The sequence below is a fragment of the Marinobacter sp. genome, assembly GCF_048269445.1.
Lineage (GTDB): Bacteria > Pseudomonadota > Gammaproteobacteria > Pseudomonadales > Oleiphilaceae > Marinobacter.
Genome location: NZ_JBLXIQ010000011.1, coordinates 1 through 48,639, shown reverse-complemented (window position 1 = coordinate 48,639; position 48,639 = coordinate 1). Strand labels below are relative to the sequence as shown.

General features: G+C 57.8%; 47 protein-coding genes and 1 tRNA gene. 20 read left to right on the top strand and 28 right to left on the bottom strand.

Annotation, left to right across the window (positions count from 1 at the left end):
* The 5 genes from ACN0XM_RS18755 to ACN0XM_RS18735 all read left to right on the top strand — a co-directional run.
* On the top strand, positions 1 to 1,502 hold a 1,502-nt coding region (locus ACN0XM_RS18755; RefSeq protein WP_417568459.1), incomplete at its 5' end, for a hypothetical protein.
* A 2-nt stretch (positions 1,503 to 1,504) separates the two neighbouring features.
* The gene (locus ACN0XM_RS18750; RefSeq protein WP_417568458.1) at positions 1,505 to 1,768 is read left to right on the top strand and encodes a DUF2523 family protein; all 264 of its coding nucleotides are present in this window, start codon (positions 1,505 to 1,507) and stop codon (positions 1,766 to 1,768) included.
* 18 nt (positions 1,769 to 1,786) lie between these two features.
* Entirely contained in the window at positions 1,787 to 2,950 is a 1,164-nt protein-coding gene (locus ACN0XM_RS18745; protein WP_417568457.1) for a zonular occludens toxin domain-containing protein, read from the top strand.
* A 117-nt stretch (positions 2,951 to 3,067) separates the two neighbouring features.
* Complete coding sequence (locus ACN0XM_RS18740) at positions 3,068 to 4,333, top strand: hypothetical protein (protein ID WP_417568456.1); 1,266 nt, start codon at positions 3,068 to 3,070, stop codon at positions 4,331 to 4,333.
* Entirely contained in the window at positions 4,330 to 5,298 is a 969-nt protein-coding gene (locus ACN0XM_RS18735; protein ID WP_417568455.1) for a tyrosine-type recombinase/integrase, read from the top strand. Before ACN0XM_RS18740 ends, ACN0XM_RS18735 begins: the two co-directional genes overlap by 4 nt.
* A gap of 3 nt (positions 5,299 to 5,301) precedes the next feature.
* Here ACN0XM_RS18735 and ACN0XM_RS18730 read toward each other — a convergent pair whose 3' ends face one another.
* The 5 genes from ACN0XM_RS18730 to rpsU form a co-directional block, all read right to left on the bottom strand.
* Positions 5,302 to 5,646 (bottom strand): hypothetical protein, encoded by a 345-nt coding sequence (locus tag ACN0XM_RS18730; protein WP_417568454.1) that lies wholly within the window; start codon positions 5,644 to 5,646, stop codon positions 5,302 to 5,304.
* A gap of 144 nt (positions 5,647 to 5,790) precedes the next feature.
* Positions 5,791 to 5,867: transfer RNA gene (locus tag ACN0XM_RS18725), tRNA-Ile, on the bottom strand.
* A 96-nt stretch (positions 5,868 to 5,963) separates the two neighbouring features.
* Positions 5,964 to 7,811 carry an RNA polymerase sigma factor RpoD gene (rpoD, locus tag ACN0XM_RS18720; protein ID WP_417568453.1) on the bottom strand — a complete coding sequence of 616 codons (1,848 nt, stop codon included), beginning with the start codon at positions 7,809 to 7,811 and terminating at the stop codon, positions 5,964 to 5,966.
* Between the two features lie 134 nt (positions 7,812 to 7,945).
* Positions 7,946 to 9,676, bottom strand: a complete 1,731-nt coding sequence (dnaG, locus tag ACN0XM_RS18715) for a DNA primase (protein WP_417568452.1) — start codon at positions 9,674 to 9,676, stop codon at positions 7,946 to 7,948.
* Positions 9,677 to 9,825: 149 nt separating this feature from the next.
* Positions 9,826 to 10,041 carry a 30S ribosomal protein S21 gene (gene rpsU / locus ACN0XM_RS18710; RefSeq protein ID WP_007153483.1) on the bottom strand — a complete coding sequence of 72 codons (216 nt, stop codon included), beginning with the start codon at positions 10,039 to 10,041 and terminating at the stop codon, positions 9,826 to 9,828.
* 252 nt (positions 10,042 to 10,293) lie between these two features.
* Here rpsU and tsaD point away from each other — a divergent pair, with 252 nt between their 5' ends.
* Positions 10,294 to 11,349 carry a tRNA (adenosine(37)-N6)-threonylcarbamoyltransferase complex transferase subunit TsaD gene (gene tsaD / locus ACN0XM_RS18705; protein ID WP_417568451.1) on the top strand — a complete coding sequence of 352 codons (1,056 nt, stop codon included), beginning with the start codon at positions 10,294 to 10,296 and terminating at the stop codon, positions 11,347 to 11,349.
* A 15-nt stretch (positions 11,350 to 11,364) separates the two neighbouring features.
* Here the strand turns inward: tsaD and plsY are convergent, their stop codons facing one another.
* Positions 11,365 to 11,955, bottom strand: coding sequence for a glycerol-3-phosphate 1-O-acyltransferase PlsY (gene plsY / locus ACN0XM_RS18700; RefSeq protein WP_417568450.1), 591 nt, complete (start codon positions 11,953 to 11,955; stop codon positions 11,365 to 11,367).
* 155 nt (positions 11,956 to 12,110) lie between these two features.
* On the opposite strand from plsY, the gene ACN0XM_RS18695 reads away from it, so the two are divergent.
* Both ACN0XM_RS18695 and folK (ACN0XM_RS18690) read left to right on the top strand, forming a co-directional pair.
* A complete protein-coding gene (locus tag ACN0XM_RS18695; protein WP_417568449.1) occupies positions 12,111 to 12,467 on the top strand; it encodes a dihydroneopterin aldolase in 357 nt (118 codons plus the stop codon).
* On the top strand, positions 12,467 to 12,994 hold the full coding sequence (folK, locus tag ACN0XM_RS18690; protein WP_417568448.1) for a 2-amino-4-hydroxy-6-hydroxymethyldihydropteridine diphosphokinase: 528 nt from the start codon (positions 12,467 to 12,469) through the stop codon (positions 12,992 to 12,994). Before ACN0XM_RS18695 ends, folK (ACN0XM_RS18690) begins: the two co-directional genes overlap by 1 nt.
* On the opposite strand, the gene pgi is transcribed toward folK (ACN0XM_RS18690), so the two are convergent.
* From pgi to dksA, 10 genes are all read right to left on the bottom strand, one after another.
* Complete coding sequence (pgi, locus tag ACN0XM_RS18685; RefSeq protein ID WP_417568447.1) at positions 12,974 to 14,638, bottom strand: glucose-6-phosphate isomerase; 1,665 nt, start codon at positions 14,636 to 14,638, stop codon at positions 12,974 to 12,976. The genes folK (ACN0XM_RS18690) and pgi overlap by 21 nt on opposite strands.
* Positions 14,639 to 14,660: 22 nt before the next feature.
* Complete coding sequence (gene panC, locus ACN0XM_RS18680) at positions 14,661 to 15,509, bottom strand: pantoate--beta-alanine ligase (protein WP_417568446.1); 849 nt, start codon at positions 15,507 to 15,509, stop codon at positions 14,661 to 14,663.
* Positions 15,506 to 16,300, bottom strand: a complete 795-nt coding sequence (gene panB, locus ACN0XM_RS18675; protein WP_417568445.1) for a 3-methyl-2-oxobutanoate hydroxymethyltransferase — start codon at positions 16,298 to 16,300, stop codon at positions 15,506 to 15,508. Before panB ends, panC begins: the two co-directional genes overlap by 4 nt.
* A 60-nt stretch (positions 16,301 to 16,360) precedes the next feature.
* A complete protein-coding gene (folK, locus tag ACN0XM_RS18670) occupies positions 16,361 to 16,858 on the bottom strand; it encodes a 2-amino-4-hydroxy-6-hydroxymethyldihydropteridine diphosphokinase (RefSeq protein ID WP_417568444.1) in 498 nt (165 codons plus the stop codon).
* The gene (gene pcnB / locus ACN0XM_RS18665) at positions 16,855 to 18,222 is read right to left on the bottom strand and encodes a polynucleotide adenylyltransferase PcnB (protein ID WP_417568443.1); all 1,368 of its coding nucleotides are present in this window, start codon (positions 18,220 to 18,222) and stop codon (positions 16,855 to 16,857) included. The genes folK (ACN0XM_RS18670) and pcnB overlap by 4 nt, the downstream gene beginning before the upstream one ends.
* A 671-nt stretch (positions 18,223 to 18,893) precedes the next feature.
* The gene (locus tag ACN0XM_RS18660) at positions 18,894 to 20,297 is read right to left on the bottom strand and encodes a sigma-54-dependent transcriptional regulator (protein ID WP_417568442.1); all 1,404 of its coding nucleotides are present in this window, start codon (positions 20,295 to 20,297) and stop codon (positions 18,894 to 18,896) included.
* A 7-nt stretch (positions 20,298 to 20,304) separates the two neighbouring features.
* Entirely contained in the window at positions 20,305 to 23,268 is a 2,964-nt protein-coding gene (locus tag ACN0XM_RS18655; RefSeq protein ID WP_417568441.1) for an ATP-binding protein, read from the bottom strand.
* On the bottom strand, positions 23,258 to 23,434 hold the full coding sequence (locus tag ACN0XM_RS18650) for a hypothetical protein (RefSeq protein WP_027830838.1): 177 nt from the start codon (positions 23,432 to 23,434) through the stop codon (positions 23,258 to 23,260). The genes ACN0XM_RS18655 and ACN0XM_RS18650 overlap by 11 nt, the downstream gene beginning before the upstream one ends.
* A 50-nt stretch (positions 23,435 to 23,484) precedes the next feature.
* The gene (gluQRS, locus tag ACN0XM_RS18645) at positions 23,485 to 24,357 is read right to left on the bottom strand and encodes a tRNA glutamyl-Q(34) synthetase GluQRS (protein WP_417568440.1); all 873 of its coding nucleotides are present in this window, start codon (positions 24,355 to 24,357) and stop codon (positions 23,485 to 23,487) included.
* Between the two features lie 62 nt (positions 24,358 to 24,419).
* Complete coding sequence (gene dksA / locus ACN0XM_RS18640; protein ID WP_417568439.1) at positions 24,420 to 24,860, bottom strand: RNA polymerase-binding protein DksA; 441 nt, start codon at positions 24,858 to 24,860, stop codon at positions 24,420 to 24,422.
* 179 nt (positions 24,861 to 25,039) lie between these two features.
* Here dksA and sfsA point away from each other — a divergent pair, with 179 nt between their 5' ends.
* Entirely contained in the window at positions 25,040 to 25,771 is a 732-nt protein-coding gene (sfsA, locus tag ACN0XM_RS18635) for a DNA/RNA nuclease SfsA (protein ID WP_417568438.1), read from the top strand.
* Here sfsA and ACN0XM_RS18630 read toward each other — a convergent pair.
* From ACN0XM_RS18630 to ACN0XM_RS18620, 3 genes are read right to left on the bottom strand one after another with little or no spacing between them, the layout of a single operon-like run.
* Entirely contained in the window at positions 25,755 to 26,126 is a 372-nt protein-coding gene (locus ACN0XM_RS18630) for a Rieske (2Fe-2S) protein (protein ID WP_417568437.1), read from the bottom strand. The genes sfsA and ACN0XM_RS18630 overlap by 17 nt on opposite strands.
* Positions 26,123 to 26,491, bottom strand: coding sequence for a pentapeptide repeat-containing protein (locus ACN0XM_RS18625; protein WP_417568436.1), 369 nt, complete (start codon positions 26,489 to 26,491; stop codon positions 26,123 to 26,125). The genes ACN0XM_RS18630 and ACN0XM_RS18625 overlap by 4 nt, the downstream gene beginning before the upstream one ends.
* Before the next feature lie 36 nt (positions 26,492 to 26,527).
* Positions 26,528 to 28,117, bottom strand: coding sequence for an AAA family ATPase (locus ACN0XM_RS18620; RefSeq protein WP_417568435.1), 1,590 nt, complete (start codon positions 28,115 to 28,117; stop codon positions 26,528 to 26,530).
* 121 nt (positions 28,118 to 28,238) lie between these two features.
* Here ACN0XM_RS18620 and mrcB point away from each other — a divergent pair, with 121 nt between their 5' ends.
* The gene (mrcB, locus tag ACN0XM_RS18615; protein ID WP_417568434.1) at positions 28,239 to 30,569 is read left to right on the top strand and encodes a penicillin-binding protein 1B; all 2,331 of its coding nucleotides are present in this window, start codon (positions 28,239 to 28,241) and stop codon (positions 30,567 to 30,569) included.
* A complete protein-coding gene (locus ACN0XM_RS18610) occupies positions 30,566 to 31,141 on the top strand; it encodes a tetratricopeptide repeat protein (RefSeq protein WP_417568433.1) in 576 nt (191 codons plus the stop codon). The genes mrcB and ACN0XM_RS18610 overlap by 4 nt, the downstream gene beginning before the upstream one ends.
* Before the next feature lie 48 nt (positions 31,142 to 31,189).
* Here the strand turns inward: ACN0XM_RS18610 and ACN0XM_RS18605 are convergent, their stop codons facing one another.
* A complete protein-coding gene (locus ACN0XM_RS18605; protein ID WP_417568432.1) occupies positions 31,190 to 32,122 on the bottom strand; it encodes a DUF4382 domain-containing protein in 933 nt (310 codons plus the stop codon).
* A gap of 224 nt (positions 32,123 to 32,346) precedes the next feature.
* Between ACN0XM_RS18605 and ACN0XM_RS18600 the strand changes: the two genes are divergently transcribed.
* Genes ACN0XM_RS18600 through ACN0XM_RS18585 form a run of 4 tightly spaced genes read left to right on the top strand, consistent with a single transcriptional unit; the run spans position 32,347 to position 35,384 of the window.
* Complete coding sequence (locus ACN0XM_RS18600; RefSeq protein ID WP_417568431.1) at positions 32,347 to 32,934, top strand: RNA polymerase sigma factor; 588 nt, start codon at positions 32,347 to 32,349, stop codon at positions 32,932 to 32,934.
* Between the two features lie 4 nt (positions 32,935 to 32,938).
* Positions 32,939 to 33,637 carry an anti-sigma factor family protein gene (locus ACN0XM_RS18595; RefSeq protein ID WP_417568430.1) on the top strand — a complete coding sequence of 233 codons (699 nt, stop codon included), beginning with the start codon at positions 32,939 to 32,941 and terminating at the stop codon, positions 33,635 to 33,637.
* Entirely contained in the window at positions 33,634 to 34,008 is a 375-nt protein-coding gene (locus ACN0XM_RS18590; RefSeq protein WP_417568429.1) for a hypothetical protein, read from the top strand. The genes ACN0XM_RS18595 and ACN0XM_RS18590 overlap by 4 nt, the downstream gene beginning before the upstream one ends.
* A gap of 59 nt (positions 34,009 to 34,067) precedes the next feature.
* Positions 34,068 to 35,384, top strand: a complete 1,317-nt coding sequence (locus ACN0XM_RS18585; protein ID WP_417568464.1) for a tetratricopeptide repeat protein — start codon at positions 34,068 to 34,070, stop codon at positions 35,382 to 35,384.
* Positions 35,385 to 35,417: 33 nt separating this feature from the next.
* On the opposite strand, the gene ACN0XM_RS18580 is transcribed toward ACN0XM_RS18585, so the two are convergent.
* The 6 genes from ACN0XM_RS18580 to ACN0XM_RS18555 all read right to left on the bottom strand — a co-directional run bounded on the left by ACN0XM_RS18580 (position 35,418) and on the right by ACN0XM_RS18555 (position 41,633).
* Entirely contained in the window at positions 35,418 to 36,335 is a 918-nt protein-coding gene (locus tag ACN0XM_RS18580; protein ID WP_417568428.1) for a lipase family alpha/beta hydrolase, read from the bottom strand.
* Positions 36,336 to 36,679: 344 nt separating this feature from the next.
* Complete coding sequence (hemL, locus tag ACN0XM_RS18575; RefSeq protein ID WP_417568427.1) at positions 36,680 to 37,960, bottom strand: glutamate-1-semialdehyde 2,1-aminomutase; 1,281 nt, start codon at positions 37,958 to 37,960, stop codon at positions 36,680 to 36,682.
* A 15-nt stretch (positions 37,961 to 37,975) separates the two neighbouring features.
* Complete coding sequence (thiE, locus tag ACN0XM_RS18570; RefSeq protein WP_417568463.1) at positions 37,976 to 38,635, bottom strand: thiamine phosphate synthase; 660 nt, start codon at positions 38,633 to 38,635, stop codon at positions 37,976 to 37,978.
* A complete protein-coding gene (gene thiD / locus ACN0XM_RS18565; RefSeq protein ID WP_417568462.1) occupies positions 38,632 to 39,390 on the bottom strand; it encodes a bifunctional hydroxymethylpyrimidine kinase/phosphomethylpyrimidine kinase in 759 nt (252 codons plus the stop codon). The genes thiE and thiD overlap by 4 nt, the downstream gene beginning before the upstream one ends.
* 41 nt (positions 39,391 to 39,431) lie before the next feature.
* On the bottom strand, positions 39,432 to 39,854 hold the full coding sequence (hemJ, locus tag ACN0XM_RS18560) for a protoporphyrinogen oxidase HemJ (RefSeq protein WP_417568426.1): 423 nt from the start codon (positions 39,852 to 39,854) through the stop codon (positions 39,432 to 39,434).
* 3 nt (positions 39,855 to 39,857) lie between these two features.
* Positions 39,858 to 41,633 (bottom strand): chloride channel protein, encoded by a 1,776-nt coding sequence (locus ACN0XM_RS18555; RefSeq protein WP_417568425.1) that lies wholly within the window; start codon positions 41,631 to 41,633, stop codon positions 39,858 to 39,860.
* A gap of 152 nt (positions 41,634 to 41,785) precedes the next feature.
* Between ACN0XM_RS18555 and argC the strand changes: the two genes are divergently transcribed.
* The 4 genes from argC to erpA all read left to right on the top strand — a co-directional run bounded on the left by argC (position 41,786) and on the right by erpA (position 44,490).
* On the top strand, positions 41,786 to 42,823 hold the full coding sequence (gene argC / locus ACN0XM_RS18550; RefSeq protein ID WP_417568461.1) for an N-acetyl-gamma-glutamyl-phosphate reductase: 1,038 nt from the start codon (positions 41,786 to 41,788) through the stop codon (positions 42,821 to 42,823).
* Between the two features lie 16 nt (positions 42,824 to 42,839).
* Entirely contained in the window at positions 42,840 to 43,580 is a 741-nt protein-coding gene (locus ACN0XM_RS18545; protein WP_417568424.1) for a DUF6776 family protein, read from the top strand.
* 1 nt (position 43,581) lies between these two features.
* Complete coding sequence (locus ACN0XM_RS18540; RefSeq protein ID WP_417568423.1) at positions 43,582 to 44,073, top strand: bactofilin family protein; 492 nt, start codon at positions 43,582 to 43,584, stop codon at positions 44,071 to 44,073.
* Between the two features lie 84 nt (positions 44,074 to 44,157).
* Positions 44,158 to 44,490 (top strand): iron-sulfur cluster insertion protein ErpA, encoded by a 333-nt coding sequence (gene erpA, locus ACN0XM_RS18535; protein WP_417568460.1) that lies wholly within the window; start codon positions 44,158 to 44,160, stop codon positions 44,488 to 44,490.
* Positions 44,491 to 44,503: 13 nt separating this feature from the next.
* Here the strand turns inward: erpA and ACN0XM_RS18530 are convergent, their stop codons facing one another.
* Positions 44,504 to 45,601: an anhydro-N-acetylmuramic acid kinase gene (locus tag ACN0XM_RS18530; protein WP_417568422.1), complete on the bottom strand. Its 1,098-nt coding sequence runs from the start codon at positions 45,599 to 45,601 to the stop codon at positions 44,504 to 44,506.
* 4 nt (positions 45,602 to 45,605) lie between these two features.
* Positions 45,606 to 47,018 (bottom strand): peptidoglycan DD-metalloendopeptidase family protein, encoded by a 1,413-nt coding sequence (locus ACN0XM_RS18525; RefSeq protein WP_417568421.1) that lies wholly within the window; start codon positions 47,016 to 47,018, stop codon positions 45,606 to 45,608.
* A 304-nt stretch (positions 47,019 to 47,322) separates the two neighbouring features.
* Here ACN0XM_RS18525 and tyrS point away from each other — a divergent pair, with 304 nt between their 5' ends.
* On the top strand, positions 47,323 to 48,525 hold the full coding sequence (gene tyrS, locus ACN0XM_RS18520) for a tyrosine--tRNA ligase (RefSeq protein WP_417568420.1): 1,203 nt from the start codon (positions 47,323 to 47,325) through the stop codon (positions 48,523 to 48,525).
* Positions 48,526 to 48,639: the final 114 nt, after the last annotated feature.

The following is a 48,639-nucleotide window of genomic DNA, read 5'->3' as shown; positions in this document are numbered from 1 at the left end:
GATTGGACATTCTTCATGATGGGGGTGGCACTGTGCGTGTATCTCTTCAAAGATGTCTGATCCTGTGGCTCTGCCTGTTTGTGTCCGGGCCTCTTCTGGCGGCGAAATCCACCATAGCCTCCCGTGTCTACTATGATCAGGGCACCTCCCCGGTAGCGTGTAATAGCGCGACGAAGTCTGAGGCGAGGGCGGTTGTTGAAGGTTTCATGGCGGCGGATCCCTTGTGTAATCAGGAGGGCTATTACTGCTGGATAGAAGATGCCCCCAATGAGGGCTGGTCGGCCTCGGACGGATGTTCCATACAAGCCGGGTATGTCACTGCTTTTAGAGATACCGGCTCTTGCCCCGCCTACATGCACGAGAAAAACCACATCACCGGTGAACAGCCCGTTGGCGACTGCGGTTGCGAGCAAGGCTGGACCGATGCCGGCCAAGACGCCCAGCCCCGTTGTCAACTGAATGACCAGCCCCCGGAGGAATGCCAGGAACATGGTCTTGCCCATGATCCGACCAAAGGAACCTGCCAACCCGAATGCGAACACGGCATGCTCAACGGCGCCTGCCTCCCACCCCCCGAAGACGATAACGAATGCAATGCCGGAAGCGACAACTACCGGGGCGAAATCGTCCTGGGCTACGGCAAACCACCCGTCTCCTTCTGCGGGGACATCGACCAGTGCAGCGGCAGTGCTGAAGGCCAGATCGGTATTGTTAACGGGGAAGTCCGTTGCCTGCCCAAAGATTACGGCGTCCCCGAGTGCAAGGGGGACTCCATCTCCGTGGTCGACGACTACGGCTTTGTCTGTGAACCCCTGACCAACAAACCGGAAGAGCCCGACACCCCGGAAGAACCGAACACCGACACCGATGGCGACGGCGAACCCGACGAATACCGCGAAGAAAATGACCCCGAATCGGTCGACAAGGGCCTGGCTAAGGTCGAGAAAGCCATCCAGGACGGCAACGCCAAAACCGACACCTCCAACGAACACCTGGGCAAGATCGAAAACGCCGTCAAGGACATCGCAAAGAACGTCTCCTCCCTGGAACAGATGGGCAAGAACGGCGAACTGGCCGGCGGTGGTGGCTCCTCCGGTTCCGGCGAAGGCCTCAAGAACCCCGACGGCGAGGATTACCTGGGCGACCTGGCCGACATCAAACAGAACACCAAAGACACCGCCGATACCCTGAAAGAAATGAACGATGGCCCCGACGGCGGATACTCCACCGACGGTCTCGGGGATGCCCCCACCTTCGCCGAAAGCAGCGAACGACTGCAGCTGGCCATCACCAACAACCCGACCATCAACGCCGTCACCACCATCCCCACGGTGGCCAGCAACAACACCTGTCCGGTGTGGACCATCCCGGCGACCGACTACTGGCAGGCCATGCCCATTGATAGCCACTGCCAGATCCTGGACGACCATCGCGGCCTGTTGTCCATGCTCTTTGTCGCCGTCTGGACCCTGGCCGCTGTCTTCGTCTTCCTGAGGGCCTGACCATGATCCAGAAACTGATCGACGCACTCATTGATATCGTTCTGTGGATACCGCGCCAGCTCTACGGCCTGCTGGTCGATGCCGTCGAACTCATGCTCACCTGGATACCGGAAATCGACATTGTGGATCTGCAGGGCCTTTTCGATGGTCTTGGCGGCCAGCTCCTGTACTTCCTCACGATCTTCGAATTCGATTACGGCATCACCGCCATGATGACCGCGCTGATGGCTCGCTTCATCCTCCGCAGAATCCCGTTCATCGGGTAAGGGAGGTCAGAGAAAGCCATGTCCATCGTCGGTTACTCAGGCCTGCCCGGCTCCGGCAAGAGTTACGGCGTCGTCGAGAACGTCGTGATCCCGTCCCTGGAAGCCGGAAGACACATCATCACCAACATCCCGCTCAAGCTCGGAAGATTGGCCGACGACTACCCCAGGGGCAAAGTCACGATCTTCAACAACCGGGACGCGGAAGACGACCCGACCTTCTTCGACCTGGAACGCCACCCGGCCGGCGTTATCTGGATCATCGACGAAGCCTGGCGTTTCTGGAAAAGCGGCATGAAGGCCACCAACATCCCGCAATGCCAGAAAGAGTTCTTCACCGAACACCGGCACAACGTAGGGCCTGACGGGCGCACCAACGAAATTGTCCTCGTCACCCAGGACCTCGCCCAGCTCTGCGCCTTCGTGCGGGGCCTGGTGGAAGAAACCTACCGGGCCGTCAAACTCACGGCCATCGGCCAGAAGAACAAATACCGGGTCGATGTCTACATGGGGGCCGCTACCGGCCAGAAGCCCGGCAAACCCATGCGCCAGCTCTACGGCTCCTACAAGCCCGAGATCTACCAGTACTACAAGAGCCACACCCGGAACAAAACCGACTTCGCCGCCGGCATGGAAGAGAAAGCCGACGACCGGGCCAACGTCCTCAAACACCCCTTAATCAAGTTCGGCATTCCGCTGGCGATCCTGATCATGGTCGCCGGTGTCTGGAAAGCCGTTGCCTACTTCAGCCCCGAAGAACACACCGACGAACCAGCACCGGCAACCCAACCAACAACACCAGGTACCAATCAGCAACCGGTCACCGCCACCCGGAGCGCCCAGCTCGCCCAACAAACCCAGGCCGCCAGGGCCAGCCTTGAGGGCAGGGCACCACACCAGGTCAAACACGAAATCGAACCCGGCTGGCTTCCGCTCTCCAACAAGTGGCGGATCGTCGGCGAAGTGAACAACGTTTACTGGATCTGGGGCGAAACCGGCACCCGGAAGATCCATGCCAGAAACTGCGCCAGGTTCCTCAAAACCGGGGAGCCCTTCTGCGTCATCCAGGGCAAGCTCGTGACCTATTACAGCTTCCGGGAACCTGCGCGGACCGATGATGACCGGCAATCCCGGTCTTCGTACCTGGAGTCAGCACTGCCCAGCAAGGAAGGCGACGGCGCGTGAGTGCGAGCGGAGCGACCACCACGCGCCGCGCAGCGGCTTGGAGACGTCCCTGTAACACGTCTCATAGAAAACGACGGTAGTCGATTTTTAACCACTTAGAACCACAGTGAGCCACAGATGAAAATCAGAGACTTCGAAAGACTGGACGTAACCACTGGCGAAATCGGGAAAGGGGACCTCTTCATCGGTCCCGAAGGCCAGCAAGTGAACCTGAATAACGTCAACGTCCTCTGGACCGGTACCGACACTGTAAGACAGCTATTCCAGGGCAGACTCAAACCGGAAATCTTGGCCGACATCGCCACCGAATACGAATCCGGCTATGACGCCACGATCACCATCAAGAAAATTCCGTTCCGCCTCCAGTCCGGCAGACGCGGTGGCTTCAAATACATTCTGCAGAACCGGGAATACGGCCTGACCATCCTGCTTCAGAACTTCTACGCCGAAGCCGACACCCTCGGAACGCACGTGAAGATAGAAACGTCTCCCAGATGGCTCTATGAACGCTCCAGCCAGCAGATCCACGACGAGCTGGCAGAGTGGGGCATGCACTTCCTCACCAACATTAAACCGGTCGGCATCGCCTTACACCTTGCCGTGGACTTCCAGGGCTGGGAACCACCCCAGGACTTCGCCCAACACTTTGTCACCCGCGCCAGAACCATCAGTGTCCATAACGGCATGAGCGACTTCCACTTCCAGGGCATGGAAGGCTCCACAGTGAACGGAAGGGGTGAAACCTACACCTTCGGCAAGGCCAACAGCTTGCAGGTCTGCCTCTACGACAAATCCAAGGAAGTCGACGTCTCCGACAAACGCGCCTTCATGGAGTCCATCTGGGAATGCGCCAGCAACGAAGACTGTTTCCCGGACACCTGCTATGACCCTGACAAACCCGTCTGGCGCCTGGAAATCCGGTTCCATCACCGCATCGTCAACGAGATCTCCCAGGGCACGCCCAACATGAAGCCCATCTACACTTTCATGGACGCGGTACCGCACCTGACCGGCCTCTGGAAATACGCCCTCCAGGGCAATCGCTACGAGGTTAAACGGGAGTGGGTACACCCTATCTGGACCAAACTCCGCGAAGACATCGGGTTCGGCTATTCAGCCCCGGATCTGCTGTACAAACGCGCAAAAAAGGAACCCGGTTGCGGCAACGAAAAGAACGTCTCCCTGGCCTTTGGCAATCTCCTGTCCATATACGCACGCAACCGGTTTAACCCACGTCAGGCCTGGGATTGCCTCAAGAAATCCGGACTCTGGGAGGATTTATGCGCCTACTACCGACGACGGGAGATCTATGAAAACGAGCTGTTCCAGCTCGTCCAGGATGGACTGATAAGACGACGACTGCTGACCAAGGTGGCCGCATGATCAAGAAACTACCGTCGGGACGATGGCAGGTTGATTTGCAGCCCGGTGGGCGAGGGCAGAAGCGCGTAAGGAAATCCTTTGATTCCAAGCCGGAAGCGCTGAGATATGAACGTTGGGTGCTCAACAAATACGAGGCCGGGGAAGACTGGAACCCAAAGCAGGACAAGCGGACTCTCCAGGACCTGGTAAAGCTGTGGTATATCCACCACGGCCATGCACTGAAAGACGGCGAATCACGGAAGAAAAAGCTGGAAGCAACCGTCGAGCGCCTCGGTAATCCAAGGGCCACCAGATTCACGTCTGGTGACTTTGCAGCTTATCGCCTGGTTAGGGTCGATTCCGGAATTTCAGAGAACACTCTGAACCATGAGCAGGCCTATCTCACCGCCGTATTCAACGAGCTGATCCGGCAAGGCCACTGGAAAGGGAAGAGTCCGCTGGAAAAGCTGCGCCGGCTAAAGATCGACGAGTCCGAGCTGGCGTTCCTGGACCAGGAACAAATCGAAAGGCTTCTCGAGGGGTGTAGGGCGTCATCCAATCCATCGGTTTACCATGTGGCTCGTTTGGCCTTGGCTACCGGCGCCAGGTGGTCGGAAGCTGAGTCAGTTAAGCCGTCCGCATTCACCCCTTACCGTGTGACCTACTTCGGCACGAAAAGCGGGAAAAGTCGCTCGGTTCCACTCAGGAAGGATCTATACGAGGAATTGATCGAAAATCTGCCATTTGAGTCCTGCTACAGCGCTTTCAGGTCTGCGCTTGGACGAGCTGGAATCCAGTTACCGAAGGGCCAACTGACTCATATCTGCAGACACACTTTTGCCAGTCATTTCGTAATGAACGGGGGCCACATACTTACTCTTCAAAGGGTCCTGGGGCACTCAGATCTAAAGCTGACCATGCGGTACGCGCATTTAGCCCCAGATTATCTTGATGAGGTTAAGGATAAGGGGCCTTTGATTAGCTGATGGTTATTGGCAAATTTCGGCAAACTTAAACATTTCATCCCGGCCAATGGGAAGAACCCGCCATCTGTATAGTCGCGTAATTGTCACTTCGTTTTCCACTTCGACATCAGCCAGATAGCGAAGCTTGCCGTCACTTAGGAATGCGGAAATAGCGTAGCCAGTCCGTGTTTCTCTGGTATTTACTACGCTGTAATCTTCCCAGCTATTGGCAATACAAAGCATGATATCTTTCGGAGCCTTCGTGCTGGTATGGGTTTCACTGGGTACATCTTCCCGCAGTTGGTTTGGTGTCGTTGAGCATCCAGCGAGAATGATGGTGGCAATGATAGCCAGAAGAATTCCTTTCACAACTTCTCCTTAAAACAGAGTAGGCGAATGATAAGAATTCTAACTATATCAGTGCTACCCAATCGGATAAATGGTCAGTCGTTGACGTTTGGTTGACACGTATGGGAAAGGTTAGGGGTTGGAGTCTTGTAAGTGCTTGAAAAATGGTGGGCCCAGCAGGACTCGAACCTGCGACCAAGGGATTATGAGTCCCCTGCTCTAACCAACTGAGCTATAGGCCCGATCAGCGAACGCTGTTTGGAAGGGTGTTTCCGAAGGGGAAACAAAGCGGGCGCCATTATACCGGTGAGGTGTGGCGCCCGCTACTGTTTGGGCAATTATCCCTGATTACCCTGGTCGTCGATAAAGCCGCGCAGGTGATCAGAGCGTGACGGGTGGCGCAGTTTGCGCAGGGCCTTGGCTTCGATCTGACGGATCCGCTCCCGGGTGACGTCGAACTGTTTGCCAACTTCTTCCAGGGTGTGATCGGTGTTCATCTCGATACCGAAACGCATCCGCAATACCTTGGACTCACGTGCTGTGAGGCCGGCCAGTACCGAGCGGGTGGCTTCACGCAGACCTTCTGCAGTGGCAGAGTCCACTGGGGAGAGAGCCTGGATATCTTCGATGAAGTCGCCCAGATGGCTGTCTTCGTCGTCGCCAATCGGGGTTTCCATGGAGATCGGCTCTTTGGCGATCTTCAGGACCTTGCGAATCTTGTCCTCAGGCATTTCCATGCGCTCTCCAAGCTCCTCCGGCGTGGGCTCCCGGCCCATCTCCTGAAGCATCTGGCGGGAGATGCGGTTGAGCTTGTTGATGGTTTCAATCATGTGCACCGGAATACGGATGGTGCGGGCCTGGTCCGCGATGGAGCGGGTGATGGCCTGACGAATCCACCAGGTGGCGTAGGTCGAGAACTTGTAACCACGGCGGTACTCAAACTTGTCCACCGCCTTCATCAGGCCGATGTTGCCTTCCTGAATCAGGTCTAGGAATTGCAAACCGCGATTGGTGTACTTCTTGGCGATGGAAATAACCAGTCGCAGGTTGGCCTCGACCATTTCCTTCTTGGCACGACGGGCCTTGGCTTCACCAATTGAGACGCGACGGTTGATTTCCTTGATGTCGGCGACGTCCAGATCCACTTCGTTCTGCACGTTCTGGATCCGCTTCTGGAGGCGAACAATTTCGTCAATACGCTCCGAAATCGGCGCTGCATAAGGCTTTTTGCTTCTGGCAATCTTGTCGGCCCAGTCGAGGTTGACCTCGTTGCCAGGGAAGGACTTGATGAAGTCCTTGCGTGGCATTTTGCAGTCGCGAACGCAGATCTGCATGATCGCCCGCTCGTTCTCGCGTACCAGATCGTTGGTGGAGCGAACCACGTTGACCAGTTCATCGAAGGCCTTGTTAGCCAGCTTGAACGGCGCAAACACCTGACCCAGCTCGTTGAGTGCTTGCTGGGTTTTCTTGTCGGACCGACCGTATTTGGCCAGTGCCTTGTTGGCGGCATCCAGTTTATCGTTCAGCAGCTCGAACCGGAGGCGGGTTTCTTCCGGATCGGGTCCGTTGTCGGTTTCTTCTTCCGAGGAGTCGTCGTCATCGTCGGAGGAGGAGTCGGAGTCATCCGAGGTGTCGGTGGTTGTGTCCTCGCCCATGAACGGCTCGGCATCGTCCGGATCCAGAAAACCGGTTACCACGTCGCTGATGCGGCCCTCGTTCTCAATGATGCGGTCGTAGGCCTGACTCACGGTGCCGGTGATGCCGGGGAAGTGGGCGACCGCGGCCATGACATCCCGGATACCTTCCTCGATACGCTTGGCGATGACGATTTCGCCTTCACGGGTCAGCAACTCCACCGTGCCCATTTCCCGCATGTACATGCGAACCGGGTCTGTGGTGCGGCCAGCGTCGGATTCGACTGCAGCGAGGGCAGCAGCCGCTTCGGCAGCCGCGGCTTCGTCGGCCGTGGAATCGCCGTCGGTCATCAGAAGCGTGTCTGCGTCCGGTGCAACTTCAGACACCTGAATGCCCATGTCGTTGATCATGCGAATGATGTCTTCGACCTGATCCGGGTCAGCGATGTCTTCCGGGAGGTGGTCATTTACCTCGGCGTAAGTCAGGTAACCTTGTTCCTTGCCTCGTGCAATGAGGTCTTTCAAACGTGATTTTTGCGAATTGCCTGACATAGACACCCTGTGAACTCGCTTTTCAAAAGGAAAAAAGTGAAACAGCCATTATAGCTGTCGCTCGGTTGCTCTGCCACCAAGGAGCCGCGGCTTCATGATTAGATGGTGATCAGGGCAACAAGTTTCAAGTGCTGTTAGTCCCGTGTTCCACTACTCAGGGCTCTCAGCTCCTGCCGTTCCTCGGTTGTGAGGTTGGACAGGTTTCGTAACAGTGTTGCCAGCCTTAGCTGGCGTGATGCTTCCTCGTTCGGGCTCAGTAGCTCCCTCGCGGCGGCCAGCGTACTTTCCCGTGCCGGAATGTGCTCGATCCCGTCAAACAGGTGGTAAAACCGCTCCCGGGCGGCATTGTCCAGAGCCAGTCCGCGAACCAGTGATTTTCGATCCCGGACAGCCTTTTCCAGAATCCAGCCGGCAAAATTACGGGCCTGGTTATACTGTCTGGAGCTGGCAGCCAGCTCCTTTACTTCGGTGGCCAGATCTGGCGCCTCCAGCAGGGCAAGGCAGAGAATGCTGTCCTTGCTGAGTTTTACGTCGATGCGTTCTTCCGTAACCCGGTCCCGCCGCTCGCCGTACCACTTGCCTTTTTGTTGTCCCTGCTGGCGGTTTTGCCACTGATTGCGTCCGCCGCAGAGGCGGAGCATTTCATGCCACATCGCATCCCGGAGGGTGCTTCTGGGCATTTTATTGAGCATTGGCTCAACCCGGGCTCTCAGTTCGCCCCGGTGTTCTGGTAGCTGTAAATCCAGGCCCTCGCTCTGCCGGTCAAAAAGATACCGGGACATTGGTGTCGCGCCGTCAATGCGCTTCTGGAAGGCCTCAGGGCCTTCCTTGCGCACCAGCGTGTCCGGGTCCTCGCCCTGGGGTAGCATCAGAAACTGAAGGTGGAGGCCGTCGGCCATCAGTTCCAGTGCATTTTCCATGGCCCGGTCAGCGGCCCGGAAGCCGGCCTGGTCGCCGTCGAAGCAGAACACAATGTGCCGGACCTGCCTCAGCAGGGCGGTCAGGCTGTCCTGATTCGTCGCCGTGCCCAGAGTTGCAACGGCATAATCAATGCCGTGCTGGGCGAGGGCGATGACGTCCATATAGCCTTCGACCACGAGCAATTTGTCGAGCTGCCTGATCGCCTGCTTGGCCTCAAACAGCCCGTAGATCTCGCGGCTTTTGTGAAACACATCCGACTCCGGGGAGTTGATGTATTTCGCCTTGTCGTCGCCCAGTGTGCGACCGCCGAAGGCCACTGTTTTGCCCCGGCTGTTGCGAATCGGGAACATGACCCGGTTGCGGAACAGGTCTCTGGGCCGACCGTATTTGTCGGAAACCGTGCCGGTTTCGATCAGCGGCCCCTGCAGGTCTTTGCTGGCAACGTCGAACAGGGCGGTACCGGTTGATGGTGCGTAGCCCACCTGATATCGCTCGATGACGGTGCTATCGAGCCCGCGCTGTTTCAGATAGTCCCGAGCGTAGGTGCCTTGCTGGCCCTGCAACGCCGAATGATAAAAGCGGCTGGCAAAATCAAGGGCGTCTGTCAGTGTTCGAGCCTGCTGGATTTCCTGCTTCGCAGCTTGGTCGTAGGGCACTTCCAGTCCGACGCGTTTGGCCAGTTCCTCTACCGCCTCGGTGAAGCCCAGGCCTTCAAATTCCCTGACAAAACTGATGGCGTCGCCATGGGCCCCGCACCCGAAGCAATGGTAAAAGCCCTTGTCTGGCCTGACATTGAACGAGGGTGTTTTCTCGTCGTGGAACGGGCAGCAGGCCTTGTAATTGGCGCCGGCTTTCTTGAGCGTAATGCGTGAGCCGATCAGCTCTGCCAGATCTATGCGATCGAGCAGATTTTCAACAAACTGTTGAGGGATCAGTCCGCTCATGGAGGCTCCACATCAGGCCGTCATCGAAGTTGGCCAATAGCCAAAAATGCCGCCGAAGCCAAGCCTCGGCGGCATTTTTGAGTCGCTCTGTGCAGCCTGCGGCTGTACAGGCAATCAGTGCTTTGCAGTCAAGCGGCGTCGGTAAAAACTCAGTACAGACGCTCGAACTTGCGCTGTTCCCGCTGAAGCTTCTTGAGATGACGCTTAACGGCAGCGGCTGCTTTGCGCTTACGAACAGCGGTCGGCTTCTCGTAGTGCTCACGACGACGTACTTCAGAAAGTACACCTGCTTTTTCGCAGGAACGCTTGAAGCGACGCAGTGCTACGTCAAACGGTTCATTCTCTTTCACTTTAACAGCTGGCATTCGAAAATCACCTACCTGATAGATTCGGTTTCAATTTGGTCCGCCTGGCATGGCCAGATCGGTTCTCGATCCCTGGTCAGATTGGCTAAAACTCGACCAGTGCATAATTTAGGGCGGCAATGATAGCGCCTGGCTTATGGCAAGGTCAATGTTTGTTCCATGAATCTGCCAGTGGGTTTCGGGTTTCTGCTAAAATGCGCGTCGTTTCCAATTCTGCCAACCCATTTCCGTCAACCACTGTGGCCAGACCCTATGCTGATTCTTGGTATTGAGACCTCCTGTGATGAAACCGGCGTCGCCCTGTATGACACGGAGCGCGGCCTGCTGGGCCACGCACTGTTCAGCCAGATAGACATGCACGCGGATTACGGCGGTGTGGTGCCCGAGTTGGCATCTCGGGATCACGTCCGCAAACTCCTGCCATTGTGTGACCAGGTGTTGGCGGATGCGGGGCGAAGCCGTGCTGACATAGAGGGAATTGCTTACACTGCGGGCCCGGGGCTGGTCGGCGCGCTTATGGTGGGCGGCTCTGTGGCTCATGCGCTGGGTTTTGCCCTGGGCATTCCGGTACTGGGTGTCCATCACATGGAAGGACACTTGTTGGCGCCCATGTTGGAGGATAATCCGCCTGAATTTCCTTTTGTGGCCTTGCTGGTTTCCGGGGGGCACACCCAGTTGGTGCGCGTCGATGGCATAGGCGAGTACGAAATGCTAGGCGAATCGGTGGACGATGCTGCCGGCGAAGCCTTCGATAAAACCGCCAAGATGCTCGGTCTGGACTATCCGGGCGGCCCCCGGGTTGCCGCGCTCGCGGAGAAGGGCGCTGAAGGGCGCTACCGGTTCCCGAGGCCAATGACCGACCGACCCGGTCTGGATTTCAGTTTCAGTGGCCTGAAAACCTTTACGCTCAATACGGTGAACGCCGCGCGGAATGCCGGTGAGTTGGACGATCAGACTCGAGCGGATATTGCTCTGGCTTTTGAAACGGCTGTCGTGGACACCCTGGCCATCAAATGCCGCCGGGCTCTGGAGCAAACCGGTTGCAAGCGCCTGGTCATCGCCGGGGGCGTTAGTGCCAACCGGCGTTTGCGGGCCGGCCTTGAAAAAATGGCGGCCAAGCTGAGGGCAAACGTCTTTTATGCCCGTCCGGAGTTCTGTACTGATAACGGTGCCATGATCGCCTACGCCGGCGCCCAGCGCATGAAAGCGGGCCAGCAGGATGGCGAGCGGATCGTTGCGGTACCCCGGTGGCCGATGAATACGTTGCCGCCGATCACGGAGCCGAGATCGACAGGGCTGGTTGATTGAGCGCTTGACCGAACTTTAGAGGCCGGCCTCCCGACCCTGTGCCAGACGTATCAGATTGTTGCGGTGGCGAACTACGATCAGAATGGCCAGCAGGCCAAACAGGGGCAGGGTTTCCGGCTCGATAAACGCGCTGATCAGCGGCCCGCTGATGATGGCCACCAGCGAGGCGAGGGCTGAAATTCGCCAGCGCCAGATCACCAGTGCCCAGATGGCGGCCATCATCAGCGTGGTTAGCGGCGCCAGGGCAAGGCCGGCCCCCAGCGCGGTTGCCACGCCCTTGCCACCCTTGAATCGGTAGAACACCGGGATCATGTGGCCGGTCACGGCGCACAGTGCGACCACAGCCTGCACCATCACTGAGAGGCCGGCCGCGTGAGCGAGCCAGACCGGCAGCCAGCCCTTGGCGGCGTCGAGCGCCAGCGTCATCAAGGCGGGTTGCCAGCCGCCGGTGCGGTAGACATTGGTTGCGCCGGGGTTGCCGGAGCCCTGGGCCCGGGGGTCCGGTAGCTTCCAGAGCCGGCACACGGGCGGGGCGAACAGCACCGAGCCGGCCACATAAGCGGCGGCGCAGAGCAGAACGGTTAATACCGGATCACTGAGAGTCATGCTGTAGGCTCGGAAGCGAAGACGTATCTGGCCATTGTGTGCGAAAATGCCGGCCCTGAAAACGCGGGCGAGCTCAATTACAGTATCGCCTGGTTGTGCGTTATTCAATCACCAGTTACCCAATCACGAACGAGTGGAAGAGTCCGGGAGTCCCCTTGGCAGACAGCGTGTTTATCGAAGGCCTGGTTGTCGAGACTGTGGTCGGTGTTTACGACTGGGAACGGGAAGTCACCCAGGGTCTGGTCATCGATCTTGAGATGGCCTGGGACAATCGGGTTCCTGGCCGCTCGGATGATGTTGCGGACGCCCTGGATTACGCCACCGTCAGTAGTCGGGTTGAGACCTGCCTGCAAGAGCTCAGGCCAAAGCTGCTCGAGCACGGGGCCGAGATTCTGGCCGGGGTTCTGCAGCAAGAATTCGGGGTGACCTGGCTCAGATTGGTCATCCGCAAGCCGGGTGCCGTGCCGGGCGCCAGGGCGGTGGGCGTTTGCATCGAAAGGGGCACGCGGTGATGTCGGGTTCCGTTCGGGTCTATATCAGTATTGGCACCAATGTGGACCGGGAGCGACACGTTATTGCCGCCCTGGACGCGCTGAATGGATGGTTTGATGAACTGATCATCTCGCCGGTGTACGACAGCGAAGCCGTCGGGTTTGACGGCTCACCGTTCCTGAATCTGGTGGTGGGTGTCGATACGGACCTTCCCGTTGCCGAGCTGTCCCGGCGTTTCAAGCAACTGGAAGCGGATAATGGCCGACGCCGGGATGTTCCGAAGTTCAGTGCGCGAACCCTGGACCTGGATATTCTGACCTACGGTGATGTGGTCGGACGGATTGATGGAGTCGAGCTACCGAGGGGGGAAATCCTCAAGAACGCCTTCGTTCTCAGACCTCTGGCAGATATTGCGCCGGAGGCCATGCATCCGGTGTGCGGAAAAACCTATGGCCAGCTGTGGCAGAATTACAGCGCCGGCCAAAAACTCTGGCCGGTGGATTTCAGCTGGAAGGGGCGGCAGATATCAAGAGAGTTCGCTGGCTGAGCAAAACAGTTCAATGAGGTGGTCGGTGGAGCTATCGCTGGCCTGATCGCCGGTCTCCTGGCCGAGCAGGCGCGGCAGAATGGTCTTGCCCAGCTGCTTGCCCAGTTCCACGCCCCACTGATCAAACGAGTCCACATCCCAGATCACTCCCTGTACGAACGTCCGGTGCTCGTAGAGCGCGATGAGTGCGCCGACGGTTTCCGGAGTCACCTTTTCCATTATCAGGGTATTGCTTGGTTTGTTGCCCGGAATCACCTTGTGGGGCGCAAGCCACTCAATCTCAGCTTCGGAGCGTCCTTCCGCCGCCAGCTCGGCTTTGGCTTCATCGAGGGATTTGCCGGCCATCATGGCCCTGGACTGGCTGAGGCAGTTCGCAAACAGGTCGGCGTGATGGGTTGCCACCGGATTGTGGGTCTGGAGGGGAATGATGAAGTCCGCCGGGATCAGGCGGGTGCCCTGGTGAATCAACTGATGGTAAGCGTGCTGGCCATTGGCGCCAACTCCGCCCCAGATGACCGGCCCAGACTTCCAGGCCAGACCCTTTCCGCCCTGGGTCACACTCTTGCCGTTGCTTTCCATGTCCAGTTGCTGAAGATGATCCGGCAGGCTGCGCAGGTAGTGGTCGTAGGGCAGGATGGCGTGGGTTTCGGCGCCCCAAAAATTGTTGTACCAGACCCCGAGCATCGCCATGACTACTGGCAGGTTCCGGTGTAGGGGTGCCTCCCGGAAATGCTGGTCCATCGCATGGGCACCGGCCAGCAGTGCCCGGAAGTTGGCCATGCCGACGGTCAAGGCGATGGGCAAGCCGATGGCGGACCAGAGGGAGTAACGGCCTCCTACCCAGTCCCACATGGGAAAGACGTTGTCCGGGTCGATTCCAAACTCCTGCGCTGCAGGCACATTGGCCGTTACCGACATGAAGTGTTGAGCAATCGCTTGTTGGTCGCCGCAGTGGTCGAGGAACCACCGGCGCGCTACCTTACTGTTTTCCAGGGTCTCCTGGGTCCGGAACGATTTCGACTGGATCAGAAACAGGGTGGTTTCCGGATTCACCTTCCGGAGCGTTTCACAGATCTCGGTGCCATCAATATTGGCCACATAATGGCATGGAACGCCAGACTGCCCATAGGGCTGGAGAGCTTCGCCGACGAGCTTGGGCCCGAGGTAGGAACCACCAATCCCGATGCTGACCACGTCGGTAAAGGGTTTGCCGGTGTATCCCGTGCGGCTGCCACTCAGCACGTCGTCTACCAGCTCTTCCATGCGTGCCAGGGTGCGCTGTACCTCGGCAACGACGTCCTGGCCGTCCACCATGATGGTGTCCGTCCCCGGATTGCGGAGAGCCGTATGCAGGGCGGGGCGGTCCTCGGTAACGTTCACGTGGTCACCCTGCAGCAGTGCCTCGCGCCGGGCTTCCAGATGACAGCTGCTTGCCAGTGCCAACAGCGCGTCAAGCACATCGTCGGTGAGCCGGTTCTTGGAGAAATCGAGGGACAGTCCTGCCGCCTCAATGAAGTAACGCTTTGCCCGCTCGGGATCCTGCTTGAAGAGATCCGTCATGGGAATCCCGCTCAGGCGCTCCCTGTGTTCCTTCAGTGTCTGCCATTCGGGTTTCGAGGTCAGTACTGCCGGATTTGCGGGCATCAGAGTCTCCTTTTCTGTGGGCCTATCGGGTTACGGACAGGTTATCAATCAAACGGGTCGTGCCTAGGAAGGCCGCCACCAGGAGTGTAACCTCCGGATCATTCGGGGTGGCTGGCTTGAGAGTCTGGCTATTCACGATGTTGAAATAATCCACACGCAGTCCAGCCTCGCTCAGGCTCTGCTCAGCTTCGCTTTCCAGAGACTGGAAGTCTGAACGACCATTAGCAATTTTTTCAGCCGCGGCCTGCAAGGTCTGGTACACAACCGGAGCGATTTTTCGCTCATCAGGTGAGAGGTAGCCATTTCGGGAGCTTTTCGCGAGCCCATCGTCCTCCCGAACGGTGGGCGCCCCCACAACATCAATGGGCATCATCAGATCGCGGACCATTTTCCGTATAACAGCGAGCTGCTGGAAATCCTTTTCGCCAAACACCGCAAAGTCCGGCTGAGCCATGTTGAACAGCATGGTCACCACCGTTGCGACACCTTCAAAGTGACCTGGCCGGCTGGCGCCGCAGTGGCCGTCACTCACATCCGGCACAACAACCTGGGTCTGCTTTGCCAGGCCTTCGGGGTAAACCTCGTCCGCCGAGGGAGCGAAAACGAGGGTGCAGCCGGCCGAGGCGAGCTTGTCCTGATCTTCAGCCAGAGTTCTCGGGTATGTGTCGAGGTCTTCGCCAGCGCCGAACTGCATTGGATTGACAAAGATGCTGGTGACCACGATATCGGCCATCTCGGCGGCTTTGCGAACCAGCGAGACGTGCCCCTCGTGCAAGTTGCCCATGGTCGGTACCAGGCCGATGGTTTTGCCCTGCCGCCGGTAGCCGCGAAGGATGGTTCTCAGTTCTTTCAGGGAATGTACGGTTCTCATGCCTTGAACGTATGCTCCTCAGCGGGGAATGAGCGCTCGCCGACGGCCTTTACATAGGCTTCAATTGCCTCTTGTACCGAACTCGTCTCGGCAAGAAAGTTCTTGACGAACTTCGGTTTGCGGCCGGTGGTGATGCCGAGCATGTCGTGCAAAACCAGAACCTGGCCGTCGGTATCCGAGCCGGCACCAATACCAATTACCGGAGCCCTGACGGCCTGGGAAATTCGGGCGGCCAGGGGGGCCGGAACACACTCAAGCAGGATAAGGTCGGCGCCGGCCGACTCTAACTCGCAGGCATGTTCGATCATCATCTCCGCTGCCTTTTCATCACGGCCCTGCACCTTGTAGCCGCCAAACTTGTTGACGAACTGCGGCGTCAGTCCCAGGTGCGCGCACACGGGCACGCCGCGATCGCTCAGGGCGGCGATGGTATCCTTCATCCAGTCGGTGCCTTCGAGCTTCACCATGTGGGCGCCGGCACGCATTAGTTCTGCGGCATTCTCCAGGGCTGCCTCAACGGTTCCGTAGGACATGAAGGGCATGTCAGCCATGATCAGGGAGCCACGGTTACCCTTGGCGACACAGCTGACGTGGTAAACCATCTGGTCCATTGTTACAGGCAGAGTGCTGTCATGACCCTGCAGCACCATGCCAAGGGAATCGCCAATCAGAATAACGTGAACGCCTGCTTCGCTGACGACTTGGGAGAAGGTGGCATCATAGGAGGTAAGGGCTGCGAAGGCTTCGCCCTTCTGCTTGAATTCACGCAGGGTATTGATGGTAACAGCCATAGAATCCTTGCCTTTTGGGTGGATGGGCCTAGACCGCGCCGGGGTACCGGCGTTGAAGTGTTAAGGGTAATCCGCGGGTGGAAGCTTGCGCAAGCGGTTGTCCGGGCATTGGCGGCGCAAAGCGGCAACTGGCGTTCCGTCCGGCAATGCCAGGTCTGGCTTCAGATCCAGTAAGGGCTGGAGGGCGAAGTCGCGGTTTGGCAGTTCCCTGTGGGGCACGGTAAGCCGTTCGTCATCAAGTATCTGGTCCCCAAGCAGCAGCAGGTCGAGGTCGAGGGTGCGGGGGCCCCAGCGCCGGAGCCGTTCCCGGCCGTGGGCCTGCTCAATTAATTGCAGCTGATCCAGCAATTGATGGGGTTCCAGTGATGTTTTCAGCCATACGGCGCCGTTGACGAAGTCCGGCTGGTCCTGTGGGCCTACGGGCCGGCTGGCGTAAAAGGCTGACTGGGCCACGAGGGTGGTGCCCGGGAGGACAGCCAGTTCTGAAACGGCCCGGGCGAGCTGGGCGGCAGGCTCCTTGAGATTGCTGCCCAGCCCGATGAACGCATCTCTCATCATTGCTGTGAGGGTTTTGGCGCCGGTTTCCGGCGGCGTTTGCGCTTTTTGGGTCCGTCGCTGGCCAGTTCGGACAGCATCTGCTCCTGGCGCCGCTCGTCCGCGTGCTGGAACTCGGTCCACCATTGGCCAAGGCCCGGTTCAACCTCGCCAGAATCCTCCCGGACCAGCAGGAAATCGTAGGCCGCCCGGAACCGGGGATGAGACATTGTTACAAAGGCCCTCTTACCCTGGCGGCGAGGCAGGCGCATCTGGAGCTCCCAGATTTCTTTCATGGGGCCCGAGAAGCGTTTGGGAATCGATGTCGCCTGCACTTGCCGGCCAATCACCTTGCCGATGGCGCCGTGCAGTGCGGGTTGAACCGGGTCGCCGTTGTCCTGTCTGCGATGCCATTCTGCCTGGAGTGCCGGCCAGAGCATGGCGGCAAAAAGGAAGTAGGGTGTGACTGACTTGCCCTGGGCAATACGGGCATCGGTGTTGCGGAGAGCCTGGCGGATCAGTTCGTCCGGTTCGCCGGCTTCGATGGCTCTGACGGTTTCCGGGAACAGTGGCTCGAGCAGGTTGTAACGGGTTAAGAGGTCGTAGGTGGCCTCGCCGTGGCCTGCGGAAAACAGCTTGAGCACTTCATCGAACAGCCGGGCGGAAGGGATATGGCTCAGTAATGGAGCCAACTTCTTTATCGGGGCTTCGGTTTCCGGTTCAATATCAAACTCGAGCTTGGCGGCAAACCGGATGGCCCGGAGCATGCGAACGGGGTCTTCCCGGTAACGGGTTTCCGGGTCGCCGATCAGGCGTAGTTGCCGGTTGCGCAAATCTTCTATGCCGTTGGCGAAATCAATGATGGAGAAGTCGCGAATACAGTAATACAGGGCGTTTACAGTAAAGTCCCGGCGCAGGGCATCTTCTTCCTGATTGCCGTAAACATTGTCTCGTAGTAGCTGCCCATGTTCGCTGGTTCTGCGATCGTCATCATCGGCGTCGGTATCGGCTTCTGTGGCGTTGCCCCGGAAGGTGGTCACCTCAATGACTTCCCGGCCAAATACCACATGAACAATCCGGAACCTGCGGCCGATCAGCCGGGAGTTGCGGAAAAGATCATGGACTTCTTCCGGCGTGGCGTTGGTTGCGATGTCGAAATCCTTGGGCTTTCCACCCAACAGGATGTCTCTGACACCGCCGCCCACAAGGTACGCTTCATAGCCTGACTTGTTCAGGCGATGCAGAACCTTTTTGGCGGGCTCACTGATTACCGAGCGGGAGACGTTGTGCTGGTCCCGGGGAATTTCCCGTCGCTGGTAGGTTCGGGCCTTCTTTTTTCCGTTGCCGGACATGAATGAACGGAGTTTATCGACGAGTCGTTTTGGCATTGAAATCCGTGGTCGCGATGAGCAAAAACCGAGAGTTTAACGGTTTGAGCAGGATTTGCACATGTTTGCGGTGGATTACAGTTCGGGTGCCCAGAAAATCAAAAGGCGGATCCGTTTACACGAATCCGCCCTCAAAGCGTTGACGATCTGCATTGTTTTTGTTTTTACCGGGATTTTTCTTCGTTTTTTTACCCCACTGCCTGCCCCCAAGTCTGGGGCGCATCAACAGTGCAAACGGAAAGCTTTGAACACACAGAGCAGTCAGAGACATCATGCGGGTTTGGAGTAGCTGCAGCGTCACCTGTGAGGCAATTCTTCTCTACATCTACAACTCGCACGTGCCATGGGACCACTAAAAAGCAAAGTACCCAAAACACTCAGTTCGCTCACGTTCTGTTTTTGTTTTTGTTACCGAACGTTTTCCCGCAGCTTTTTGTTTTTGTTGTGGCGCTGCTTTGTCACTCTTGTTTTTGTTGTTGTGCGCTTAATAGGTTGCAGTCCGTGTGCCAGTTTTTTAATTGCTTTTATTAACAGTACCTTACGATTTCGTAGGGCATAAGTGTTACCCCGTATCCTTCCTAAGTGTTACTGAGATCACGTTACTCCTGCGGAGAGTGTTACCGACAGGAACAGTGGGTAACAACTGAGTTTCCGTTCACACTATGCCGGTTTCAGTTGCCTGAGGACTTTTTCCGCGGGATCCCAAGGCGCTGTCGGCGCTCCCACAGGGATTTCCGGCTGATGCCTAGTTTCTGGGCCAGCTCGGTCTCGCTCATGCGGTCCTGATTTTCGAGAACAAAGTGCTGGAAGTAGTCTTCCAGGGAAAGGTCGTTAGCGGAGTCTACCTCCCGCGGCCGGGCCTGTTCATTGTTGCCTTCTACCAGAGTTTCAGGGATGTACTCGTCGCCACCTTCACTGTCGAGGTCCAGTAGCGCCGGGGTAATAACATCGCCATCACAAAGAATGGTGGCCCGCTCTATGGCATTTTCCAGCTCCCGCACGTTACCGGGCCAGCGGTGGCGTTCGAGAACCCCCATAGCCTCAGGGCTGAGATTTAGGTTGGGTTTGCCCATTTTCTCACCCTGGCGTTTCAGGAAGCGACGGGCCAGCCCGAGAATGTCGCTCAGACGTTCCCGTAACGGGGGAATCCGGATCTGCATGACATTCAATCTATAATAAAGATCTTCCCGGAATTCGCCGGTGCGTGTCATGGCTTTGAGGTTTCGGTGGGTAGCCGCAATCATCCGCACGTTCACCGTCCTGCTCTGGGTGGAGCCAACCTTGCGGATTTCGCTCTCCTGGAGCACTCGTAGCAGTCGGGCCTGTGCTTCTGCGGGCAATTCACCGATTTCATCCAGGAACAGGCTGCCACCGTCAGCGGCTTCGATCAGGCCCGTCCTCGCGGAAACGGCACCGGTAAAGGCGCCCTTCTCGTGGCCGAACAGTTCCGATTCAATCAGGCTTTCCGGGATCGCAGCACAATTTACTGAAATCATGGGCTTGGTAGCGCGGGGGCTCATCAAGTGAAGGGCGCGGGCGGCCAGCTCCTTGCCGGTACCGGATTCCCCCTGGATCAGTACGGTGGTTTCCGTGGGCGCTACCTTGCGGATGAGGGTGAATACGCGCTGCATGGGTTCGCAATCGCCGAACATGATGTTGGCGGGGTCGCTGCTTTCTGGTATTACGGCAGTGGCGGCGGCTTCATCGCCGGTGTTTCGGTCAGACGGCTTCCGCGCCAGAATGTTCTCTACCGCAGCCAGCATTTCGTCATGGTCGAACGGTTTGGCGATGTATTCAACTGCGCCCATTTTCATGGAATCCACGGCCGAGCGCAGGCTGGCGTAGCTGGTCATGATCAGCACCGGGGTGTTCGGCGCCCGGTTGATCAGCTCGGTGCCGGCAGCGCCAGGCAGGCGAAGGTCGGAGATGATCAGGTCAAACTGGTCCGGTTCGTGGTTCTGCTCGGCTTCTTCGACGGATGAGGCATCGGCGACCTCATAGCCGGCGTGCTGCAGCAGTTTGCGTACTGCTGAGCGAATAATGTCTTCGTCTTCCACGATCAGAATTCGAGGCATAACAGTCTCAAGACCTTTGGTTCTGGCTGATGGCAGTGTTGCCGATTTCGGATTCGTAGGCTGGCAATCTCAGCCGTACACGGGTGCCCCTGCCTGTTTCTGCATTAGCGGGACTCTCAACGTGAATGTTGCCGTAGTGTTCTTCAATAATGCTGTACACCAGCGATAAGCCAAGGCCGGTTCCTTTATTGGGTGCCTTGGTGGTGTAAAACGGCTCAAAGATATGATCAAGCTGGTCTCCGGGGATGCCAGAGCCCTCATCGGCGATCTCGATAATAGCGGAGTAGCCGTCACCCTTTCCACTGATCTGGACGGTGCCACCTTCAGGGGATGCGTCCCGGGCGTTGGCCAGCAGGTTCACGAATACCTGAACCAGGCGTTGTTCATCCCCGAGAATCTGCAGCGAAGGGGGGCAGTCGTTGAGGTAATGAATGCCCAGCCCTTTGTCACTCAGTGACAGCAGATTGATGGATTCCTCGACACACCGATGTATCGTCACAGGTTCGTACCGGTTCACCTGGGCGTGATTGCCGGTTCGGGCGAAGTTCATCAGCGATTGCAGGATGGCAGAAATGCGCCGGGTCTGCTGCTGGATCTGATCTGCGGTGTCCAGAATATCCGGATTGTCGGTTTCCAGCTTCAGGTTCTGGGCCAGCGAGGAAATGCCGGTGACCGGATTGCCGATTTCGTGGGCAACGCCCGCTGCAAGTCGGCCCACTGAAGCCAGGCGTTCGCTGTGCATCAGTTCGTCCTCAAGCAGTCGTGTTTCAGTCTGGTCCTCAACCAGTATGATGCTGCCGCCTTCGGTGTGATCCGGCCCGCTCAGGGCGGCCTTGTGCAGGTTCAGCCAGTGCGGTTTGCCGCGCAGGTCCAGCCGGTGCTTGTAGCGGTGAAGGTCTTCACCCCGATTGAAGTCCTCCAGCAGCAAGTGCCAATGTTCTGGCAATGCCATCAGCCGGGCACCGACCACGTCATCTGCAGTAATGCCGGTGAGCTCCTCCATGGTGTGGTTCCACATCAGGATTTCGCCATCTTCGCCTACCGAACAGGCGGGAATGGGCAGGTTCTGCAAGGTCTGCCGGTAATGCCGGCGCAGGTTGTCGAGTTCTCCGGCCAAGCCGGTCAACCGATTCTGGTAATCGCCGAGGGCCCGCTCGACATAGCGGATGTCCTGGGCAGTACCGCCCTGGGCCATGGGTTTGAAGCCCAGGTGGCGCTTGACCATGTCCCGGGCAACGGCAGGCCCGAGCAGGCCGGAAAGGTTGATTTCAACCTGGTCCCGCAGGCGTCTGAGCTGGTAGGGGCGGTACTCCACGTTCGGCAGTTTTAGCTGGGTGAGCGCTCGCTCCACTTCCCGCCGCGCCACCCCATAACCCAGGGGCTCCGCCAATTGCCGGACAAAATCACTGGAGGATGAGGCCAGCAGTTCGCGGCGTTGAGGGCGGGAGAGGGCGCCCAGTGAGCATGCCTGGGCCGCACTGGTCTCCTCGCTGGTGCTGGTGCTGAGTACCGAGATGAGGGCAAAAACGGTAATGTTTGCGGTCAGGCTCACGAAGGTGAAGATATGCCAGTTGCTGTAATCCGGAATCAGCGGGGCGTCCAGCCACGCCAGCACATTGGCGGTATGAGAGAAGGGCAGAACCAGGGTAATTATCCAGATAGCCAGGCCGACCAGCAGGCCCGCGATCAGGCCGCGTCGGTTGCCTTCCGGCCAGTAAATCACGCCAAGGGCGCCAGGCAGCAATTGAAGGGTGCCGGACAGCGAAATGGCACCGAGAATGGACAGGTCGAGATTTTTGCCGACGGTCTCGTGAAAAAGCAGTGCCAGGAAAATAATCACCGCGATCAGCAGCCGTTTGATCCACTGTAGCCAGCGATAGATGTCGCCCTGGTCTTTCGGCGTTTTCAGTGGTAGCACGACGTGGTTCAGGGCCATGCCCGCCAGTGCCAGGGTGCTTACGATCATCAGACCGCTGGCCGCTGACAGGCCGGCAATGTACATAAGCAGTGTCAGCGCGGGGCTTTCCATGGCCTGAGCGGTGCCAATGGCGAAAAAACCTGGCCCTGTTGTCACAGCAAGTTCCTGACCGCCCCACAGAATAAGGGGTACCGGCAGGGCTATCAGCAGCAGGTACAGTGGCAGGCCCCAGCTGGCCTTTGCCAGAGCTTTGGGGGAGGGGTTTTCACTGAAGGTCATGTGGTACATATGCGGAAGTACCAGTGCCCCGGCAAACGACATGAGCATCAGTGCCCGCCAGCTGCCGTCGTCAATGCTGAGTGTCATGGTGGCGGCTGCAGAGGTCCTGGTATCGAGCCAGCTTTCGAGACCTCCCATACCATCGAAGACTCCAAAAAGAATGACACCCCCGAGTACCAGTAACGCCACCAGCTTGATCAGCGAATCGAAAGCGATGGCCAGTACCAGGCCTTGATGGTTCTCAGAGCTCTGATCACGGCGCGCACCGAACAGCATAGCGAACAACACCACAATCAGGCTGAAACTCACACTGATCAACTTGGGTGAGGTATCCGGAGCCAGGATGCTGGCGGACGTGGCTACGGCCTGAATCTGCATGCTCAGCAGCGCAAGGATGGCGCCGCCGGAACACAGTGTGACCAGGGTGCCGGCCCACTGGCTGCGATACCGGTAGGCAAAAAGGTCTGCTAGGGAAGTAAGCTGATAGGCCCGACCGATGCGCATGACCGGGTTCAGGAGCACGGGCGCCAGCAGGAAGGCACCGCTGATCCCCAGATAGTAGGCCAGGAAACCGTAGCCGGATTCCGCCGCCATACCCACGGCACCGTAAACCGCCCAGATGCCCGCGTAAACGCCCAGGCTGAGGACGTAAACGAGCGGATGGCGGACCCATTGCCGCGGCAGCATTCCGCGTTCGGTGACCCAGGCAATGCCGAACAGCAGGATCAGATAAAACAGGCTGGCAAACAGAAGGCCAGAGGCGCTAAAACTCATTGGGATCTCGCCGCCATTCCAGCCAGAAACCGATGGCAATCAGCCCGGCCCAGATAATATAAGGGCTATACCAGGCGTTTCCCGGTGACGTCCACCAGTCGAGGATGTTGGGCGAAAAAATATAGATGGCCAGTACCAACAGGAAGACCAGACGGTAGATATACATCAGGCATGCTATCCGCGCTGAGGTGTGAGAAGGGCTTTATACCATGTCCCTCACCGGGATGTCAGGTGGATGGCGCCCCGTTGCCAGTTTGCCTGTCCCCAGTCCAGAAGCGTCTCCACCGGGGCCTGTGCCAGCGCCCGCGGCGGATTCTGGCCCAGGGCGACCAGCGCCTCAAACAGGTTCTTGCCGGAGCTGTTGTCATCCAGAGCCGGCGCATGGGTTTGCTTGCTGAGTTTCTGGCCCTCTTCGTTGAGAATGACCGGAATATGAAGCCAGTGCGGTGACCTGGAGCCCAGCGCCCGGTAGATCTGTTGTTGTTGGGCCGTCATGTCCAGCAGGTCTGAGCCGCGAACCACATCGGTGATATCCTGGTCGATGTCATCGACAACCACGGCAAGCTGATAGGCATAAAACCCTTCCTTGCGGAGAATGACCGGGTCATCCAACTCTGCCTGCACGCTTTGTTGTTGTGGCCCCAGCAGCAGATCCTGCCAGTGGCAGTCGTCATCCTTCAGGGCAAACCGGATTGCAAAAGGGCGGTCGCCAGAAGCAGCGCAGCCGTTGCGACAATGATGGGGGTGTCGGCCGTCGTTGGCCTGCAGTTCCTTTCGAGAGCAGGGGCAGCGGTAGGCATCTCCCTGTTCAAGCAGTTGGCTGATGGCGGCCTGGTAGGCGTCGTGCCGACGGGACTGGAACCGGACCGGCTCATCCGGGAACAGGCCGTGGGCATCCAGGCTGGCGAGAATCTGGCCGGTAGCCTCCGGAGGTTCTCTCAGAGGGTCAAGATCTTCAATGCGGATAAGCCATTGGCCACCCTGGCTGCGGGCTTCCAGAAAGCTGGCGAGCGCGGTTACCAGTGAGCCGAAATGCAATGGGCCGGTCGGAGAAGGCGCGAACCGACCGCGGTAGTGGGGATTGTTCATGGCAGTCAGTCAGCCGGCCTTGTTCTGAGGGATGCAAAGCCGGCGGCTGTCGAATGGCCGGCTCAGATGCCGGTCTGGCGTTCGCGAATCTCGGCCAGGGTTTTGCAGTCAATGCACAGGGTGGCCGTCGGACGAGCCTCCAGGCGGCGGATGCCAATTTCCACGCCACACTGATCGCAGAAGCCGTAGTCGTCCTTGTCGATGCGGTCGATGGTCTGGTCAATTTTCTTGATCAGTTTCCGCTCGCGGTCACGGGTACGCAGTTCCAGGCTGAATTCCTCCTCCTGGGTTGCGCGATCACTGGGATCCGCGTAATTTGCCGCGTCTTCCTGCATGTGGTGCATGGTGCGGTCAACTTCTTCCATCAGCTCCTGCTTCCACTGCAGCAGCAGATTCTTGAAGTGCTGAAGCATCTCAGCACTCATGTAGTCTTCACCCTTCTTCATTTCGTAAGGGGTGAAGTTGGTAAAACGTTCGCGTGGTTGTTCTGCAGTATTTGCCATTGAACCCGGCCTCTTGTTTGTACTTCACAAGAACGCTTTGCTCCACTCCGCGTGAGCCCCCGTGGCTGCGCGGTTGTACCCTGGATGAAGCATTCGTCCTGAAACGGGAATTTGCGGAAAATAGCAGATTAGTCACGGGGGTGCCAGCCTTGTGACACCTACTTTTGTATGGAGATCACATGAAGTTTCCAGAACCTTTGGTTGAAGGCCGTCTAATACGCCGCTACAAACGCTTCCTGGCGGATGTTCGGCTCCCCGACGGCACTGAGGTTACCGCCCATTGCCCGAACACCGGCTCCATGCTGGGTTGCCAGCCTGAAAATGCCCGCGTATGGCTGAGCCGTAGTGACAACCCCAAGCGCAAGCTCCCGTACACCTGGGAGCTGGTGGAGACGTCGCCCGGTCAGCTGGCCTGCGTGAACACCGCCCGGCCTAATGCTCAGGCCCGGGAGGCCGTGCAGGCGGGAGCCGTGGTGGAATTGTCCGGTTATCAGGAATGCCGGGCGGAGGTGAAATATGGGTTGGAAAAAAGCCGGATTGATTTGCTGCTTTCCGGCCATGGGACAGCGCCAGACGCCTGGGTGGAAGTGAAGAATGTCACGCTGTCGGATAACGGCCAGGGCTTTTTCCCGGATGCGGTGACCGAGCGTGGCCAAAAGCACCTTCGCGAGCTGATGGTGCAGGTTCAGCAGGGTGAGCGCGCCGTCCTGTTTTTTGTCGTCAATCACACCGGTATCGAAACGGTTCGGCCGGCGGACCACATTGACCGGAAGTACGGCGAGCTGCTACGTGAGGCGTGCGATGCCGGCGTGGAAGTGATTGCCTATCGGGCCGACCTGTGCGGGAGCGATAGCAGCCCCACGGGCGTGCTGACCCTTACCGAATCGGTGCCGGTTATTCTGGAAGTCTGATCTCGATCTGGCTCTCCCATTGCCGCAGGTCCAGTTCGGTAAGTGCATCCCCCTGGCAGGGGCCGGCGATGCACTCCCCATCCGAGGGCTTGAAAAGCGCCCCGTGGGTCGAGCACTGGATGAACAGGTTGTCGGAGTCCATAAAACGCCCAGGCATCCAGTTCAGCTCGACGCCCAGGTGCGGGCAGATATTCAGGTAGGCCCGGGGTGTGGAGCCATCCAGAAACAGAAAACCCGTTAATGGCATACCTTCCGGCTCCCGCGCTTTTTCCCGCAGCCGGAACTCGACAAATTTGCCCGGCGTCAGGTCGGAAACCGGACAAACTGCTTGCCATGGGCGCTTGCGGCTGGTCATTTCGGCAGTATGGTGTAACGCATGCGAGTTCCGTGGTTCAGGGACATGACAATCTCATCCGCCTCCAACCGGTGCGGAAAATAACAGCCGGAAATCTTGGCGCTGGCAATGCTCGCACCTTCCATTCTGGATTTCGAAAAATCGATCCCTCGCAGGTCCGTGCCGCGAAAGTAAGCATGGCGGAAATCCAATCCCTTGGCATCCAATCCGCGCAGGTCCAGCCCCCGGAAATCGCCGTGAGCAAAGCTGGGCAACTCCGTGAGCCGTGCCTTCTCGGCGTTAAAGGCCTGCATGTCCTCACTGCGAAGGAGGTCATACAAAGGGTGGCTGATCTGATGTACTTCGTGTTCGCGGTTGTCGTCCATCGTATGCCTCGTACTGGCCAGTGGGAACCTGTTGTTTTAATTGCCGGTTTTGCCGAAAGGAATGCCAAGATGCTGTCGGATCCGGTCCGCCACCGCTTCTGCTACATGTTCCTGGTCTGTGTGCAGGTGGATGGTGTGGCTCTTCTCTTCGGCGGTGAGTGGTTCAAACCAGGTTTGCTGAGCGTCCAGAAGTTCCTCGGTTGCCTCGGACGCATCTCCCTTGCGGTTGCGGATCCATTCCCGGCGCAATGTTTCCGGCGCCTCACAATGTATCAGTGCAAACGGGACGCCCTGGGCTTCCGCCACGGATGCCAGCAGTGACCGCTCCTTTTCTTTCAGGCTGGCGGCATCCACGATAACCGGCAAGCCGGCCGCTAGAACCTGGCCGGCAAGTTCTGCCAGGCGTTGGTAGGTTTTCGTCGTAGCCTCCTCAGTGTAAAGGTTGCCGCCAGTGGGGGAACGCGAACTTTCCAGGGGAGCAAGCCCGTGCAGACGCTTGCGTTCAACATCTGAGCGCAGGCGTATCAGGCCCAGTTCGCCAGCCATGGAGGCGCTGACCCAGGTTTTGCCGCTGGCGGACAGGCCAGTGGTTGCCAGCAGATAGTGATTAGGGATGGTGCTGTAATCTTCGGCCAGCTGGGCGTAATCACGATAGCGCTGCATCAGATCGGTTTTTTCGCCCTTGGTGAGGGATGGATTGCCCATGGTAAACAGCGCAATCTTGGCCCGGACCATGGCCCGGTACGCCTTGTATAGAGGCAGAAGGGGCAGGGCTTCGAAGTCGTCCCGGTACTCCAGATAGGTGTTCAGCACCAGATTGGCCAGCGCGCCTTCCCGGCGGGATTCCAGATCCATCAGCAGGAACGCCAGATCGTTGATCACATCAATCCAGCGGAAAGGCTCGCTGAATTCGATGCAATCGAAAACGGTAACTTCGCCTTCAAATCGGGTAATGTTGGCCAGATGCAGGTCGCCATGGCACTCACGAACCAGGCCGCCGGCCCGCCGACTGGCGATCAGGTCGCGATGGCGTTCAAACGTGGATTCGGTCCAGGCCTGAAGGTTGTCCAATTGCATGAGAAGATCGGCGTCGTCAATCAACGGGCGGACCTGGTCAAAGTTTTCCTGCATCGCAGCAAAGACCGCTTCGGGCGTTCCGAACGGTTTGTCCTCGGGTACCGGTGGTAACTGCTCGTGGAAGGCGGCAACCTGCTGCGCCAGGCTGGCCAGAAGTTCCGGGGCCAGCTCTCCCTGCTCCTGCAGGCGGTCGAACAGCTGGTCCTGTCCGAACTGGCGCATTTTGATGGCGTACTCGAAGGCCTCGCCTTTGCCGCCGATACTGGGGTTTTCCGGAGTGCCAGTGATAGGCAGCACATCCAGGTACAGCTTTTCTGCCAGCCTGCGATTGAGTCGGAGTTCTTCTTCGCAGAAGTGTTTCCGGCGTTCGAGGGTGGAGAAGTTCAGAAAACCGAAATCCATCGGTTTCTTGATCTTGTAGGCGTAATCGCCGGTCAGAATAACCTGGGAGATGTGAGTTTCAATAACCTCAAAGTCTTTAATCGGGTGGTCGTACAGCTCTGGATTCTGCAGTGCCAGAATCAGATTGCCTGGGGATGTCTCGCTCACGGCGTTCTCCTCGCGTTCCCTGAACTCATTGATTTTTATTGCCCTATCATAACGGTCAGATTACAGAAATAACACACGGTTGGCCTGCCTTCCTGGCCGCTCCTTTCGTTATAATCCGGTCATGAAAAAATCCAGCTCATCTTCCCCGTCCAGGCGAAAGCCCTCCCGAAAGTCACCGAGTAATGGTCGTCGGCCATGGTTCTGGCGTTTCATGCTCCGGTTTTGTGCCATTGGCCTCGTCTTGCTCGCGGGCTGGACGGTCTACCTCGACGCTGTAATCACGTCCCGTTTCGAAGGGCGTCGGTTTGAGGTTCCGTCGCGGGTGTATGCTCGCCCTCTGGAACTATTTGAAGGCGCCAGTGTCAGCGCGGGTGCGCTCGAGCGGGAGCTCCAGCTATCCGGTTTTCACAAAGGCGCAGGCGATAACCCTGGTAGTTACCAGCGCAACGGTGGCCGTTTCATTATCAGCACCCGGGGCTTCTCCTTCCCGGAAGGTGATGAACCCGCACACAAGGTTTCATTGACGATCTCGGGCGACCGTGTCCAGAGCTTCTCGGTGATTCGGGGACAGGCGGCACCGATCATTCGCCTCGAACCTGCCCAGATCGGCGGAATCTATCCAGCTCACAAGGAAGATCGGGTGCTGGTGGAGCTTGGTCAGATCCCTGCTTTACTGCCGGCCACGCTGATGGCGGTGGAAGATCGAAATTTCTATGATCATTTCGGGATTGCACCCCTGTCCATTGGCCGGGCCATGCTGGCGAATATCCGGGCCGGGCGTGTCGTTCAGGGTGGCAGCACCCTGACCCAGCAGCTGGTCAAGAACCTCTTTCTGACCCGCGATCAGACACTGCTGCGCAAGGGCAACGAGGCCATCATGTCGGTTTTGCTGGAGCTCCATTATGAAAAAGACGACATCCTTGAAACCTACCTGAACGAAGTCTATCTGGGGCAGGCCGGTACGCGCAGCATTCACGGCTTTGGCCTGGCCAGCCAGTTCTACTTTGGCCAGTCCCTGAGGGATCTGGACGTGCACCAGATTGCCCTGCTGGTTGGAATGGTCAAGGGCGCGAGCTACTACAACCCCCGGCGAAATCCCGATCGGGCAACAGAGCGCCGGAACCTTGTGATTTCGGAAATGGAGCAGGCCGGGCTGATTGAATCCGAGCGCGCAGCAAGGGCCAGGGGCCTTCCGCTTGGGGTCAGTGAACGCCCCTCCTATTCAGAGAATCGCTACCCGGCCTACATTGATCTCGTGCGCAGGCACCTGGCCCGTGACTACAAGGAAGAAGATCTTCGCAGTGAAGGCCTGAGAATTTTCACCACCCTGGACCCGGCCATCCAATACGCCGCAGAATTTGCCGTTACTGACACCTTGCCAAGGCTCGGTGGCGCAAAGCTTGCGGAATCACTGGAGGCCACGCTGGTGGTGACGTCCAAGGATTCCGGGGAAGTCCTGGCCCTGGTCGGCGGAAAAGATCCCCGGTTTGCGGGATTCAACCGGGCTCTGGACGCCAATCGCCAGATTGGCTCGCTGATTAAGCCGTTCATCTATCTGTCGGCGTTGCAACGGCCCGAGCGTTACACCCTGATGACACCGGTACTCGATAAATCGTTCACCCTCGAGTTTGATGATGGCCGGCGCTGGCAGCCGAAGAATTACGATGGCAAAGAGCGGGGAGAGGTGCCATTGCACAAGGCGCTGTCGCACTCCTATAACCTGCCAGCCGTGCGGGTTGGGCTGGATATCGGCGTGGATGTGGTCAGTGACGCGCTGACTGCGTTCGGGGTTGATACTCCGATTTCCCAATACCCGTCCATGCTGCTGGGATCAGTCTCCATGAGCCCGATCACCGTTGCCCAGATCTATCAGGGGTTGGCGACCTCCGGCTTCAATGCGCCGTTAAGGACGATTAGGGAGGTTACCGATGCGAACGGGAAGGCTCTCTCACGGTACAGCCTGGAGGTGGAGCAGGTTGCCGACTCTGCAGCCGTGCATCTGCTGCAGTATGCGATGCAGGAAACCATGCAGGAAGGCACAGGGCGCTCCGCCTACCACACCTTGCCACAGCAATTAACCCTGGCGGGCAAGACGGGAACGACGGATGACGGCCGGGATTCCTGGTTCGCCGGATTCAGTGGGGATTTGCTTGCAGTGGCCTGGGTCGGTCGCGATGATAATGGCGCAACCGCGTTGACCGGCGCCAGTGGAGCGCTGCCGGTCTGGTCCCGCTTTATGGCTCAGGTGCCGCAGCATGGCTTTTCGCCCGTGGTGCCGGATGGGGTCAACTACCACTGGGTCAATACCGAGCGCCAGGCGCTGACGGACGAATACTGCGACAATGCCCGTCTGCTGCCTTTCATCGCCGGCAGCGAACCCACGCAAACAGTTTCATGCTCCGGAACTCTTGAGCGGCGTATCCGGGGCTGGTTTGAAGGATTGTTCCAATGAAGATCAAGACGACGTTCAGAACAGGGCTCATCATTACACTGCTAACCCTGACGGGCTGCGCCTCCGGCCCGGGTGGCGGAATTTATGTGCCGGTTGGTGGTGAGCCCGCCACGGCACCAGAGCCGCCACGAACCAGTGCCGGAGAGGATGAAGCGCCGGTCTGGCGCAAAAGCGAGCAGCCTGCGGCACCTCCATCCGAGCAGGAACCAGCCCGAACCAGTTCCCCGAGCTACAGTGAAACGGGGGAGGGGCTGTCGGCGGCTGCACTCAGCCTGGTGCGCGAGGCAGATGGGCTACTGAAACAGGGGGACACCTCCGGGGCGATTGCCCTGCTCGAACGGGCCCAGCGGATCGCGCCCCGCTCGGCGGAAGTCTACTTCAAGCTTTCGGAGGCCTACGTAGCCAGTAACCAGCTGGGCTCTGCTGAACAGTTCACTCTTAAGGGGCTATCTTTAGCCGGAAACGATACCCGGTTGCAGCGGGCGGGCTGGTTGCTGCTGGCGGATATCCGGCGGGCAAGAGGCAATGTGGCGGGAGCGGATCAGGCGGAGGCAAGGGCGGCGGCCCTGTAAATGAGGCCCCTGCACAGGCAGGGGCTCAGATAGGCAGCACTATTCGGCTTATTGGGGCAGCGGAATCGGCTCTGCCTGTACTTCTGAATCGGCAATGACAGTGACGTTCTGTGTGCCCTGGAAGTCCAGTTCGTCGCCGGATTCATTGTTATCCAGCTGACAGCTATAGGCGATTGTGTAGCGCCCTTCGGGCAGGAATGCCGCTGTGTAGGTGTACAAACCGACCATATCCTCATTCGATACCGGCACTGCCATAACCGGCTGTCCGTCTTCGCTGTTGACATTGATGTCTGTGGGCACAACGTCAGGCCCCTGGAAAACGTATACCGACCCTTCATAGGCGCAATCAGCGAGCTGATCGTCCGCCAGCCGGGTTGAATTAATAGTCGCGTAGTCGACTTCCCCGCTAACCGAACCCACTTCCAGATTATTGACTAGGCGGAGGGACGGCTTGAGCAGATAATCGGCCAGCGACTGGCCTTGAGGGTTGACGATGGACTTTTTGACATCAAAATCGATGGTGAAATCCGTCTCGGTGTTGGCAGCAACCAGGAAATCACCATTCAGTTTCAGGCCACTCTGCTCACCAGAAGGAACTGCCAGGGATCTCTCTATATCGGGCTCATCTTCGAGTTTGACAAAGGATCCGTCGGTATCGATCAGCAAACGTAGCTGCGTGTAGTTACCTGCAGGAACCTCCTCATCGGTAATCAGCGGCTCACTCAGGCCACCCTGGAGCTCTAGCAGGTTCCAGGTCTTCGGTTGATCAAAATTGAATTCGACCCACTCACCATCTGCGGGCTTCAGGGACATGCCAGTGAATGCGATGGTGACGTTAGAGAATTTCATCGCTGGGGCGTCTGTAACATTAAACGAAACCGTGCCGGTGGAGCCTGCGCTGGTCCCGTCGCTGCTGCCACCACAAGCTGCAATGCCTGCAGCTAGTGCCGAAACAGTGAACAGCTGAATCGAACGTTTCATATAAACCTCCATGGCTTATTCTAGAGAGCTGTAGCGTAGCAATGTCGCTACCTGACCCCGGTATAACGATCGGCAAGGGAGCGGGGTTCCGGAAGTTTTGTTAACCTTTCCTCATGTCCCGGCAATGGCTCACTGATCGTTTGGCAAAAACGGCAAATGCACCGGCCGGGCAGTCTGTTATAGACTGCGCCGCTGGAATCAACCCACGCAGGTGAACAACGGCTTTGGCAATATTTCCTTTCAAGCCTTCAAAGGCGCGGCGGTTTGAAGTTCTGGTTCAACCTCATCTGGAGGCTATGTACCGGTTCGCGTTCCGTTTGGCCGGGCAGCAGCAGGATGCAGAAGATCTGGTGCAGGATGTGGTCATCAAATTGTATCCGCGGCTACATGAGTTGGAGGCGGTCGAGCAGCTACGGCCGTGGCTTAACCGGGTTTTGTACCGTCAGTTTATCGATCAGATCCGGCGTAAAAACCGGCAAATGGACCGCCCGCTGACAGAGCTTGTCGGGCCTGAAAGCCAGGTGGACTGGCTGGACAGCCTGGAATCCGACAGCGTCGGGCCGGATCTTCAACTGGAGCGCGCCCGGCTCGGGCCAGTTCTGGATCGGGTGTTGGCAACACTGACGCCGGATCAGCGAACCCTGTTGTTGCTCCATGACGTGGATGGCTGGCCCCAGGAACACCTGGCCGATGTGCTGGATATCCCGCTGGGAACAGTGAAGTCCCGGCTGCACCGATGCCGGGCCGCCTTGCGCAAAAAACTGCAGCGGGAGCTGGAACCAATCGAGCCAGTCGATCGTGTGAGAGAGTGAGGTGATGACAATGTCCTGCAATGAAATTCGGGTTAATTTGCCCGGCTACGTCAGAAACGAACTTTCCGCAGCGGAGCACGATAGGATGGCTCAGCATTTGGCTGCCTGTGAGGAATGCAGCAAGGTACTTGCGTCGGAGTGCGTTCTGAACGACGCCCTGCAGGAGCGGTTCGTCATCCCCGCACCGTCCCAGGATTTTCAGAAGCGTGTTTTTACCGCGGCGCAGGGTAATACCGATACTAGTGCCGGATGGAGCCACCCGGCACTGGGTGGAGCCATTGCGGCGGCTCTTGCTCTGGGTATTGGTCTGGGTGTCCTGCTGCAGCAGACGGGATTAACCAAAGGTGCGACCTCCGGTATTGCCTCCTCGGATTCTGTTGTTGAAAAGCCGTCGGAGCCAGTCGTAGCCCCGGTTGATAAGACGGTTCGCCTGGCGTTCCGCTCCGGTGAGGCACTGGAGAATGTCACTCTGACACTGGAACTGCCGCCTCATGTCGAACTGGCTTCATGGCCAGGCCATCACCAGCTCAGCTGGCAAGTGAGCCTTGATGCGGGGGAAAATGTCCTGTCGCTGCCTTTGAAGTTACTGTTCCCGGGAGCGGGCGAGTTGGTGGCGCGACTGGATACCGGTGATCGCCAGAAAACCTTCCGGGCCCCTATTCCGGAATACCCGGTGCTGCCGGTTGAGGAACCAGAATCATGAAGCGTTACAGCCTTTTCCTGACTGTTCGGATAGCTGGATTCTTGGCTTTCGGTCTATTGGTGCCGATAACGACACTGGCCAGCGATGATCTGGATGTTACCATGCGCATGGTGACCGATGATGTTGAGCTTACCGACTCAGTAATTCGGGAGATTGAGCTACCGCTTGCCGTTGAAACGCCCGACGCCCCGGATAGGCCTGGCTCACGGGGTTTGGATGCAGCCACGGAAGCCCGTGAAAGTGGCCGCGAGTTTGGTGAATCGATGTCTGAGGCGGCCCGGAAATCCCGGGGCCTGATTGAAGGCCGGCCCGAGCGCCCCGAGCGGCCCGAGCGCCCTGAACTGCCAGATGCCGCGGGACGGGAACGCTGAAACTGAGTTAGTAGGCCAGCCTGCCCTGCGATGAACAATCCGGAGAAATCTGTTTGTTGGTGTACTGGCTTGCCCTGTTCCTGTCCCTCTTGGTGCTTGCTCCCGTTGAACTTCGGGCGGCTGAATCCGATGCTGGACTGGAGCATTTCCGCAACGGCATCCAATCATTTGAAAACGGAAACCTGCAGGCGGCCCGGGCCTACTTTGAAAGCGCCGTCGCCGCGGGCCTGACATCCTCCTCCCTTTTCTACAACCTTGGTGTTACCTGTTACCAGCTCGGGGACCACGCTGCCGCCGAAGTAGCCTTCCGTGCCCTGCTGGACGGTTCGAACAGCGCACTGGCGCGCTACAATCTTGGCCTGGTAGCGCTTGCCAAGGGCGATCGGGAGGCAGCCAGAGACTGGTTTGAGCAATTGGTTGCCGCCGGTGCTCCGGAAAAAATTCGGGCCCTGTCCGTGGCCCGGTTGAATGAGCTGGGTGACCAAGCCGCTCTCCCTGACGGCCAATCTGAAGGTTCCGGCTATCTGGCCTTTTCCGGAGGTTATGACTCCAACATCGCCGGCTTGCCTGAAGCCGCCGCGTCCCGTGAAGGCGGTGTGTTCTTCGACACGCTGGTAGCCGGAACGCTCGAACAATCAGCGGGTACCCGTTCCCGAATTGCACTGGAAGTGGCAGCCTACGCTCGCGAATACCCATCGGATGGAAACTACGATACCCGGGTTTTGCAGGGGCGGTTGGGGTGGTCCGAGCCTCTCAAGGATGGGGAGCGGGGAGCCGTGGTGTCCGTTGTTCAGTCCTGGTTTGATCGTCAGTCCCTGGAGCGCCGATACGGTGTTGAGGGATATTATCGCTGGAGAGGGTGTGCTTGGGCGGGTCACGCTGACCAGTGTGGCCTGGCCCTTGCAGCGGCTACCGTTGACGGTGGTTCAGGCTTTGATGCCTATGATGGCCAGTGGTACCGGGCGCGCCTGCATGCGCTGAATGACTTCGGGAGCTGGCGGTTTGATGGCGAATACGCACTGGAAATCAACGATCGCCGGGACCTGCGCACAACAGACGAATTTATCAGTGTGTCGCCCCTTCATCACACTTTGGAGGTGGCTGCCCGTTACCGCTGGCAACCGGGCCTGGTCATCGGAGCGCTCGGCTCAATTCGCTTCAGCCGATACCAGGAGCCCCACGTGTTGGTTGCTTCAGCCGGTGAGAGCGGGCACAGGAAGGATAACCGCCTTGAGGTCGGAGTGCTGGCGGAGCGATCACTGGATACCCGTTGGCTGGTGCGGGGCGAGTGGCTGATCCGCGATAACCGCAGCAGCCTGGCGCAGTATGGGTATGAGCGCCAGACTTTCATGCTGACCCTGGAGGGTGCCTTCTAGCCCTTTTTTAAGAGCCGGAAGGCTGTTTGCGGATTACAGACCGGCATTCCTCAGTCGGTTGGCGTGTTGCTTGTAAACGGCCTTCGGGTCCGTCTCGAACAGACTGTGAAGTCCCAGTGCCTGATTTACCTCATCAAGATGGTTCATGAAGTAATTGTCTCGGATAACCTTGCCGAAGCGATTGCTGCAGCGCCCGACCAGGCCATCGTTCTGGCTGAAGCCGAACGCCAGGCTGGTGGTCCCGAGCAGGGCGTCAGAGGGGTCCAGCACGTTGGTCAGAACGCCGGTGCCCCCCCAGGAATAGAAGCGAACGCCGTTGGCGGAGTAAGCTCCTTCGCCGCACGCCGCCGGAACCCCGGCAGGGGCGAAGTTATTGAATTCGGCACTACCCTGAGTTGTCAGCGAGTAGAGGCTGGAGCGCAGGTCCTGTTTGTAACCGCCACCGGAGAGCAGGTCGATAAGGCCTCCAAGCGCATCGCCGAGGCTTGCGGCCAGACTTTCGGCTGGCGAGCCGTAAATCAGGTCAGCAACCGGGGAGCCTTTATGGGGGGAGCCAACCGAGGTCACGGAAGCCACCAGATCAGGCCGAACCCGCGCTATGTAGCGGGCGGTTGGCCCGCCATGGCTGTGGCCGATCAGGTTTACCTTGCCATGCACTGCGGCAATGGCCTGCACCTGAGGCAACAGAGCTTCGCCGCGGGCAATCGTGCTGTCCAGGGCTGGTACCTGGGTGGTATATACATCGGCGCCATATTTTCGGAGATCTTCAGCCACACCGTACCAGTAATCGACGCCGGCAATGGAATCAAAACCGAACATGCCGTGTACCAGCACAACCGGGTAACGGGTATCGGTGTAATTTGAAGGAGTAGAGTCCCACCACCAGGCGGCGGAGGGGGCGGACCAGACCACAGTCAGGGCCAGGGCCATTGCTTTGATCCATAGTTTCATCGTCATTCCTACAGTTTGATTTGATGTTGTGTTTGTTATTCAAACTGCGGCTCAACCTAACGGGTTGCTCCAGAGACTTCTTTCTCATGATGCATCTGCCTTGAGACAGATAGAGTGCTTCCGTGCGCTGACTTCGTTCTTGTGTTTGTTAGATTGGTGCCGTCAGAGCATCTCGGTAGAGATGTGTCATAATTTGATCAGCGACATAGGTAAGTCAACGGCAGAAGAGGCTTTCCGGACGTACTCGCTCCGGAAGTGTGAGGTTTGTCACATGGATGGCCCCGCAGGACAAGCTCGGAGCTGACCTGCAGGGTAGGTTGACTGTTGAGTACCAGTCTGAGGGATCAGAGCGTGGCCATGACCTTCTTGGCCGCTGCGGTGGTATGTGCAATATCCTCTTCAGACAGTGCAGCGCTGGTGAACCCGGCCTCGAAGGCGGAGGGTGCCAGATAGACGCCCTCCTTCAGCATGCCCTGGAAGAAGCTCTTGAACCGGTCGACATTACAAGCCATCACCTGGTCGAAGCGGGTAATCGAAGGTTCATCAGTGAAGAAGAAACCAAACATTGCGCCGGAAGCCTGAACGGTCATGGGAATGCCGGTGGCAGTGGCGGCCTCCTTGAGGCCTCGGCAGACGGCATTGGTTTTCTCGGTCAGGCGATCGTGAAAACCGGGCTCGGAAATCGCGTTAAGTGTCGTCAGGCCCGCACACATGGCGAGCGGGTTCCCGCTGAGGGTGCCGGCCTGGTAGACCGGGCCCAGCGGAGAGATATGCTCCATGATTTCACGTTTGCCGCCAAAGGCGCCAACCGGGAGCCCGCCGCCAATCACTTTACCCAGGGCGGTGAGATCAGGGGTCACGCGATACAGCCCCTGCGCACCTCCGAGGGAGACCCGAAAACCGGTCATTACCTCGTCAAAAATCAGCACCGTGCCATGTTCGTCACATACCTCACGTAGCCCTTCAAGGAACCCCGGTACTGGCGGAATGCAATTCATGTTGCCGGCAACCGGCTCCACGATGATTGCCGCAATCTCGTCGCCCATCTTGCTGAAGGTCTCCCGCACGCTGTCAATGTCGTTATAGGTCAGTGTCAGGGTGAGTTCGGCCAGGCTGGCAGGGATGCCCGGTGAATTCGGTACGCCTAGGGTCAGTGCGCCGGACCCCGCCTTTACCAGAAGGGAGTCCACATGGCCGTGGTAGCAGCCTTCGAACTTCACAATCTTGTCCCGGCCGGTGAAGCCCCGGGCCAGTCGGATCGCGCTCATGGTTGCCTCGGTACCGGAGTTCACCATGCGGACCAGGTCGATCGAAGGCACCAGTTCGCAGACCTTCTTGGCCATCTCGGTCTCAAGCGCTGTTGGGGCGCCATAGCCTATGCCGAGATCAACCTGAGCATGCAAGGCATCTTTGATGCGCTTGTCCGAATGGCCAAGGATCATCGGCCCCCAGGAGCCGATGTAGTCAATGTAGCGCTGGCCGTCCTCGTCGTAGAGGTAGGCGCCCTCTGCGTGGTTGAAGAAGATGGGCGTTCCCCCGACACCGCGAAAGGCCCGAACCGGCGAATTTACGCCACCGGGAATGTATTTTTGAGCCTGCTCGAAAAGAGTTTCGGAGTGCGTCATGTGTCTGGGCTCCTGTTATTTAGGAAGTGAAAAAAGTGGATGATGTCTTGCGAACAGTCGTTCAAATGCTTTTGCCCGTTGCTCAATGTCATCAGGGCTACCCCCGAACAGGCCGCCAACCACGGCAAGCATGTCGGCACCGGCACGAATCAGGGGTTCGCCGTTTTCTGTGGTTACTCCTCCGATGGCGGTCAGGGGGCGATGGAAACGTTTCGCCTCGGTGAGCACCTCTGGCGATGCCGCCGGTGCCCCCGGTTTGGTCGAGGACACGAAAAAGCGCCCGAATGCCAGGTAGTCGGCACCTTGCTCTAGCCCGGCCTGGGCCAATGCCAGGTCGGCGTGGCAGGTCACTCCGATGATCGCCTGCTCCCCGAGCAGCCGGCGAGCAGCGGCCAGAGAGCCGTCGGTCTGCCCCAGGTGAGCTCCGGCAGCTCCAACCCGTTTTGCCAGTTCCGGGTCGTCATTGATCAACAGCGGCACCCCGGCATTGTGGCAGACGGCCTGAAGGTTTCTGGCCTGGGTGAGTCTCTCGGCCATTGGCGCGGACTTTTCCCGATATTGTACCATTACCACGCCACCCCGCAGTGCCGCTTCAACCGATTCAATGAGAATGGCAGGCGGGGTGAGCTGGCTGTCAGTTATGGCATAGAGCCCCGGGCGCAGCCCTTTATTTATCGTTCCCACAGAATACCCCGGTCTGGTACCGGCTGACCTTTGCCAACCTCAAGTGCATGCAGAATGGCGTGGTTGACGTAGTTCTGGGCCTGGGAAATGGCGGCGCGAGGCGACAGGCCCGAGGCCCGGCCTGCAGCAATGGCTGCAGCCAGCGTGCAGCCGGTGCCATGGTACTCGCCGCCAATACGCTCGATCTCCCAGCGCATGGGCTCCGGGCTGTGATTATAAAGTGTGTTGGTGATGTGGATGCCGGTGCCATGGCCCCCGGTTGCAAGCACCGATTGACACCCGCCCCGTAGTAAATGTTCTGCTGCCTCGTCGGGATTTTCACTGCCCCCCAGCAGAGCGAGTTCGACTCCATTCGGGGTAATCATTTCGGCCAGTGGAAACAGACGCTCCTTCATGGCGGCAATCAGCTCGTCGTCGGCCAGGTCCCCCCCGCCGGCGGCCTTGATTACGGGATCGGTGATGAGCGGCAGGCCCGGGCGTTCGCCCATGAACTCTACCAGCACGCTCACCACCGCGGCATTTCCCAGAGCACCGGTTTTCACTGCGTGAATCGGGGCATCGTCTGCGATGCACTGCAGCTGCCTGCGGATCAGGTCAGCAGAGACAGCGTCGGCGTCGTAAACGTTCCGGGTATCCTGAACGGTGAGGCAGGTGAGCACAGGCAAAGGATGGCAGCCCAGAGATGTGATTGCCTGGATGTCTGCCTGTATACCCGCGCCGCCAGAGGGGTCCAGACCGGAGAGTATTAATACCTGGGGACGGTTATAGCGTTTGATGACCCACCTCCTTAGAAGGGTTTGACAACAGCCAGGATAACAACCGCCAGAAGGATAAAGACCGGCAGTTCGTTGAACCAGCGATAGAATACGTGGCTTCGGGTGTTCTGGTTGTCCCGAAAGACTTTGACCAGATGTCCACAGTAGAAATGGTAGGCGATCAGCACAGCGACCAGCAGCAGCTTGGCGTGCAGCCAGCCCTGGCTGAAGTAGCCGGAAACATTGTAACTGATCAGCCATACCCCGAAGACAACCGTGGCAATCATCGAAGGCGTGGTGATGCCGCGGTAGAGCTTGCGCTCCATAATCTTGAACCGCTCTAGCCCGGGTTTATCTTCGCAGGCGGCGTGGTAGACGAAAAGCCTGGGCAAATAGAATATGCCGGCAAACCAGCACACCAATGAAATAATATGAAAGGCCTTGACCCACAGCATTCGTCAGCTCCGTCGGTATTGGTAATAACTTTCGATGTCAGATTTGAGCACCACACCGTAAACCCGTTGTATCATAGGCGCTACATGCCGTTGTACGTAAAGGGCCTCGGCATTGGTTGAATCGAATTGGTCCAGGGCCTCCTCGAGAGTGGCCTGGTATTGTACCGGAGCGACGTCACGGCGGTTGGCGGGAATGTCCATCAGATCGATGGATTCCGGCGGCTGGATCTCTTCCTCGGCAACCCGCTTCTCGGTGTCCTCAAGGTAACGGGCGAGATCCACCGCCGGTAACAGGGAGGTAGGTCCGGTGCTGCCCTCGACAACCAGCCACTTGGGTTCAGATTTCAGGACCTTCCGGGCCTCTTCGATCGTCAGGTGCCGCTCGGTGCGCAGAATGCTGCGGTCCATAATGGCACCCACGGATACCCGACGCAGGGCCTGTATAACCGGTGAATTCTGGTAGCTCAGTCCCTGATTCTTGAGAATGGTGAGGAACAGTGATTTCTTGCCGAAGGCTTCACTGGTCACAAGGCTTGAAATGGTGATGATTAGCATGCCCGGGAGGATGATGTTGGGGTTTCGGGTCAGCTCCATCAGGGCCATGAGGGCAGCCAGAGGCGCCTGGAGGACTGCTCCCATCATAGCCCCCATCCCAAGCATGGCGTAAAAGCCGACCGAAGAGGCGTGTTCAGGCAGGACCTGGGCCCCAATCAAGCCCATGGCGCCCCCGAGGGTTGCGCCCATGAACAGTGTGGGGCCAATTACGCCGCTGGGCATGCCCAGCCCAATCGACAGTGACGTGATAACCAGTTTGGCAATGCCCACTCCTAACAGCAGCCAGAATCCCAGTTGGCCATTGATGGTCTCGTTGACGGTGTCGTAACCGATGCCCATTGTTTCCGGAACCAGAATGGCAAAGGGCACCATCAGGAAACCCGCGATGATAATGCGCAAAAGAATCGGCCGGTGGTTGTGTTTGCCCATGGTATCCACCAGTTGAATAAACAGGGCAGCGGCAATACCGATGATCACGGCAATTGCCAGAATCCAGGGGATTTCAAGCAGGGAATTCATGGTTAGCGCCGGTACGCTGAACGCTGGCTCTGCGCCATATACCGCCTGGGTGACCACCGCGGCGCTGACTGCGGCCAGGATGATGGGGGTAAATCCGGCAATTGTGTATTCCATCATCACCACTTCCATGGCGAAGATCACACCGGAAATCGGCGTATTGAACGAGGCGGAAATCGCCGCGGCGCACCCGCAGGCAACCAGGGTCCGGATGCTGTTGTTTGGCAGGCGCATCCACTGCCCCATCAGACTGGAGAACGCGGCCCCCAGATGCACGGCCGGGCCCTCCCGGCCGGCTGACTGACCACTGATCACCGTAGCCACGCCTGAGATGAACTGCACGGTGGCACTGCGAACGGAAATGTAGCCCTGATGATAATTCAGGCGCTCCATAACATGGACAATGCCCACCTTGCGATCATGAGTGGCCAGCCGATGGAGCATCAATCCCAGGAAAAGAGCACCCCCAAGAGGAAGCAGGCCGCGGGTCAGCAGGTCCAGTTCCTCGAACGATTCTGAGCCTTGCCCCGGAAGAAAATGCTCGAGGGGCCATTCGATGGCCAGGCGGAAAACCAGGATAACGCCACCAGTGATCAGGCCCGATAACAGGCCGAGCACAGCGAGTTGCGGCAATGCGTCGACACCGGATAGTCTGCGCCGGAAAACAGGAATCAGGTGCTCGGTAATCTGGTGCCAGATTTTCTGCATGGGGCCGGGGTTCCGGTGAAGTTGGATGGACCGCCAGAAGGTTTCTGACAACATTGTAACGGTAGCCCTGAGGGCTGCAATAAGTCATTGGTTTATCATGGTAGACTAGGCGGTCAAACCTCAAAACTGATACGACGTCGCTGGAGATAATGGTGATTAAAGTAGGCATCGTTGGTGGCACCGGGTACACCGGTGTGGAGCTGTTGAGAATCCTCGCGGTTCACCCTGAAGTTTCGGTCAGTTGTATTACCTCCCGCTCGGAAGCCGGCATGCCTGTTGCGGATATGTATCCGAATTTGCGCGGGCACTATGACCTGGCATTCTCTGAGCCGGACGTGAGCGTGCTGGCAGCATGCGATCTGGTTTTCTTTGCCACGCCCCATGGTGTAGCAATGCGGATGGTACCGGAGCTGATGGCGGCCGGTGTGCGTGTGGTTGATCTCTCCGCGGACTTCCGCCTGAAAGACCTGGACGTCTGGGCAAACTGGTACGGCCTGCCCCACGAAAGCCCGGAATGGGCTGAGAAGGCGGTCTACGGGCTGCCGGAAGTGGTTCGGGATCAAATCCGCGAAGCACAACTCGTGGCGAACCCGGGCTGTTACCCGACCGCCGTCCAGTTGGGCTTTCTGCCGTTGCTTGAGCAGGGCCTGATTGATCCTTCCCGCCTGATTGCCGATGCCAAATCCGGAGCCAGCGGTGCCGGCCGGCAGGGCAAGATCGGCATGTTGCACGGGGAAGTTGGCGAGAGCTTCAAGGCCTATGGCGCTTCCGGTCATCGCCATCTGCCAGAGATTCGTCAGGGGCTATCCGGCGCAGCTGGCAGTGACGTGGGGGTGACGTTTGTTCCGCACCTGATTCCGATGATCCGAGGTATCGAAGCGACCCTCTATGCTGAGCTGACAAATCCGGCAGATTTCGGCCGGCTTCAGGCGCTTTTTGAAGAGCGTTACCAGGCAGAACCGTTCGTCGATGTCATGCCCTTTGGTAGTCATCCGGAAACCCGGAGCGTAAGGGGGGCAAACCAGTGTCGTATGGCGCTGCATCGGCAGGAGCAAAGCAACATTGTGATTGTGTCTTCGGTCATCGATAACCTGGTGAAGGGCGCCGCCGGGCAGGCGGTTCAGAACATGAACATCATGTTCGGGCTGAAAGAAACCATGGGGCTTGAGGCCCCGGCGCTTCTTCCGTAATGCCGAAGGAAAAACTGTGAGCGAGCAGAGAAAGCCGGCCGAAGAGTATGTAGTGATCCGGCATCGCCCGGGTTATCGCCTGCGCAGAACAGCAATTCTGCTGGTGTTCACTCTGGTTGCTGCTGTCGCCGGGTATGCGGCAGGCCTGGCGCAGGGCGGGTTCCGTTTCTCCAGTGCGGAAGAATCGAACCAGGTGCTGGAAAACGAAGTCGACACTCTTCGTGATGACTACCGGAAAGCCCGGCAGCAGTTGATCAATCTTGAGCGCGGGCGAGTGATAGATGAGCAGGCGCTGAACCAGGCCCGGAAAACCATTGTCGATCTTGAAACCCGGATTGTGTCACTGCAATCGGACCTGACCTTCTATAAAAACATCATGGCGCCCTCGGAAGCCAGCAAAGGATTGCAGGTAGACAGCTTCACGATGACCCCCAATCGCAGTCAGGGCGCCTTCGATTTCAAGTTGGTCCTGACACAGGTCGGCAATAACAAGAGCTACATCTCCGGTGTGGTGGCCGTGAACGTCATTGGTATGCGTGACGAGGAAAAAGAGGTGATTGCCCTGCGTGATCTTTCTGAGGATATCGAGGATCTCGGGGTGAAGTTCCGTTTCCGGTATTTCCAGGATGTTGAAGGTACCCTGGCGTTGCCGGACGAATTTGAGCCAATCGAGATTCAGGTGGTAGCCCAGGCGGAGGGGCGGAAGTCCTCGCAGGCCGAGCGTACCTTTAACTGGGATGATTTGACGGAGAACTGACATGCTTGGAAAGAAAAAAAGGCCGAAGTCGCGCAGGCCCACTGGCCATTTTGACACCTTGGTTTCCTCCCGTACGACCATTGAGGGGGATGTTCACTTTTCGGGTGGGCTGCATGTGGACGGCCGTATTCGCGGTAAAGTGGTTGCTGATGAAGGGACGGATGCCGTGCTCAGGGTCTCCGAGGTCGGAGAGGTCACCGGCGATATCAACGCCCCTCACGTGATCATTAATGGGACGGTGAATGGTGATGTCTACGCTTCGGCCCATCTTGAACTCGCGGAAAAGGCGTCCATTAACGGAAGTGTTTTTTACAACCTCATTGAAATGGCGATGGGGGCGTCGGTAAACGGCAACCTGGTCCATCAACGGGAACCGGTCGGGTTGCTTGCTCAGGATGGTCCCTCGACCCGGAAACCGCAGGAACAGGCGCTCGGTGCCGACAAGCCGGCGGAGTCTGATGAAGAGCCGGGCGATGGTGGAAAGTCCGAATAGTTGATTGTTTTAGTCAGGAATACCATAATCGCCTGAGTTGTTAGCGATAATCCGGAGGCGAACTTGAGTGCAGTCCAGCAACAAATGGCCACACCGCTTTTCTTCAGTGACAGCGCTGTTGCCAAAGTGCGTGAGTTAATCGAGGAAGAGGGTAACGCCGAGCTCAAACTCCGCGTCTTCGTGACGGGGGGAGGCTGTTCCGGGTTTCAGTATGGTTTCTCGTTCGACGAAAGTCAGGATGATGAAGACACCGTTATCGAGCGTGCCGGTGTTTATCTGTTGGTTGATCCAATGAGCTACCAATATCTTGTCGGTGCCACCATTGATTATCAGGAAGGGCTTCAGGGCTCCCAGTTTGTTGTCCAGAACCCGAATGCCAGTTCAACCTGCGGGTGTGGCAGTTCCTTCTCAATCTGAATTCACGAAGGCTTCAGGCCGGGTAGATGGCCCCCAGGATTCGTGGGCCGGATGCTCCTGTTACCTCAGGCAAGTTGCCTGGCAATCCTTCGAGGGTCTGCTTGGCCAGCCAGGCAAACGCCACTGGCTCCACCATTTGCGGGTCAAGGCCCAAGTCCGAGGTCAGCGCGAGTCGAGAGTCCGGCAAGGCTTTCTCAAGCTCTGCCATCAATAATGGATTCCGCGCGCCACCGCCGCAAGTATAGATCCGGAGCCCCCGGGTTTCGGGCAGCTGGTTTACCACACTTGCGACTGTCAGCTGCAGCAGGGTTCGCTGAATATCCTCGGCAGGGATGTCTGGATGGCGACGTACTTGCGTTTTTACCCAGTCCAGATTGAATCTCTCCTTGCCGGTGCTTTTTGGGGGTTTCCTTGCAAAATAGGCATCCGATAGCATATCGCTGAGCAGTTCCTGATTTACCCTGCCTTCATTGGCCCAGTGACCATCGCTGTCAAAAGGAAGCCCGGTCTGATCCAGGCACCAGGCATCCATCAGGGCGTTGGCTGGCCCGGTGTCGAAACCGGTTACCGGGCTGCCCTCGTGGGCCGAAATCCAGGTTATGTTCGCAATGCCCCCGAGATTAAGGATGCAGCGATCCTCTGTATCTGAACTGAAAAAGGCCTTGTGAAACGCAGGAACTAGCGGAGCGCCCTGGCCTCCGGCAGCCATGTCCCTTCTGCGGAAGTCGGCGACGGTGGTAATGCCGGTAGCTTCACAAATAACGGATGGGTTGCCAATCTGAATGGTAAAAGGCGATGCCCCGGAGGGTTGGTGGCGGAGCGTTTGGCCGTGACTGCCGATAGCGCGAATGGCCGACGGTGGAAGCCCCGAGTGTCGTATCACCTCAGTCGCGGCCTGAGCGAACAGTCTGCCTGTCAGAGTGTCCAGTTCGCCGACTTCATCGGGGGTCGCCTCATTCTGGCTTGCGGCCAGGAGTCTGTGCCGGATCTGATCGGGGTAGGGTATGGTGTGAGATGCGTGGATTTGTGCAGATTGTCCCTGGAAAGACACCAGCACGGCATCAATGCCGTCCATGCTGGTGCCGGACATCAATCCGATCCAGGTATTCATGCGTTCAATCGTCTGAAGCCAGTGCGAGTTGCTGGTAGCTCTCGCGGAAAACACCAAACTGGGCGATTCGTTGATCGGTGATCTGCTTGAAGCGCGCCATCTCCGAAGACGGAATAGGTTTGGCGTCTGGCAATTTTACGGTGCGTGAGTTACGTGGAGCGCCGTTAAGCCGGAATTCGTAGTGCAGATGTGGCCCTGTTACCATGCCGGAGGAGCCGACATAGCCGATCGTTTCGCCCTGCTTTACCCGGGTGCCGTTTTTCATGCCCTTCCCAAGGCGACTCATATGGGCGTAAAGCGTGGTGATGTTGTCGCCATGCTTCAGGATGACAGTGCGGCCGTAACCGCCTTTCCATCCAGCAAACTTTACACGTCCCGCTCCGGCCGCCTTGATGGGAGTTCCAGGAGGCGCGCCATAGTCAGTGCCCTCGTGGGGACGAACCACATCCAGAACAGGGTGACGCCTTTGCAGATTGAACGGCGAGGATACCCGCGCATTAATCGGCGTACGCAGAAATGCCTTGCGCATACTCTTGCCGTTGGGGTTGTAATAGTCGCTGTCGCCGTTGCTGTCGGTATAGAGTAGGGCAATGTTCTCCTCGCCACGGTTCACGAATCTCGCAGAGAGGATGCGGCCAGCGCCAAATCTCTCGCCATCGAGATAGAGCTCCTCATAGACCACTTCAAACTGGTCGCCCTTGCGAACATCGTATACGAAGTCAATTTCCCACCCGAAGATGCCGGCCAACTCCATAGTTAGCTGGTCATTGAGTCCTGCTTCGCGGGCTGCAAGATAAAGAGAGCCGTCAATTGTTCCGGAAGCAAACGCGGGCCGTGCTTCAGGTTTGCGAACCTCCATCTCACCTTTGAAGCTTTCACCTTCCCTGCTGACTTTAAGGGTTTCGAGGAGGTTGCGCTGCAGCTCAATCGAAGCCAGGCCACCGTCACCCGTTGTAGCGAAACGGATCGTTTCACCTGCGTAGAGGCGCTGTAGCTCGCCAGCTTTACCGTCCCCGTGAATCACCGAGAGCATGATGCCATCATTGAATCCAGCCTTCTTGAACAATGAAGACAGGGTATCTCCAGACTTGATGGCGAAGGTTTCCCACTTCAGTTCGGGTTGTTCCGCCGTGGCTGGAATCGCTGGCTCGGTGACGCTGACTTGCTGGGCGGACTGCTCGTCACCATCTGCCACAGGCAATGATTCCGACTGCTCTTCCACTGAGGGCGAAGCAGGTTGCTCTGACTGTTCTGGCTCAGCGTTCGCCTTTGCGACGGTCCCCTGCTCGAGATCCAGTGCATAGGACATCCGCTTGGCTTCGACATTGCTGCTGGGGCTCATGAGAACAGTGGCGGTAACAATCACAGTCGCCGCTGCAGCAATGGTAATGTGTGTTTTTGGAAACATTTTCAGCACGTGTCACACCCGTTTTGATCGGTATTCCGGTAGCTTGTACTATCTAATTAAAGCTTTTGGTCAAGGTTATTCCAACAGATTACCGTATAAAATGCATGCGGGACAGCGTGGAACATTACGGTTACTGCTCCATTCTCCGGATTTCTTTGTGCGGCGTTGTTATAATGCGCCGCCCTTTTGCTTTGGCGTTGATCAAATTCTGGTCAAACTACTTTAGCAGGAGAGCGGGTAATTCACAGAGTTGTTTTGTTGAAGTCTGTAACCGATAGCATCTTTCAAGATCAAAACTGGGGACGTGTTGTTCATGGCATCCACTGATGAAGCGTTGGCGATTATCAAGCGCGGAGTAGACGAGCTCATTCCGGAAGTTGAGTTGGTAGAAAAGCTTAAAGAAGGCCGTCCTCTGAGGATAAAGGCCGGCTTCGATCCCACCGCGCCCGATCTTCACCTTGGGCACACCGTCCTTATTAATAAGCTTCGCCAGTTTCAGGATCTGGGGCATGAGGTGATCTTCCTGATCGGTGACTTTACCGGGATGATTGGCGATCCGACCGGAAAGAGTACAACCCGCCCCCCCCTGACGGAGCGGCAGGTTGCCGATAATGCGGTCAGCTATAAAGAACAGGTGTTCAAGATTCTCGATCCGTCGAAAACCCGTGTGGTTTTCAACTCCGAGTGGATGAACAAGATGACCGCGGCCGATATGATCAAGTTGGCGGGGCAGTATACCGTTGCCCGTATGCTTGAGCGCGATGACTTTACTAAGCGCTATCGGGCGGAGCAGGCCATCGCGATCCATGAGTTTCTCTATCCTCTGGTGCAGGGTTACGATTCGGTGGCTCTTGAGGCAGATGTTGAGCTGGGTGGGACCGATCAGAAGTTCAACTTGCTGATGGGACGGATTCTCCAGAAACATTATGGCCAGTCTCCTCAAGTAATTCTGACCATGCCGATTCTGGAGGGGCTTGATGGTGTTCAGAAGATGTCCAAGTCCCTTGGCAACTATGTCGGTGTCAATGATTCTCCGGGGGAGATGTACACCAAGCTATTGTCAATGCCGGATGACCTTCTCTGGCGTTACTTTGAGCTGTTGAGCTTTCGCCCGCTCGCGGAGGTGGAGGTGTTCCGTAACGAAGTGCAGGCGGGGGCTAATCCTCAGGACTATAAAAAGTTGTTGGCGGAAGAGATCATTACCCGTTTCCATGATGAAGAGGCTGCAAAGACGGCGCACAAATCAGCTGGGAATCGGGTTTCCCTTGGAGAGATTCCCGAGAATGTTCCTGCCGTTGAGGTTTCGCTTGAGGGTCAGTCCGGGATGCCAATGGCTTCGGTGTTGCGTTTGGCGGGTCTGGTAAAGAACGGTGCGGCCGCTCGTGATGTGCTGGGGCGTGGAGCAGTTTTCATTGATGGCCATAAATTTGAGGGCGATCGGATGTTTGTCGAAGGCGATAACTGCGTTATACAGGCGGGAAAGAAGAAAATAGCCCGGGTTCTGATCACTGCGTAACCGGTTTTTGGTGATTTTGAGATTTTTTCAGGATCACCGTTGACACTTTGGGGCAGGTCTGTAGAATGCGCATCTCCTTCGAGGGGCAAGCCACTTAAGCGGCTCCGGATTCGA

Coding starts and splice junctions, on each gene's coding strand:
- ACN0XM_RS18605 (WP_417568432.1), bottom strand. CDS start 32,122: ATGAAACGTTCGATTCAGCTGTTCACTGTTTCGGCACTAGCTGCAGGC.
- ACN0XM_RS18590 (WP_417568429.1), top strand. CDS start 33,634: ATGAAGCGTTACAGCCTTTTCCTGACTGTTCGGATAGCTGGATTCTTG.
- panB (WP_417568445.1), bottom strand. CDS start 16,300: ATGGCTGTTACCATCAATACCCTGCGTGAATTCAAGCAGAAGGGCGAA.
- rpsU (WP_007153483.1), bottom strand. CDS start 10,041: ATGCCAGCTGTTAAAGTGAAAGAGAATGAACCGTTTGACGTAGCACTG.
- hemL (WP_417568427.1), bottom strand. CDS start 37,960: ATGACGCACTCCGAAACTCTTTTCGAGCAGGCTCAAAAATACATTCCC.
- ACN0XM_RS18630 (WP_417568437.1), bottom strand. CDS start 26,126: ATGACCAGCCGCAAGCGCCCATGGCAAGCAGTTTGTCCGGTTTCCGAC.
- ACN0XM_RS18540 (WP_417568423.1), top strand. CDS start 43,582: ATGCTTGGAAAGAAAAAAAGGCCGAAGTCGCGCAGGCCCACTGGCCAT.
- ACN0XM_RS18530 (WP_417568422.1), bottom strand. CDS start 45,601: ATGAATACCTGGATCGGATTGATGTCCGGCACCAGCATGGACGGCATT.
- ACN0XM_RS18610 (WP_417568433.1), top strand. CDS start 30,566: ATGAAGATCAAGACGACGTTCAGAACAGGGCTCATCATTACACTGCTA.
- rpoD (WP_417568453.1), bottom strand. CDS start 7,811: ATGTCAGGCAATTCGCAAAAATCACGTTTGAAAGACCTCATTGCACGA.
- ACN0XM_RS18625 (WP_417568436.1), bottom strand. CDS start 26,491: ATGGACGACAACCGCGAACACGAAGTACATCAGATCAGCCACCCTTTG.
- dksA (WP_417568439.1), bottom strand. CDS start 24,860: ATGGCAAATACTGCAGAACAACCACGCGAACGTTTTACCAACTTCACC.
- hemJ (WP_417568426.1), bottom strand. CDS start 39,854: ATGCTGTGGGTCAAGGCCTTTCATATTATTTCATTGGTGTGCTGGTTT.
- ACN0XM_RS18750 (WP_417568458.1), top strand. CDS start 1,505: ATGATCCAGAAACTGATCGACGCACTCATTGATATCGTTCTGTGGATA.
- dnaG (WP_417568452.1), bottom strand. CDS start 9,676: ATGAGCGGACTGATCCCTCAACAGTTTGTTGAAAATCTGCTCGATCGC.
- panC (WP_417568446.1), bottom strand. CDS start 15,509: ATGAGAACCGTACATTCCCTGAAAGAACTGAGAACCATCCTTCGCGGC.
- ACN0XM_RS18745 (WP_417568457.1), top strand. CDS start 1,787: ATGTCCATCGTCGGTTACTCAGGCCTGCCCGGCTCCGGCAAGAGTTAC.
- pcnB (WP_417568443.1), bottom strand. CDS start 18,222: ATGCCAAAACGACTCGTCGATAAACTCCGTTCATTCATGTCCGGCAAC.
- ACN0XM_RS18595 (WP_417568430.1), top strand. CDS start 32,939: ATGACAATGTCCTGCAATGAAATTCGGGTTAATTTGCCCGGCTACGTC.
- ACN0XM_RS18580 (WP_417568428.1), bottom strand. CDS start 36,335: ATGAAACTATGGATCAAAGCAATGGCCCTGGCCCTGACTGTGGTCTGG.
- folK (WP_417568448.1), top strand. CDS start 12,467: ATGTCGGGTTCCGTTCGGGTCTATATCAGTATTGGCACCAATGTGGAC.
- pgi (WP_417568447.1), bottom strand. CDS start 14,638: ATGCCCGCAAATCCGGCAGTACTGACCTCGAAACCCGAATGGCAGACA.
- ACN0XM_RS18735 (WP_417568455.1), top strand. CDS start 4,330: ATGATCAAGAAACTACCGTCGGGACGATGGCAGGTTGATTTGCAGCCC.
- ACN0XM_RS18555 (WP_417568425.1), bottom strand. CDS start 41,633: ATGCAGAAAATCTGGCACCAGATTACCGAGCACCTGATTCCTGTTTTC.
- plsY (WP_417568450.1), bottom strand. CDS start 11,955: ATGACTCTCAGTGATCCGGTATTAACCGTTCTGCTCTGCGCCGCCGCT.
- ACN0XM_RS18655 (WP_417568441.1), bottom strand. CDS start 23,268: ATGAGTTTTAGCGCCTCTGGCCTTCTGTTTGCCAGCCTGTTTTATCTG.
- folK (WP_417568444.1), bottom strand. CDS start 16,858: ATGATGAGAGATGCGTTCATCGGGCTGGGCAGCAATCTCAAGGAGCCT.
- tyrS (WP_417568420.1), top strand. CDS start 47,323: ATGGCATCCACTGATGAAGCGTTGGCGATTATCAAGCGCGGAGTAGAC.
- gluQRS (WP_417568440.1), bottom strand. CDS start 24,357: ATGAACAATCCCCACTACCGCGGTCGGTTCGCGCCTTCTCCGACCGGC.
- ACN0XM_RS18660 (WP_417568442.1), bottom strand. CDS start 20,297: ATGCCTCGAATTCTGATCGTGGAAGACGAAGACATTATTCGCTCAGCA.
- sfsA (WP_417568438.1), top strand. CDS start 25,040: ATGAAGTTTCCAGAACCTTTGGTTGAAGGCCGTCTAATACGCCGCTAC.
- tsaD (WP_417568451.1), top strand. CDS start 10,294: ATGCTGATTCTTGGTATTGAGACCTCCTGTGATGAAACCGGCGTCGCC.
- erpA (WP_417568460.1), top strand. CDS start 44,158: ATGGCCACACCGCTTTTCTTCAGTGACAGCGCTGTTGCCAAAGTGCGT.
- mrcB (WP_417568434.1), top strand. CDS start 28,239: ATGAAAAAATCCAGCTCATCTTCCCCGTCCAGGCGAAAGCCCTCCCGA.
- ACN0XM_RS18650 (WP_027830838.1), bottom strand. CDS start 23,434: ATGTATATCTACCGTCTGGTCTTCCTGTTGGTACTGGCCATCTATATT.
- ACN0XM_RS18740 (WP_417568456.1), top strand. CDS start 3,068: ATGAAAATCAGAGACTTCGAAAGACTGGACGTAACCACTGGCGAAATC.